This window comes from Novosphingobium guangzhouense, assembly GCF_002896965.1.
Classification (GTDB): domain Bacteria; phylum Pseudomonadota; class Alphaproteobacteria; order Sphingomonadales; family Sphingomonadaceae; genus Novosphingobium; species Novosphingobium guangzhouense.
The window spans coordinates 1-57,671 of the sequence record NZ_LYMM01000023.1; the positions used below are offsets into that span (position 1 = coordinate 1).

The 57,671-nt window shown below is 60.9% G+C and carries 51 protein-coding genes and 2 pseudogenes (1 of these 53 running past the window's edge); 22 read left to right on the top strand and 31 right to left on the bottom strand.

Annotated elements, in window-relative coordinates:
* Positions 1-767 precede the first annotated feature (767 nt).
* From A8V01_RS29525 to A8V01_RS28085, 6 genes are all read left to right on the top strand, one after another.
* Positions 768-1,472 carry a cold-shock protein gene (locus A8V01_RS29525; protein ID WP_103095072.1) on the top strand — a complete coding sequence of 235 codons (705 nt, stop codon included), beginning with the start codon at positions 768-770 and terminating at the stop codon, positions 1,470-1,472.
* A gap of 328 nt (positions 1,473-1,800) precedes the next feature.
* Entirely contained in the window at positions 1,801-3,831 is a 2,031-nt protein-coding gene (rpoD, locus tag A8V01_RS06235; protein WP_103095074.1) for an RNA polymerase sigma factor RpoD, read from the top strand.
* A gap of 190 nt (positions 3,832-4,021) precedes the next feature.
* Positions 4,022-4,474: a VOC family protein gene (locus tag A8V01_RS06240; protein ID WP_232493341.1), complete on the top strand. Its 453-nt coding sequence runs from the start codon at positions 4,022-4,024 to the stop codon at positions 4,472-4,474.
* 617 nt (positions 4,475-5,091) lie between these two features.
* The gene (locus A8V01_RS06245; protein WP_232493340.1) at positions 5,092-5,613 is read left to right on the top strand and encodes a lipocalin family protein; all 522 of its coding nucleotides are present in this window, start codon (positions 5,092-5,094) and stop codon (positions 5,611-5,613) included.
* Between the two features lie 511 nt (positions 5,614-6,124).
* Entirely contained in the window at positions 6,125-6,937 is an 813-nt protein-coding gene (locus A8V01_RS06250; RefSeq protein WP_342747349.1) for an EAL domain-containing protein, read from the top strand.
* Between the two features lie 1,243 nt (positions 6,938-8,180).
* Positions 8,181-8,495, top strand: coding sequence for a hypothetical protein (locus A8V01_RS28085; RefSeq protein ID WP_146037205.1), 315 nt, complete (start codon positions 8,181-8,183; stop codon positions 8,493-8,495).
* A gap of 244 nt (positions 8,496-8,739) precedes the next feature.
* Here A8V01_RS28085 and htpG read toward each other — a convergent pair whose 3' ends face one another.
* Positions 8,740-10,623 (bottom strand): molecular chaperone HtpG, encoded by a 1,884-nt coding sequence (gene htpG / locus A8V01_RS06255; protein ID WP_103095076.1) that lies wholly within the window; start codon positions 10,621-10,623, stop codon positions 8,740-8,742.
* Between the two features lie 513 nt (positions 10,624-11,136).
* Here htpG and A8V01_RS06260 point away from each other — a divergent pair.
* Positions 11,137-11,706 (top strand): type 1 glutamine amidotransferase domain-containing protein, encoded by a 570-nt coding sequence (locus A8V01_RS06260; RefSeq protein ID WP_103095077.1) that lies wholly within the window; start codon positions 11,137-11,139, stop codon positions 11,704-11,706.
* 159 nt (positions 11,707-11,865) lie between these two features.
* Here the strand turns inward: A8V01_RS06260 and A8V01_RS06265 are convergent, their stop codons facing one another.
* A complete protein-coding gene (locus tag A8V01_RS06265) occupies positions 11,866-12,102 on the bottom strand; it encodes a DUF3253 domain-containing protein (protein ID WP_103095078.1) in 237 nt (78 codons plus the stop codon).
* A 641-nt stretch (positions 12,103-12,743) separates the two neighbouring features.
* Here A8V01_RS06265 and A8V01_RS06270 point away from each other — a divergent pair.
* A complete protein-coding gene (locus A8V01_RS06270) occupies positions 12,744-13,955 on the top strand; it encodes a GGDEF domain-containing protein (RefSeq protein WP_170065844.1) in 1,212 nt (403 codons plus the stop codon).
* 1,300 nt (positions 13,956-15,255) lie between these two features.
* Here A8V01_RS06270 and A8V01_RS06275 read toward each other — a convergent pair.
* Complete coding sequence (locus A8V01_RS06275; RefSeq protein WP_103095080.1) at positions 15,256-15,543, bottom strand: hypothetical protein; 288 nt, start codon at positions 15,541-15,543, stop codon at positions 15,256-15,258.
* A 150-nt stretch (positions 15,544-15,693) separates the two neighbouring features.
* Here A8V01_RS06275 and A8V01_RS29705 point away from each other — a divergent pair.
* Positions 15,694-15,844 (top strand): annotated as a pseudogene (locus A8V01_RS29705) (IS5/IS1182 family transposase); the annotation flags it as partial.
* A gap of 131 nt (positions 15,845-15,975) precedes the next feature.
* On the opposite strand, the gene A8V01_RS06280 reads toward A8V01_RS29705, so the two are convergent.
* The 6 genes from A8V01_RS06280 to A8V01_RS06305 all read right to left on the bottom strand — a co-directional run bounded on the left by A8V01_RS06280 (position 15,976) and on the right by A8V01_RS06305 (position 20,944).
* Positions 15,976-17,238, bottom strand: coding sequence for a multidrug effflux MFS transporter (locus A8V01_RS06280; RefSeq protein ID WP_103095081.1), 1,263 nt, complete (start codon positions 17,236-17,238; stop codon positions 15,976-15,978).
* Between the two features lie 362 nt (positions 17,239-17,600).
* On the bottom strand, positions 17,601-18,212 hold the full coding sequence (locus tag A8V01_RS06285; RefSeq protein ID WP_103095082.1) for a UPF0149 family protein: 612 nt from the start codon (positions 18,210-18,212) through the stop codon (positions 17,601-17,603).
* A complete protein-coding gene (tnpC, locus tag A8V01_RS06290) occupies positions 18,209-19,717 on the bottom strand; it encodes an IS66 family transposase (RefSeq protein ID WP_170065852.1) in 1,509 nt (502 codons plus the stop codon). Before tnpC ends, A8V01_RS06285 begins: the two co-directional genes overlap by 4 nt.
* A gap of 93 nt (positions 19,718-19,810) precedes the next feature.
* Positions 19,811-20,164 carry an IS66 family insertion sequence element accessory protein TnpB gene (gene tnpB, locus A8V01_RS06295; RefSeq protein ID WP_103095084.1) on the bottom strand — a complete coding sequence of 118 codons (354 nt, stop codon included), beginning with the start codon at positions 20,162-20,164 and terminating at the stop codon, positions 19,811-19,813.
* Entirely contained in the window at positions 20,161-20,604 is a 444-nt protein-coding gene (tnpA, locus tag A8V01_RS06300) for an IS66-like element accessory protein TnpA (protein ID WP_103095085.1), read from the bottom strand. Before tnpA ends, tnpB begins: the two co-directional genes overlap by 4 nt.
* A gap of 100 nt (positions 20,605-20,704) precedes the next feature.
* Positions 20,705-20,944: a hypothetical protein gene (locus A8V01_RS06305; protein ID WP_103095086.1), complete on the bottom strand. Its 240-nt coding sequence runs from the start codon at positions 20,942-20,944 to the stop codon at positions 20,705-20,707.
* A 653-nt stretch (positions 20,945-21,597) separates the two neighbouring features.
* On the opposite strand from A8V01_RS06305, the gene A8V01_RS06310 reads away from it, so the two are divergent.
* The 4 genes from A8V01_RS06310 to A8V01_RS06325 all read left to right on the top strand — a co-directional run bounded on the left by A8V01_RS06310 (position 21,598) and on the right by A8V01_RS06325 (position 26,302).
* Positions 21,598-21,903: an integration host factor subunit alpha gene (locus A8V01_RS06310; RefSeq protein WP_103095153.1), complete on the top strand. Its 306-nt coding sequence runs from the start codon at positions 21,598-21,600 to the stop codon at positions 21,901-21,903.
* Positions 21,904-22,600: 697 nt separating this feature from the next.
* Positions 22,601-24,718, top strand: a complete 2,118-nt coding sequence (locus tag A8V01_RS06315) for a glycosyltransferase family 4 protein (RefSeq protein ID WP_245892350.1) — start codon at positions 22,601-22,603, stop codon at positions 24,716-24,718.
* On the top strand, positions 24,705-26,015 hold the full coding sequence (locus A8V01_RS06320) for a glycoside hydrolase family 130 protein (protein WP_103095088.1): 1,311 nt from the start codon (positions 24,705-24,707) through the stop codon (positions 26,013-26,015). The genes A8V01_RS06315 and A8V01_RS06320 overlap by 14 nt, the downstream gene beginning before the upstream one ends.
* A gap of 98 nt (positions 26,016-26,113) precedes the next feature.
* A complete protein-coding gene (locus A8V01_RS06325; RefSeq protein WP_103095089.1) occupies positions 26,114-26,302 on the top strand; it encodes a ComEA family DNA-binding protein in 189 nt (62 codons plus the stop codon).
* A 412-nt stretch (positions 26,303-26,714) separates the two neighbouring features.
* On the opposite strand, the gene A8V01_RS06330 is transcribed toward A8V01_RS06325, so the two are convergent.
* The 11 genes from A8V01_RS06330 to A8V01_RS06375 form a co-directional block, all read right to left on the bottom strand.
* Positions 26,715-27,008, bottom strand: coding sequence for a hypothetical protein (locus A8V01_RS06330; RefSeq protein ID WP_103095154.1), 294 nt, complete (start codon positions 27,006-27,008; stop codon positions 26,715-26,717).
* Between the two features lie 143 nt (positions 27,009-27,151).
* Entirely contained in the window at positions 27,152-27,970 is an 819-nt protein-coding gene (locus A8V01_RS06335) for an SDR family NAD(P)-dependent oxidoreductase (protein ID WP_103095090.1), read from the bottom strand.
* Positions 27,971-27,980: 10 nt separating this feature from the next.
* On the bottom strand, positions 27,981-29,180 hold the full coding sequence (locus tag A8V01_RS06340; protein WP_103095091.1) for a zinc-dependent alcohol dehydrogenase: 1,200 nt from the start codon (positions 29,178-29,180) through the stop codon (positions 27,981-27,983).
* Complete coding sequence (locus A8V01_RS06345; protein WP_103095092.1) at positions 29,180-29,755, bottom strand: SRPBCC family protein; 576 nt, start codon at positions 29,753-29,755, stop codon at positions 29,180-29,182. The genes A8V01_RS06340 and A8V01_RS06345 overlap by 1 nt, the downstream gene beginning before the upstream one ends.
* Before the next feature lie 150 nt (positions 29,756-29,905).
* Entirely contained in the window at positions 29,906-33,022 is a 3,117-nt protein-coding gene (locus A8V01_RS06350; protein ID WP_103095093.1) for a helicase-related protein, read from the bottom strand.
* Positions 33,023-33,288: 266 nt separating this feature from the next.
* Entirely contained in the window at positions 33,289-33,468 is a 180-nt protein-coding gene (locus A8V01_RS06355) for a hypothetical protein (protein WP_103095094.1), read from the bottom strand.
* Between the two features lie 126 nt (positions 33,469-33,594).
* Positions 33,595-33,891 (bottom strand): UvrB/UvrC motif-containing protein, encoded by a 297-nt coding sequence (locus tag A8V01_RS06360; RefSeq protein WP_103095095.1) that lies wholly within the window; start codon positions 33,889-33,891, stop codon positions 33,595-33,597.
* Positions 33,891-34,736: an oxygenase MpaB family protein gene (locus tag A8V01_RS06365; RefSeq protein WP_103095096.1), complete on the bottom strand. Its 846-nt coding sequence runs from the start codon at positions 34,734-34,736 to the stop codon at positions 33,891-33,893. The genes A8V01_RS06360 and A8V01_RS06365 overlap by 1 nt, the downstream gene beginning before the upstream one ends.
* Positions 34,737-35,252: 516 nt before the next feature.
* On the bottom strand, positions 35,253-36,077 hold the full coding sequence (locus A8V01_RS06370) for an IS5 family transposase (RefSeq protein WP_103095097.1): 825 nt from the start codon (positions 36,075-36,077) through the stop codon (positions 35,253-35,255).
* Between the two features lie 280 nt (positions 36,078-36,357).
* Entirely contained in the window at positions 36,358-36,879 is a 522-nt protein-coding gene (locus tag A8V01_RS28090; protein WP_146037206.1) for a hypothetical protein, read from the bottom strand.
* The gene (locus tag A8V01_RS06375; protein ID WP_103095098.1) at positions 36,869-38,161 is read right to left on the bottom strand and encodes a tyrosine-type recombinase/integrase; all 1,293 of its coding nucleotides are present in this window, start codon (positions 38,159-38,161) and stop codon (positions 36,869-36,871) included. The genes A8V01_RS28090 and A8V01_RS06375 overlap by 11 nt, the downstream gene beginning before the upstream one ends.
* A gap of 148 nt (positions 38,162-38,309) precedes the next feature.
* On the opposite strand from A8V01_RS06375, the gene A8V01_RS06380 reads away from it, so the two are divergent.
* Entirely contained in the window at positions 38,310-39,338 is a 1,029-nt protein-coding gene (locus A8V01_RS06380; protein ID WP_103095099.1) for an outer membrane protein assembly factor BamB family protein, read from the top strand.
* Positions 39,339-39,397: 59 nt separating this feature from the next.
* Positions 39,398-40,150, top strand: a complete 753-nt coding sequence (locus A8V01_RS06385; RefSeq protein WP_103095100.1) for an SDR family NAD(P)-dependent oxidoreductase — start codon at positions 39,398-39,400, stop codon at positions 40,148-40,150.
* A gap of 291 nt (positions 40,151-40,441) precedes the next feature.
* Here A8V01_RS06385 and A8V01_RS06390 read toward each other — a convergent pair whose 3' ends face one another.
* The 5 genes from A8V01_RS06390 to A8V01_RS06410 form a co-directional block, all read right to left on the bottom strand.
* Positions 40,442-41,014: an MgtC/SapB family protein gene (locus A8V01_RS06390; protein WP_103095101.1), complete on the bottom strand. Its 573-nt coding sequence runs from the start codon at positions 41,012-41,014 to the stop codon at positions 40,442-40,444.
* On the bottom strand, positions 41,007-41,615 hold the full coding sequence (locus A8V01_RS06395; RefSeq protein WP_103095102.1) for a DedA family protein: 609 nt from the start codon (positions 41,613-41,615) through the stop codon (positions 41,007-41,009). Before A8V01_RS06395 ends, A8V01_RS06390 begins: the two co-directional genes overlap by 8 nt.
* Before the next feature lie 110 nt (positions 41,616-41,725).
* On the bottom strand, positions 41,726-42,022 hold the full coding sequence (locus tag A8V01_RS06400) for a plasmid stabilization protein (RefSeq protein ID WP_103095103.1): 297 nt from the start codon (positions 42,020-42,022) through the stop codon (positions 41,726-41,728).
* Between the two features lie 90 nt (positions 42,023-42,112).
* A complete protein-coding gene (locus A8V01_RS06405; RefSeq protein ID WP_245892351.1) occupies positions 42,113-42,739 on the bottom strand; it encodes a class I SAM-dependent methyltransferase in 627 nt (208 codons plus the stop codon).
* A 42-nt stretch (positions 42,740-42,781) separates the two neighbouring features.
* Positions 42,782-43,390, bottom strand: a complete 609-nt coding sequence (locus tag A8V01_RS06410) for a flavodoxin family protein (protein ID WP_103095104.1) — start codon at positions 43,388-43,390, stop codon at positions 42,782-42,784.
* 106 nt (positions 43,391-43,496) lie between these two features.
* Between A8V01_RS06410 and A8V01_RS06415 the strand changes: the two genes are divergently transcribed.
* Together A8V01_RS06415 and A8V01_RS06420 are read left to right on the top strand one after the other, a co-directional pair.
* Positions 43,497-44,348 (top strand): SDR family oxidoreductase, encoded by an 852-nt coding sequence (locus tag A8V01_RS06415; RefSeq protein WP_103095105.1) that lies wholly within the window; start codon positions 43,497-43,499, stop codon positions 44,346-44,348.
* A gap of 111 nt (positions 44,349-44,459) precedes the next feature.
* Complete coding sequence (locus A8V01_RS06420) at positions 44,460-44,726, top strand: DUF2171 domain-containing protein (protein ID WP_103095155.1); 267 nt, start codon at positions 44,460-44,462, stop codon at positions 44,724-44,726.
* A gap of 45 nt (positions 44,727-44,771) precedes the next feature.
* On the opposite strand, the gene A8V01_RS06425 is transcribed toward A8V01_RS06420, so the two are convergent.
* Positions 44,772-45,143: a PRC-barrel domain-containing protein gene (locus A8V01_RS06425; RefSeq protein ID WP_103095106.1), complete on the bottom strand. Its 372-nt coding sequence runs from the start codon at positions 45,141-45,143 to the stop codon at positions 44,772-44,774.
* A gap of 371 nt (positions 45,144-45,514) precedes the next feature.
* Here A8V01_RS06425 and A8V01_RS06430 point away from each other — a divergent pair, with 371 nt between their 5' ends.
* The 3 genes and pseudogenes from A8V01_RS06430 (at position 45,515) to A8V01_RS06440 (ending at position 48,437) form a co-directional block, all read left to right on the top strand.
* Positions 45,515-46,513 (top strand): sensor histidine kinase, encoded by a 999-nt coding sequence (locus tag A8V01_RS06430; protein WP_170065845.1) that lies wholly within the window; start codon positions 45,515-45,517, stop codon positions 46,511-46,513.
* A 590-nt stretch (positions 46,514-47,103) separates the two neighbouring features.
* Positions 47,104-47,445 (top strand): annotated as a pseudogene (locus A8V01_RS06435) (multicopper oxidase domain-containing protein); the annotation flags it as partial.
* Entirely contained in the window at positions 47,445-48,437 is a 993-nt protein-coding gene (locus A8V01_RS06440; RefSeq protein ID WP_245892352.1) for a copper resistance protein B, read from the top strand. The pseudogene A8V01_RS06435 and the gene A8V01_RS06440, both read left to right, overlap by 1 nt.
* Before the next feature lie 35 nt (positions 48,438-48,472).
* On the opposite strand, the gene A8V01_RS06445 is transcribed toward A8V01_RS06440, so the two are convergent.
* Genes A8V01_RS06445 through A8V01_RS06465 form a run of 5 tightly spaced genes read right to left on the bottom strand, consistent with a single transcriptional unit; the run spans position 48,473 to position 55,190 of the window.
* On the bottom strand, positions 48,473-48,967 hold the full coding sequence (locus tag A8V01_RS06445) for an acetyltransferase domain-containing protein (RefSeq protein ID WP_103095108.1): 495 nt from the start codon (positions 48,965-48,967) through the stop codon (positions 48,473-48,475).
* 36 nt (positions 48,968-49,003) lie between these two features.
* Entirely contained in the window at positions 49,004-52,255 is a 3,252-nt protein-coding gene (locus A8V01_RS06450; RefSeq protein ID WP_103095109.1) for an efflux RND transporter permease subunit, read from the bottom strand.
* Positions 52,252-53,403 carry an efflux RND transporter periplasmic adaptor subunit gene (locus tag A8V01_RS06455; RefSeq protein ID WP_103095110.1) on the bottom strand — a complete coding sequence of 384 codons (1,152 nt, stop codon included), beginning with the start codon at positions 53,401-53,403 and terminating at the stop codon, positions 52,252-52,254. Before A8V01_RS06455 ends, A8V01_RS06450 begins: the two co-directional genes overlap by 4 nt.
* Complete coding sequence (locus tag A8V01_RS06460; RefSeq protein ID WP_103095111.1) at positions 53,400-54,668, bottom strand: TolC family protein; 1,269 nt, start codon at positions 54,666-54,668, stop codon at positions 53,400-53,402. The genes A8V01_RS06455 and A8V01_RS06460 overlap by 4 nt, the downstream gene beginning before the upstream one ends.
* Before the next feature lie 57 nt (positions 54,669-54,725).
* On the bottom strand, positions 54,726-55,190 hold the full coding sequence (locus tag A8V01_RS06465) for a hypothetical protein (protein WP_146037208.1): 465 nt from the start codon (positions 55,188-55,190) through the stop codon (positions 54,726-54,728).
* A 146-nt stretch (positions 55,191-55,336) separates the two neighbouring features.
* On the opposite strand from A8V01_RS06465, the gene A8V01_RS06470 reads away from it, so the two are divergent.
* A complete protein-coding gene (locus A8V01_RS06470; protein WP_103095113.1) occupies positions 55,337-57,181 on the top strand; it encodes a diguanylate cyclase in 1,845 nt (614 codons plus the stop codon).
* Positions 57,182-57,264: 83 nt separating this feature from the next.
* Positions 57,265-57,671: the 5' end (the start) of a carboxylesterase/lipase family protein gene (locus A8V01_RS06475; RefSeq protein ID WP_170065846.1), read on the top strand. The gene runs 1,234 nt beyond the window's last position; the window shows 407 of its 1,641 coding nt (coding positions 1-407); the start codon lies at positions 57,265-57,267; its stop codon lies beyond the right edge, outside the window.

The following is a 57,671-nucleotide window of genomic DNA, read 5'->3' on the forward strand; positions in this document are numbered from 1 at the left end:
GAGTGCGCAAATCCATTGAAAGAGCCATCCATGCCGGCCTCCTTCACCAGCATGGATTCTGAATCAGAAATCGCGCCCGAAGGGAATCCCATGCCGATTCAGAACGGTCGAAAACCGCTCTAGCTGCCGACAGGGGCTAAGTGGCAGGGATGACGGCATCCGATCTCGAACACTTGCCTGTGGCTCGCCTTGTCCGGGAAAGAGGTGGCACCTCGCAGACGTGGCGTCATGCGCTTGGCAAGGTCATCGTGAGAGACAGGATGACCCATCCCCACTGCAATTGGGACTTCAGGCTCAGTGGTACGGATCCGCAGCGCGCTGCGATCGAACATCTGTTAGACGACCTGCGCCTTGAATATTTCTATCGTGACGATCGATTGATAGCCCGAAGGGATTCGGCACATAACGGATTTCGCCTCTCTTTCGCGCGAGCTTCCGTCCTTTAATCAAAGCGGGCAACCGTTAAGGAGCGGTGCGGACTTTCCGCCATTCCCGGATCGACGGTGAAAAACAAAAATGCGCCCGGGCAACCCAAATTCCGGAAAAAGGCAAGGAGTAAGACAAGGGATCGTACACGCGATGCTGAGGGCTTCGGCAGGCGTCAGGGCACGATGACGCGCGAAAGTATCGGGATCGATGCGCTCGACTCGCAGCCCTGCACTGCTATCTTGTTCTATTATGGATCTTGCGACAGGCTGCGCGACCTTGCGTGCCACGTTCACGCGCGAGGACAGGTTTCTTTGAGCGTAGCTAAAGGTGTTTAGACAGTGACATTCGACAGGGGAAATCGTGGCTATGGCCGTGACCGGTTCGGCGGCGGTGATGATCGCTGGGGCAGCGGAAACGATCGATTCGGCGGCGGTGACCGGTTTGGAGGTGGCGGTGATCGTTTTGGTGGCGGCCAGCGCGGCGGCTTCGGTGGATCGCGCGGTGGTGGCTTTGGCGGCGGCGGTTTTGGTGGTGGTGGCGGTTCGCGTGGCGGCCCAGGCCAGATCGTTGGTCAGGGGCGTGGCACGGTCAAGTTTTTCAACTCCGACAAGGGTTTCGGATTCATCCAGCTTGAAGACGGCGGCGACGATGCATTCGTTCACATCAGTGCCGTGCAGTCCGCCGGCCTCGAAACGCTGGCGGAGGGACAGCAACTGGAGTTCCAGCTGGTCGAGCGAGGCGGCAAGGTTTCCGCTTCCGAACTGACCATAGTCGGCGAGGTCATCGTGGCCGAGCGCCGCGAGCGTGCTCCGGCTCCGCGCCAGTCGACTGGCGAAAAGGCCAGCGGCACCGTCAAGTTCTTCAACGCCGCCAAGGGCTTCGGCTTCATCGTACGCGATGACGGCCAGCCCGATGTGTTCGTGCACATCAGCGCCGTCGAGCGCTCTGGTGTGCACGGCCTTTCGGAAGGCGACCAGCTCGAATTCGAGATCGAGATCGACCGCCGCGGCAAGGCATCTGCCGCGAACCTGATCCAGCGCTAACGAATCCGGCCATGGCTGCTGCAAGTGGCCATGGCCTCATCTTCGGCTTTCCTCGATCGTATCGCGATCGGGGAAAGCATCCGGAAGCCCAAGCTTCTTCGCGTGTATGCCTTCGATAGAGTGCGCGCGGGGGCATGGATTTGCATCCTGCAGGCCCCGCACCACATAATCTGCTGCGAGCATCGGCTTTCTTCCGGAACTGATGATCGGCCACATTACTTGATTCGCAGACCGGCAGCCGTTCATTGCCGCGTGATGACCTTAGAACCTGCACCGGCCATGGCCCCATCATTGCCATGAAAAAACCAAAGAGACGACAGCGGATTACATGACCAACGACCAGTGCCGCGGCGACAGCGACTTTCCTCTTCTTGACCTGGACAAGGGCTCGGTCGGGCGGTTCATCGCCCGTGCCAAAAGTCAGGGTGTCATCACGGTCAAGGAACTGAATGCCGCTCTGCCGCAGGACCAGATGACCACCGATCAGATCGAGGACATCATGGCCGCGATCTCGGAAATGGGCGTCAAGATCATCGACAACGACGATAACGACGAGGATGAGAGCGAGAATGATGGCGTAGACGCCGTCGATGGCAGCGACGACGATACCGATCCGGATTCGGAGTCCGACGAGGGCAATGCCCGGCGCCGCGTTGGTGAAGGCCGCAAGGCCGACACGGCCGCGCGGTCCGACGACCCGGTGCGCATGTACTTGCAGGAAATGGGCGCGGCCGAGATGCTCAGCCGCGAGGGCGAGGCCGCCATCGCCAAGCGCATCGAAGCCGGCCGGGACATGATGATCATGGGGCTATGCGAAAGCCCCATGACCTTCCACGCGATCATCGGATGGTCCGAGGCGCTCAACAATGGCGAGATGCAGCTTCGCGAGATCCTCGATCTCGACGCGATGCTCTCCAAGGAGCCGCAGCCGGAAAACCTGGGCGAGGACGGTGAGGGCGACGGCGAGATTTCCGCTGCCACGGCCGGTCCGACCTTCAAGGACGATGACGATTCCGGCGAGGAGAACTCGGAAGAAGTCGACGAGGAAGGCAACCCGATACCCAAGCGCAGGGTCGAGGAGGATGAAGAGGACAACACCCTCTCCCTCGGCCAGATGGAAGCCGCGCTGACGCCAGAAGCGCTGGAGAAATTCGCGCTCATCACCGAACTGTTCCGCACCTTCGAGCGCCTGCAGAGCGATCGTCTCGAAGCGCTGGCGCTGAGCATCGATTTCCCGACCACGAAGGAAGAGCAGTACCTGCAACTGCGCGAAGACCTCACCGCGCAGGTGGAATCGGTGCAGTTCCATGCGACCAAGATCGAACTTCTGGTCGACAACCTGTACTCCTTCAACCGCCGCCTGACGACGCTGGGCGGCCAGATGCTGCGTCTGGCCGAGCGTCACAAGGTGAAGCGCGCCGACTTCCTCGAAGCTTACACGGGCCGGGAACTGGACGACGCCTGGGTCGCCGAAGTGGCCAAGAAGGACAAGAAGTGGGCCGCCTTCGCGGAAAACGAGGCTGAACCTGCCGAGCGCATCCGCGTCGAAGTGTCCGACATCGCCGCCGCCACCGGCATGGCGCTTCCCGAGTTCCGCCGCATCGTCAACATGGTCCAGAAGGCCGAGCGCGAGGCGCGCATCGCCAAGAAGGAGATGGTCGAAGCGAACCTGCGTCTGGTGATCTCGATCGCCAAGAAGTACACCAACCGCGGCCTGCAGTTCCTGGATCTCATCCAGGAGGGCAACATTGGCCTGATGAAGGCGGTCGACAAGTTCCAGTACCGCCGCGGCTACAAGTTCTCGACGTATGCGACCTGGTGGATCAGGCAGGCGATCACGCGCTCGATCGCGGATCAGGCCCGTACGATCCGCATCCCGGTCCACATGATCGAGACGATCAACAAGCTGGTTCGCACCAGCCGCCAGTTCCTCCACGATCAGGGCCGCGAGCCCACGCCGGAGGAAATGGCCGAGAAACTCTCGATGCCGCTCGAGAAGGTGAAGCGGGTGCTGAAGATCGCCAAGGAGCCGATCTCACTCGAAACGCCGATCGGCGACGAGGAAGACAGCAGTCTCGGCAACTTCATCCAGGACGAGAACGCCGTCATCCCGGTGGACGCGGCGATCCAAAACAACCTTAAGGAAATGATCACTCGCACGCTGGCCTCGCTCACGCCGCGCGAGGAGCGCGTGCTGCGCATGCGCTTCGGCATCGGCATGCCCACCGATCATACGCTTGAGGAAGTCGGCCAGCAGTTCTCGGTGACCCGCGAACGTATCCGCCAGATCGAAGCGAAGGCGCTGCGCAAACTCAAGCACCCGAGCCGGTCACGCATCATGCGCGCATTCCTCGATTAGGCGCGGCCCGCTCGATATTCGATCGAATTGCGGTCGGGGAGCACCGGGGGCAGAATTGCGGGCTCAATGGCGTGGATGGGTGGTAAGCGGCGGTTGCAGATCGCCTCGTATTCGCGCAAGTCCTACTAACAATCTGGCCTGTGCCTCGACTCGATGTCCAGCCATCTTGGAGCATTACTGGGGAATCGTCATGGTCAAGCAGCTTGCACATTTCGGGATGGCGGTCACGCTTGCTCTCACTTGTCAGGGACATGCTATGGCAGAACAAGCAGGTCACGTCACCGGCGTCGGCGGCGTTTTCATCAAGAGTAATGACCCGCAGGCGCTCATAAACTGGTATCGAGAAGTTCTTGGTCTTGATGTCCAGTCTTGGGGCGGAGCTGCATTGGCGTTCGATGCGCCGGGCCATCCTCCAAAGGTCTCCTGGACGCCGCTCCCGGAATCCAGTGACTACATGGCACCGTCAAAGCGAGAGTTTATGATCAACTTCGCTGTGGACGACATGGACGCTATCGTCGCGAGACTTACCGCTCACGGCGTTCCGATTTTGAAGCGCGATGATGATGACGCTTTCGGTCGGTTCGCCTGGATACAAGATCCAGACGGCACCAAAATCGAGCTTTGGGAGCCGAAGCGAAGTTAGGTGCAGCCGAGGCGAATAGGCAAAACTTTAATATTCGCTTTGGGACGTGTGCCGCTGGAACGCGTTGGAGGCCAAATCTCTGTAAGGTCGTTGTTCCGGTTCCAAGATTTGGATTGCATCTCCGGCGGCTGAAAAGGGCGCCAGCTGCCGATCTGTGCGGCATCAGCGATGCGCAATCAGTGTGCTCGAAGCCATGATCCGAACCTCAACTCGAGAAATGCGTCGATACCGACTGTCGGAACAGCAAGGGCAAGGATCGCAGTATTCTATGAGGGCGAGATCGACATCTTCCTGCTACGAAACGCCAGACAACCGCAAAAAGACAGGTGGCGCAGCGTAAGCCCCGCGCTTGATCGCGGGTTGATCTGCGCAAAATTGCCTTCAATCAGGCAACAAGGCCCGCCCACGCGATCAGGGCGGTAGTTCGGGGGCGGGCCTTGCATTCGGGTCACCCGACTGTGCCAGGCCGGTGCACCATCCACTTTGCATATTTCGAATTGGTAAGGATCGTTGATGAAGCGGCGCTTTACCATTGTCACAGTGAAACCCTGAACCGGTAAGGCGAGAGACAGGAACCGGTGCCAATCGCCTCGGTTCTTCCGTCCATGGAGACCCGGATGACCACCGACCCGCACGAAATCAAGACCGTTCCTAACCTGGATCTGAACCGGTACCTTGGCACCTGGTTCGAGATTTGCCGCCTGCCGCTCAAATGGGAAGATGCACAGGCGAGCGACATCACGGCCACGTATTCGCTTAACCCGGACGGATCGATCAGGGTCGACAACCGCTGCATCGACAAGAAGGGCGAACCCGATCAGGCAATCGGACAGGCTTTTCCTGTTGACGCAGGAAATGCAAGGCTGAAGGTCAGCTTCCTGCCACAATATCTGCGCTGGCTTCCTTTCGCCAAGGGTGACTACTGGGTGATGAGGATCTCGCCGGACTATACCGTCGCTCTGGTCGGAACGCCGGATCGCGCCAACCTGTGGCTGCTTGCGCGTACGCCTCGTCTGTCGGCGAAGGTGCGCGACGATTATCTGTCGAGCGCGACTGCACAGGGCTTTGATCTGGCCGCGCTCATTTCACCGCGCCAGAGCGGGAACATCGTCTCAGACACAGTGCTCGCCTCGACATAAAGGGATGGAAGACCTCATTGGTCAGCGCGCACGGACTTCCAAGCTGTAGGCAGAACGCCGACACGCCGCAAATCACGGCGTTCCGCTGAATCTGCGTCAGTAATATCGGCCTACTGCGTTGGGCACTTGCAAGCGCGTCGCTCTGCCAGACATCGACGCCGCGCCGTGTCCGGAAACACTATTGGGCCGATCACATATGGAACGGATTGTGCGCGGTTGTGGGATGACGAGTAAACCCATTTCCTCCTCCCGGGCGACCTTGCGATTGAGCGACCGGCTGGGATCGTCGCGCCGCACTGCTTCCGGCGCCAGGATCCCGAAACATGGAGCTACGTGCTGGCTGAAGATTTCTTTCCCTATACGCTCAAGAGGTACAGGCATCGTCTCGTCGACGTTGAGATTAAGGCATTATTATTCTTCCTCTTTTACCTTTGCGAAGCGGGCAGGAGACGGCAGTATGCAAAGAGGATGTCAGGGCTGTAGATCCGACGGCGAGAATTTTGATCTTGCGATGGCTTTTCAACCGATAGTCGATTGCGAAACTGGCGATCCTTTCGCTTTTGAAGCGTTGGTCCGCGGCAGCAACGGCGAGGGTGCGGCTGAAGTGCTGTCCAGGGTGACACCCGAGAATAGGTACGCATTCGACCAGCAATGCAGGGTCGCAGCGATCAAGGGGGCGGTCGAGGCCGGAATCCTTGACTCCGGCGCCAGGCTTTCAATCAACTTTCTGCCCAACGCTGTGTATTCTCCAGCGGCGTGCATCCAGCTCACGCTCAAAACTGCCCGCGATGTCGGCTTTCCGGCCGATCGCCTGATTTTCGAGTTCACCGAGAACGAGCAGATGATCGACACCGATCATGTTCGCAGTATCGTTGCCAGCTATCGCAAGATGGGCTTCACGACAGCGATCGACGATTTCGGGGCGGGCCATGCGGGCCTGGGCCTGCTGGCGAAATTTCAAACCGATCTCATCAAGCTCGACATGGACCTGATCCGCAGCATCGATGAAAGCGAGCCGCGAGCAATCATCGTCTCAGGCGTCGTGGCGATAGCCGGGGCGCTCGGTATTGCCGTCATCGCAGAAGGGGTCGAAACTGTTGGCGAGTACAACGCCTTGCGCGAGATCGGCATCCGCTACATGCAAGGGTATCTGCTGGCGAGGCCGGGATTCAAGAGGCTGCCGTCTCCCCTGTCGATGGCGTTTGCGAAAAATACGCTTCGAACTGCAAGCCAAGCCGAAACACTCGTCCATCCGGCGGTGTTTACGGCACCCAGTACAGGTCACTGGCCTATGCCGGCGCTTTATCACGTGTCTGGCTCTTAGTCCGGCGACGGCCCGCCTGCCGCAGCTGCGGGCCTGACCCTTGCGAACGCGCTTCACGGCAAAAGGCTACCTTGCCTGATCATTGCTCGCGAGCAGCCGCTCGGGGTCTATTGCGATCAACGGACCAACCACCCAACAGTAGGTCTCCAGAACTGCGTCGCAAAGAAGCGGAGTCTCCCAACGCAGGTCGCCCGCGATACGAGTCAGCCATTGATGGAGATTGGTGGTGCGGTCCAATGAGCGGCTCACCTCACATATGTGGGATACCGACACGTTTCGCGCAACTTCGAACTGCGGGCCATTCCGCGAAGACCCGGTGAGGTCTGCAGGCTGATCATTCACCGTGAAGGGCGGACAGACGCGAGGAGGTGCCCAAGCACCAGAGTGAACGCAAGAACTTCGCAGAAGATGCGCCTTTCGCATGGGCGATTCAGGCCAGGCTCCAATACTCCACGTCGTTGGGGGCCTCACGGCAAAGTGAGACGAGCCGCCGAAAGTTAACTCACTAGGATGCTATGAAAAAGAATCGTAAGCAGAAATCTTCAAGGCGCCGTGACAAGCACGCCAGAACGACAAGGCGGCGTCTCCCCGCGCTCGAGGGCGTACACAGAAAAGTCCGGGAAGAAGCGCCCGCTTGCGCGTCTCCGGACCTTGGATCAGTAATTCCGCCTATTCGAGATGCCGCATCAAGGTCTGGGCTTGTCAGGCAGATCATCCGGGAACCTGCGTGCCGTTGCGGCCCCGCTCGGACCGCGCTCAGGGCGGTCCGAGGTGGGGGCCGGGGCCCCTGGCTCGTCGACTTCTGTCGTTACTATCGCCGGGCTTCCATGGCCCTGTCCCGAGATCGTCGTGCTGCTATCTCCCGGTGAAACCTTGTCTCTGGCCTTGCGGTTGGTGCTCGCGCCAGCTCCGGTCTGGGCGGGGCCATCGGTCGTCTTGGGTGTCGAGGGCATTTTCGGGCTCCTGTTCCGCAGGTCTCGCAAATTCAACACCGTGAATGTGCAACCGGTTTCATGGGGGAAACGAGATGACCATTGATCCGATCGAGGTTGAACGAGAGGCATGCAGGCTTATCGGATGTTTCTCTCGCTCTGGCCGCACGCAATACAGCAAGGCGCCCCGGGTGCACCGTAGATGTCTCGGCGCCTTGTTGACCTCAAGACAATATAGGAACCTCACATCGCCTCTGGACTTGGGAAGGTGCCTGTCGAAGGTTGATCCATGTTAAAGGGAAATACCTCGCATGGACTGCCTGCGCGAGGTAGGTTTTGCCATTGCCAGTCGCTGCTGTGGTTTCTCGGGATGTAGAGCCCGGCGAGCGTTTTGTGCTGCCGCCTTTTGCGACCGGAGAGCGACAATATCGACTTTCAGCATCTTCCCGATCGACAGTGTCGACAAAGTGGTTGAACTTAAGACATGCGATCCGTCGCTCGCTTTAATGCGGATCGATGAGGATCGTCTGGGCGAGGCCGATGTGTTTGAAAATGGTGTCTATTCTTTTTCGTGCCAGCCGCTTTACCAAGACGCCTGGCGAATTTTCCGCCGCCGGAAGGTATGACCCGAGGGCGCCACATTCGTCAAATCCGGCATTCAGATTGATGCCGAAAGACGTCGTCGGGCGTCGCTATCGCCGCAAATGGGATTGAGCACCTTCAGTGCCCGTTATAATGCAGCCAGGTTTTCCCGTCTCCTGAATGTTTGGGCGCAACGGATGCATCAGGCAGGTTTCCGGCGCCGTTTTCCTCAAATTGACCGCCATGGGCGACGGGCAAGAGGGGAGCCGTCCCGCTCCCCATCCGGCATCATCGCAACGCCTTTGTCATCAGACGCTCCAGCCGCTCGGCAAATGCGCGAGGATCAGCAGGAGGCTCGCCTTCGGCGATCAGGGCCTCGTCTAGGAGCAGGAATGCGAGGTCACGCCTTGCCTCGAGATCGCCGTCGGCCTGGCCCAATCTTGCGATGAGCGCATGTCCGGCATTGACCTCAAGGACCGGCTTGGCTCGTTCGGGTGCTCGGCCGGCCGAGGCCAGCATCTTTTTCAGCTGGAGATCCATGGCGTTCTCGGGCGCCACGATGCAGACCGCGCTGCTGGTCAAACGATCTGATACCCGCACTTCCGAAACCTGATCTGCCAGCGCCTCCCTCGCAAACGCGATGAACCTGTTGGCCTCCTCGCTCGGCTCCTTCGAACTGCTGCCTTCGGTAAGCGGTATCAGGCTCAGATCGGCTGTGCCCTGGGTCACCGACTTGAAGGGCTTTCCTTCATAATCTAGGCCCATCGTCGTCCAGAAACTGTCGACCTGATCGGGAAGCAGCAAAACCTCGATGCCCCGGGCCTTGAAGCCCTCGAGTTGCGGCGACTGGGCGATACGATCGAGGTCATTGCCGGTGGCGTAATAGATCGCTGTCTGGTTCTCCTTCAGGGAACCGAGATAGTCGTTCAGCGAACGCCACATTCCATCGGACGTCGTGCTCTTGAACCGTGCCAGGCCCAATAGCGCCTCGCGACGCTCGAAATCCTCATAGAGACCTTCCTTGATCACCGCTCCGAAGTTCTCCCAGATGGCGGCGTAACGCTCAGGCTCGCTCGTCGCGAGCTTGTCGAGTTCGGCGAGGATGCGGTTGCTCACGCCCTTCTGGATTGCCGAGAGAACCGGACTGTCCTGTATCATCTCGCGCGACATGTTGAGAGGAAGGTCTGCCGAATCCACAAGGCCACGCACGAAGCGCAGATAGCGCGGCAAAATCTCTGCTTCGTCGGTTATGAACACGCGCCTTACGTACAGCTTGATGCGGCCACTTCGATCAGCGTCGAAAAGATCGAAAGGCCTGCTTTCGGGGATGAAGGTCAGGACAGAATACTCGTGACGTCCCTCCGCCCGGTAATGCAGTGTCAGCGCCGGTTTGTCGAATTGGCCCGCGAGGCTGCGGTAGAAGTCCGCATAGTCGTCATCGCTGATGTCTGACTTCGCCTTGGTCCAGAGTGCCACGCCGTCGGCCACCTGGTGCGGCTCTTCGTCGCTTGCGCCTTCGCGAAGGACGATGGGAACCGGGACATGGCCCGACTGTGCCCTGACGATCCGTTCCACGGTATACCGCTCGGCATAGGCTTTGGCGTCATCGAGGAGGTGAAGCGTAACGCGCGTGCCGCGCGCGGGCGCCGCTGCAGCATCAAGAGGCGCAACGGTATAAGTCCCAAGACCATCGGACGACCAGATGGCGGCACCGGGCTCGCCGGCACGACGGGATACGACCTCGACCTTTCGGGCCACCATGAATGCCGAATAGAACCCTACGCCGAACTGGCCGATGAGCTGATGGCCATCACCATTTTTTTCGGCGACAAGATTTTCCATAAAAGCCTTGGTGCCCGAACGCGCAATGGTCCCGAGCGTTTCAGCCATATCGGCGGCGGTCATGCCGATGCCATTGTCTTCGACGACAAGCGTGCCGGCGTCCTTGTCGAGCGTAAGGGTGATGCGGGACTGGGGATCATCGCCGAGCAATGCCGGGCTCGAGATTGCTTCATAGCGCATCTTCTCGCAAGCATCGGCGGCATTGGAGATGAGCTCGCGAAGGAACACATCCCGATCGGAATAGACCGAGTGAACCATCATATGGAGAAGTTTGGAAACATCTGCCTCGAAGGCGTGGGTTTCGGGGGCGGCAACTGTATCGGTTGTCATCGTCTCTCGAGCTCTCGCATTCACGGATTTGCGCGCGACAGATGGGTTTGAAACTTTTGACGTTCAAGAGCAGCGGCTGCCCATCGTACCCTATGATGTGCCGAATTGCAGTCTCGGGCGACGACAAGATTGGGGCGCATTCGCGAACGTGAAATCGCCTTAAGTGGGAGCAGCCGCTCTTTTTGCCGGTCGATAGCGCGCGGACCATCAGCAGCCACCCTTCCTTCGATCTTTATGCGGGCCATCGGAAAAGCGAAGAAATAGTTACCCTGGCGCAACAGCATCGTGGAACGACCCGACCTGCTATTCAGCCCTTGCATTAGATAGCCACACCGACCTCTTCGATGAACGCGTCAACGCGCCTTGCCCCTGAGGCAGTCTCACGCAAAGTCACAGCACGATCTCGGGCCCAGCGGATCAAGAGCAGCCTCAGGCAGTTCACTGGAGGACGGGCGCATCGTCTTCCGTACCATCGGGAATGGAGGCGTCGCCCACCACTCGACAGGAGATGTCATGTCCCTCGACAACCGTTCGATCGCCATTCTCATTGCCCCACGCGGCACGGAAGAGCCCGAGTTCGTCAAGCCCAAGGAAGCACTGGAACAAGCTGGTGCGAAGGTCACCGCAATAAGCCTGGAGAGCGGGACCGCGCAGACGAACAACAACGATCTTGACCCTGGGGGCAGCTATTCCATCGACAGGACGTTCACCGAAGTGTCCGCGGACGACTTTGACGCACTTGTCATCCCTGGCGGGAGCGTCGGCTCGGACAAGCTGCGCGGTAGCGAGGAAGCCGTGCGGTTCGTGCGGGATTTCTTCGAGGCCGGCAAGCCCGTCGGCGCCATCTGCCACGCTCCATGGGTACTGGTAGAGGCCGGCGTCCTGAAGGGGCGGACCGTCACATCGTTCCCATCCGTTCGCACCGACATCGAGAACGCCGGAGGCCGTTGGATCGACGAGGAGGTCGTCGTGGACGACGGCCTGGTCACCAGCCGGACGCCGGACGATCTTCCCGCCTTCTGCGCGAAGTTGATCGAGGAATTCGCGGAAGGCAGGCATGCTGCGCAGGCGCCCAGCGGCTGAGAGGCATTGGGTGGGGCTGGCTCAATCGCTCGCCCCATCCGACGAAACAAGCTGGAACTCTGCTTGTCCGACGCAGGGGGTGTGGATCGCGCGTCACTTGCAGTGCATCTCTTACGAGGCGATCACCAGTGTCGGGGGCGATTTCTGCGACAGGCCGATCTATCGCAGTCTGATACGATATGCCCCGCTTCGCCGGTCCAGATCTCGGCCTTTCCAGCTTAGACTGATGATGCCATCGGCTATCATCTCATCGACCGCAGCGTGGACCGCCGGCATCGCTTCTCGCCAGTGATCCTCAGATGCGACGGCGCGGGCGACTTCGCTCGGGCAGATCGTTGCCCCCGCCATGCGTTCGCCAAGCAGTTGCAAGATTGTCTTTCGAGCATCCGGTGTCATTTGGCGGGTTCCGCGTTTTCCTGGATCGATTGCCCTTCGTGAGGACCGATTCCGCAGGCTGGGGTTGGCACCGACTGTGGCCGGCGATGGCAGAGGCCCGAGTCTCTGCGCTCGATTCTCGAAAGATCGGCGAGAGCTGCTCAGTACGCCGCGGCGCAACCCGCCATCAGACGCCCTTGTGCTCGTCTTCGCCGCTTATCAGTACGCTGCTTACTTCAAGAGATGCAGCGCCCGCCAGCCCGGGGTCGTGGCGGCAGACAAGGTGAATCCGCAGACTGAACCGGGCTCGTGGGCTGTGAGCTGAAGGCCTGTCAGTCCGGCGGCGGAAGTTCGACAGGTGCCGTGTCCGGCTGATCGAAGTCGGGGCCGACGGGTGGCACGTCATCCGGTGCGCCCGGACTGCCTGGTTCAGGATATTCAACAGGGACGTTGCCCGGATTGTCGTTCCCGGGGTGCTCTATCGGTTGGCTGGCCACTCTGACATCTCCTGCAGGGTCTGGATAAGTCGATAATCTCTATCCCCGAATATGGTTTCGATTGGGGAGGGCGGGCGGCCCGTGGAGGTTAAAATTTGCGATAGTCCGATGGTTTACCTTGATGCCGATGAAGGGCGGGGGGCGTGGAAGGAAACCCGACACCGAATGCGCATTCGCCGCGGACCAGCTGAAGCCAAAACCATTGTTAACCTATCGAGCGTATGCGGGCGCCGGGACATGCTAACTTCGATCGATCTTGCAACCTTGCGCCTGTGTAGCGTACTGGCATCGGTGACTTTCACGGTCATCTTCCTGTCGCTGTGGCGCGGCCGCAAGGATGAGCGTCATAACCTGCTTTGGGCTGCGAGCCTGCTTCTTTACTGCGTGGCTCTTGCCGGACTGGAGTGGATCAACCGGCCGCAGGACGTGCTCATCCGATCCTTGCTCGTTGCGGCGCTCACGGCCTCCAACATCCCCTTGGTCGCCGGGGTGCGCCTATTTGCAGGACGAACGCTATGGCGCTGGTGGATGGCGGTGCCGCCCGCCGTGACGCTGGCGGGGTTCCTGCTGCCCCAGGCCCTCGGCCAATTCGCAATCGTCATGCCACCACATAGCGAGCAATTGCTGGCGGCCATCGGTCTCGCGACGGGTATGGGCGTGTTTGGGGCCGACATGATCCGGCAAGCGGGCCGAGCTGTGCCGGACGGGTACGGTGGGCGCATTGCCGGCGGTGCGATGCTGGCTTACATGCCTTGTTATGTGTTCGCCATTGCAGGGGAGGTTCTCCATTTCGCGACGCCGAGCACCCTTGCGGTCGCCGCGCTTCTGTCAGACCAGCTTTTGCTGATGCTTCTCAACGTTGGCCTGCTGGCAATGCCAGCGGAGGCCGCGTTCGCTGCGATGCGAGAGAGGGCGTGGCGCGATGGATTGACAGGGGTCCACAATCGCGCTTGGCTTGCGGGCGTGCATGACGAGTTCCTGAAAACAGGCACTTGGCTGGCTCATATCGACATCGACCATTTCAAGGCGATAAACGATCGCTTCGGACATGCCGCGGGCGACGGCACGCTAACCGCCCTTGCCCGTGCTCTGGTTCTCGCCACAGCCGAGAGCGGGTTGCAGTCTGGTGCGAAAGTGGTTCGTATGGGGGGAGACGAGTTCCTCGTCATCATGCCGAACGCCTCGCTGCTCACCGCGCAAGCACTGGTTCGTCATGTAAGAACCGCAATCAACTGCATCGGACCCTTCGATTGGACGGTAAGCATTGGATTGACTGAGGTCGCGGCCCAAGACACCTCATTGGCTGACGCCGTCGAGCGAGCGGACCAGCAGCTGTACGCGGCAAAGCTTGCGGGTCGTGACCGCGTCGCGGCTTAGAGATTTTCGGTAGCAAGCGAATGTGTCGGCTGCGCGCGGGGCATCCGGACGGGTAACAAGTGGGGCAGCGCCCGTCACTGCACGGCAGGCCAGACCTGTATTACCGCACAAAAACGATGAACGCCTTTTTTACCCGACCCGCCGATCATTTGCTAAGCCCTATCGCACACATGAGAGGTACGGCGCAGTCAGGTCATCCGAGGACCTCCGTCCGCGCGCCGTGGCGATTAAGGCTGCGCCAAGTGTGTTTTCGGCCGCGAGGGGGCAAAAATCCGTTTCTGGTTGCTGTTTTGCCTGTTCGGCAAACACTTTGCAGACTTTCGGACAAGGACTGGCGACGGCGTGCACGAATACGCCAGATGCCGAGGCTGCCGCACACCGCTATATCGAACGCGCGTGCGGCCGTGGGGTAAGTTGTAACGGGGGGATGAGGCTCAGGCATTGCTATCGGGGCGCGGCATTCAGGGGCCTTCCGAACGGACCCCCATTCCGAGAAATCGGGTATCATGCGCCAATGCGTCGTCAATGCGGCTGGGACCAGCCCCGCATACGCAGCCAGTCCTCTTGATGTCGCTCGGTGGCATAACCACGCGCCCATTCCGAGCGCGCAAGAGAATTTCGGTAAGAGTTTCCGTAGGAGGGCATGCCTTCCCGCGCCGCTTTGCGGCCCCATAAGTATGCGTCGTTTATCGGTGCCATGGCGAATCCCCCTAACGAATGCCGCGCTGCGACACGGGACACTCTGTCAGCACTACATACGACTTCATTGCGCCGAGATGTGCTGAACGTAAGTCCAGCGAAGTAGGTCTGCCTGTCGCCACTATCCCTTGGTCGAAGGCAGCGCTCTCCGACCGAGAAAGCAGAGGCCAAGGTCAGTCGGGAAAGGGCCGGAAGGATAATCCGGTTGTGCCGTGACGGGTTCGGCATGGTTGCAATATCAGAAAGGGTCGCGATTTACCCTTCCCGACACTTGCTCGTGTCGACGCAGATGCAAAGAAGTCGAAAATAGGCCCGGTCGCCGCAGCGGGAGAAGAGTTCCCAACGACCGGGCCTGAGTATCCGGCCACGGGAAGAATGGGCCGGATGAGGGTCAAGCGCCTAACGTGTCCCGCATTGGATTGTTTCCGGTCAGGTCGACCGAATGTCGATAAGAGTGCGCCGGCGATCAATCTGCCAAGCTGCATGCCAAACCTCAGAGATGCCAAGACACTGTGCGTTCTGGCAGCTCGCATGTCCGATAAAAAAACGAAAAAGGCCCAGGTGATGAGCAAGGGCCTTTTCTTTTTCTTGCCGCGCTGTCTCAGTTTTCGCCGTTATCCTTCACACCGACGGTAGGAACATCGACTTCGGTCTTCTTGGTACCGACAACCACTTCCTTTGAGTCGACATCGACCTTCGGAAGCTCTCCGCCCTTGACGCTGACTTCGGGCATGTCCCCGCCAGATAAGTCAGCCTTCCAGAAGCCCGTCGCGAAAAGAACTGCGACGACCGCGAGCAGGACCACAACCACGATCCCAATCGTCCGACCCGCGTTGCTGCGCTTCACAACAACGCGATCGCCGTAGGGATCCTTGCGAACTTCGACCATAACACCTCTCCATATTACCTGCGGATCTGAACAGGCGCCGCAAAACTATGTTCCAAATGAGACACGTTCGCAAATGTCGCAGGGGCTCTCTGGGCCATTAAGTCCTGCTCAACGTAACGAGAGGCGAGATGAATTATCTTGAGGTGATTAGCGACGGGCTACCTTGCTCGTTCGGGCTGGGGCGTGCGGATCCTGCCAGCTCGTTTCGGTGAATGGCAGGGTCTATGGCTCGTTCCGGCAATTGGCTCGCAGGTTCCTGGTCCAGACAATTCAGGACATCGGACGCATGTCTGATCGCGAATAAGGAAAGCTGCTCTTTCCCACCTTTTGTATGACCATTTGGGCTGCCTGAAACGCCATATCCGGTTACATGTTCACGGAGAAAGGGTCGTGCTGATCCACTGACCGACGGTCTACGCTAAAGCGCCACCGTCAAAGCCCGCCATCCAGACGATCAGAGTGTTCTCGAAGTCCACAGCGTTTGAATACTTCGCCGTGTGCTGGCGCCTCATGGGCGCGGAACAGCTGGCCGCCTTCTATGATGTAAACCGTAGCCAAAACAGTCACGCCGATGCACAGGTATCCGACCGCCAGGGGCAGTGTGGTGCCGGCATAAGCTTGCCCAATCGCCGAACCCACCAGCACGGCGCCGATGCTCGTTACGAAGCCCTGCACCGACGATGCCGTTCCCGCGATGTGGCCAACCGGTTCCATGGCCATTGAGCCGAAATTGGAGCCGCACAGCCCGATTGCCGTCATGCTTAGCGCCTGAAGGATTGTGAAGCTCACTAGCGTCTCGACGCCGGCATATATCACCAACACATGCAGTATCGAAAAGGCGATCAACGCGATCAACGCCGACTGCGAGATGATACGCGTACCAAGCGTTCCCACTAGACGGCTATTTGCGAAGGCCGCTACCCCCATCGCGCCAGCGCAAATTGCAAACAGCCAGGTGAACTTGCCTTCTGCGCCGAACTGATCGACGAAAATTTGTTGTGAGGACGAAACGAATGCGATGATCGCGCCGAAGGTGAGGGATGCAGCCAGCGCGTAGCCGATCGAGAATCGGTTTGTCAGCGTCAGCCAGTAACTCTGCCTCAATGCACCTACTGAAAAAGGCACCCTGCGGGCAACGGGAAGGGTCTCTGGAAGCCGCACCAGTGCCCATGTGAGAACAAACGCTGCAAAAGCGCCAAGCCCGTAGAAGATGAGCCGCCATGGGCCGAACGCGAGCAGCGCCTGACCCAGCGTCGGGGCAAGGATCGGGACGACGAAGAAGATCATTTGCGCGACAGACATGGTGCGGGCCATCCTCCGCCCCGATGCGCCATCCCGCACGATCGCTACTGCGAGCACTCGGGTTGATGCTGACATCAAACCCTGCAGCAAGCGCGCACCCAGCAGCGCCGAGAACGTCGGTGCACTGGCGGCGAACACACTCGCGGCTACGAAGCCAAGCAGCGTACCAATGAGGATCGGCCTTCGACCGATTCGATCCGCTAGGGGACCATAGATGAGCTGGCCTGCACCGAAGCCGACCATGTAAACGGTCACTATCCACTGTCGATGATTGGCATCGCTTATTGTAAGGTCCCGGCCGATGTCCGCCAGAGCGGGGAGCATCAAGTCCACTCCCAATGCGTTAACCGCCATAAGTGCAGCTATAAAGGTGACAAATTCGCGAGGATGCATCGCGGCGGCGGACCCAGATTCTGATCTCATTGGCGGCCATATCGATGATTTGCCACCGCCTTACAAGCAAAGCGCGCCGTCCGCTGAGGACCATACTCTGGTTGGGGTTCAAACAGCTGGTGACTAAAAATAGCATCGCAAGCCATGGCACAACGACCGGTCGGAAAATTCACCACCCCATTTGTTCACGCCGAAAGGGCATGTCCCTTCTCATGCCTTGCTGCATTTTGGCATGCTGCCAGAAGGTGAACCCGGCCGATAGCGCGATCATCAATGAGCAGAACAAAGTCCAAGCCACCATTAATGTTACCGCAGGCTGTTTAAACGTTAGCGGTGCGAGAACCCCACGTTGACGCTGCTGGTTATCGGATTTCGATGTTTCGGGCGCCGCCGATGCTGACGTGAAGCATCTCGACCAGTTCTGGAACGACCTTCCAGGATTGAGCCATGATCTCGCCGGCCTGGCCGCGTAATGCATTCTCGCGTTGATCCTCAGGCATCATGGTCGTGCAATGGCCGAGGATGGCGGTCAGTGGGTGACCGATTTCCGGATTGGATATGTGCGGCTTCCAGTCGTCGATGCTGAGCCGCATGCCGAGGTAGAAGCCATTGGCGAAGTCCTCCATTAGAACTTCGCCGGCGTCCGTGCGCATGTAGATGGGGGCATAGCGCTTCGGGCCACCGGACAGGGTCGCACCAATCTGGCTATACCGCTGGAAGATCGTGTTGCGCACGGCCTCCTCGATACTGCCATCCGGCGCCCAGGCGATGCCGTCTCCGACTATAGGACGGAGCCAGTCTTCGGGAGGAATGAACTGGGGCGAGACGACGAGCGCGGCGAGATAGCCGTCGATCATCGATACCCCCGGCATCGGATGCTCGCGAGTGGCCAGCCATTCCTCAAGCTTGTCATGGGTGAGGATGCGCGCTCTTCTAGGCTTCTTCGGGCGCTTGAAGCGACTGGTGCTGCTCATACGGCCAATCGCATAGCGGTCGGTTCAGCGGGGCGCCAGTTCCATGCCAGGAGCTGGTCGAGATCGTTGTTGAGGACCTCGCCTGAGACCATCCGTGCCAGCACATCGTTCAGCCAGGTGAAGGGATCAAGCCCGTTCAGCTTTGCTGTCTGAAGCAGGGAAGCGAGCACCGCCCACGTATGGGCCCCACCTTCGTTGCCGGCGAACAGACTATTGCGGCGCCCGATTCCAATCGGGCGCATTTGCCTCTCGATCATGTTGTTATCGACCTCGACGCGGCCATCCTCGAGGAACAGGGTGAGGCCGCGCCAGTGACCTTGAGCATAGCGGATGTGCCCTGCCAGGTCCGAGACCTGTGAGACGCGCGGCAAGGTATCGTCGAGCAGTGCCTTGAGCTCTGCCATGATCGGCCTGGACTTCTCCTGCCGCGTGAGCAGCCGGTGCTCGGCACCGGTGCCACGGATTTCCGCCTCGATCCGGTAGATGTGGCCCAACAGGGCGATGATCTGGGCGGTAATCGGCGATCGAGTACTCTTATGCAGGTCGACGAAGCGCCGACGCAGGTGGGCAAGGCAGAACGCGAGCCGGATGCCCCCGGATAACCCGTCCGGGCTCTCCAGGCCTTTGTAAGCAGTATAGCCATCGACCTGGAGCACGCCCTGATAGCGGCCAAGCTGCTCGGATATCGTGCGATGGCTTCGGGATCGGGCATGGACATAGCACACCGCCGGCGGTGCTGAACCGTTCCACGGGCGATCATCGGTTCCATGGGCCCAGAACTGGTCGATACGAACTTTGCCGTTTCCTCCTCCAGTCACAGGCATCCTGGTTTCGTCGACGTGGATGCGGGGGTGACTATGGATTGCCTGCAGTTGCAGATCGTAGAGACCTTCCAGCCACCAGGCCGCGCACTTCAACCAGCGCGTTAGCGTCGATCGATCAATCTGCAGGCCATGCCCTGCCAGCATCTGGGCCTGGCGATAAACTGGAAGATACCATGCGAAGCGCTGTGTCACGATCCAGGCGATCAGCGAGGTTGTCGCCATCCCGCCTTCGATCATCCTGCGTGGCGCCGGCGCCTGGACGATGCTGCTCTCGCAGGTCCGGCAAGCGTACTTGGGGCGGACGGTGGCGATCACGCGCAAGATGGCTGGCACGATGTCGAGCGCCTCGCTCGCATCCTCGCCGATCTTGTGCATGCTGCCCTGACAGCAGGCGCACTGCGTGCTTTCAGGTTCGATGACGTGCATGATCCGGGGCAGATGTTTGGGCAGAGCGCCGATGTTGCGCCTGGCACGAGGCTTTGCCCCCTTGACCATCGGATCGTCGTTGGCTGCTGGAGCCATGTGAACGGCGCTCAGGTCCCCCAGATCGAGGCTGCCTTGCCCGTCGAGAACGGTGCGCGCCTTTTCGGAGCGCGAGCCGAACAGCATGGTCTTGTAGGTCTTCAACAACCTGGAGGCCGCCTCGAGTTCGGCCTCCAGTTCCGCCACCCGGCGGGTCATCGCATCAAGTGTGTCAGCCTGATTTTCCGGGGGGCGGGTCACCCGATTTTGTTAGCACACAATTGCGCCAGAACCGAGAAAAACCGCCACTTTTCACCCCGCCGCCTCGGGCTTTCTTATCGGGTTTTCCTCAAGGCGGCGCCAGTCCATTCCCCCCAGCAGCAGCGTCATCTGCGCCGCGGTCAGCTTGATCACCCCGCCTGTCACGGGCGGCCAGAAGAACTTCCCAGCCTCCAGCCACTTTGTCACCAGGATGGTGCCGGAACCGTCAAAGTGCAGGAGCTTCAAACGGTCCATCCGCTTCGATCGGAACACGAAGACATCATTGGAATAGGGATCTCGGCCCAACTCATTGGCCACCAGCGAGGCGAGCCTGTTGATACCGGCCCTGAAGTCGATCGGGCCCGACACCAGCACGACCTTCAGATCGCTGCGCCCGCCGATCATCGCTGACGCAGCGCCTCGCACACAACCCTCAGGACGCCCGCGTCCACCGCGCCGCGCACCACGACGTGAGCGCCGTCGAACCCAATCTCGAGGCTGCCTTCTGGAGCCCGCGTGCCATCGTCGACTTCCAGCGGCACAAACGAGATCGGCTCCATCGCCGCCCGGTTGCGCACCGTTCGCCGCCAGTAATGGAGCAAGCCCGGGCTCATGCCATGGCGCCGCGCCACCGCGCTGATGTTGGCGCCTGGCTCAAAGCTTTCCGCGGTGATCCGCGCCTTCTCGTGTGCATCCCACCGTCGGTTGCGCTTCTGCGGGCCCAGGATTGTCGCTTCGGCTACATCCGACTTCGCACTATGCGGCACACCGTCCCAATCCGTATTCGCACACTGTGCCGCACTGTTTAAATCGCCGTTCAAACCGCTGAAGTCATCGTCGAGCATCTTGCCATCTCCGCTGCCATTTCAAAGGCAGGGTCATTGGCTCAGCAATCAGCGCCGTCTACATGGGGCGCTCGCATCGCTAACGTTTAAACCTCGAATTTTAACCAGTCATAGTTTGCCCAACAGCGATTATATCCGTGCTATCAGCCGAACGGCTGTGATCGTCACCAACAAGCTTCTCGCCTGGATCGTCGAGGTCGGGCGCAGCGTTCAAAAGAGCCGTTAGCACAGTCCTCACATCACGTTTGAGGCATTCTTGCAGCATCGGGGGGAGATCGTCCCAATCTTCGGAGGTCCGTTCGTAAGCCAGCGCCCGCGCCGCATGCTCGATCAAATCCATCTGCGAATCCCCCTCGGTCGTCCCAAACCTATCACGGTCCCGGTTTGCCGCCAGCCGTCACGTTCCCGCAGTTGGGATAAACCTTAGTCTTTTTCAGCGTTAGCACTGTCGGCCCGTCGAAGCGGCGACTGGTCGAAGCATGTTTTTAGAACACTCCTTCCTGCCCTAGTCGTAAGAGAATTTCGTTTTTGAGTCGGCGAGTTTGGCGTCGAGCCCGATCGCATAGATCAAAGGCAAAGTTCCCTGCGGCATCCGTTGCTCCGGACATGACCGTTCTACCGAGGCCAAAGCCAAAATATTCTTTCAGTTCACCGCATTTTGGCAGGAGTGCGTACACAAGTGGGTGGTCACCACACTGCCATCAGTCTTAACCATGTTTTTCGAAATAGACGGGCGCAAAGGGTTCACGCTTCTGCAAATTATTCGGGCGATGTGTTCAAGCGGGGGTTCTCCCGCAAAAAAACGGAAAATAGCAGTGCCGGGCTGGCGTGTTTCAGGAAAGTCGCGATCGTTACCGCACCCCATGCGTTGATCGCGACGCGGGCGCGACAGAACCACCTTCTGTCGCGCCCGCACCCTTCTTCAAAATCTTTCACTTACCGGGTGCTACCTCGGCGGGGCCCGTGGTAGATTGACCTTTGAAGGAGAAAGCTTTGGCACGCGATGGGAAGACACTGACCCGAGCACAAATCGCAAAGGCAATTAGCAGGAACACGCCGATAACCGTTGTGCAAGCTTATGCCTTCGCTGATGCGATCCTCGAGCATATGGCCTGTGCCCTTGAGCGGGGTGAAAACGTGAAGATTTCGCGCTTCGGCACCTTTGTTCAGAGGGAGAAGGGACGGCGGCTCGCCCGAAATCCGAACACCGGCGAAAAGGCAGTTGTCACTGCCCGGCGCGTTGTGACATTCAATCCCAGCGACTTTCTTAGACAGCGTGTTGCCGGGCCGATCGACTGAAGCCCCCGATGATCAAGCAGACCGCAACGTTGTAGCCCTCGTTCGGGATGTACTTGACCTAAACCAGAACCGGCAGCGCTGCGCGCTTCGAAAAAGCTCAGCGTCGCCGGAACGCCGCGCGTCTCCCCGCTAAAAGGTCCGGTTGGGCGGGAATTGAACCCACCGGCTACACCGCCGTGTGCCTCCGTGGAAGAAACCCACACATCGAATCGCCCCACACAACGGTGGCCCGAGGGAACATTAGCACGAGGTTTGTCTAAAAACGAAAGTGGATGAGGCGTAGTCTAGACCGGTATTCCGGAGGCGTGCTGGGCCCACCTGCGTTGCTCCGCTCTAACAGTCACCCTCACATTGGCGGTGTGGCTTACCCGCGCCCTGTCTTTGCGAATTGCTTGCGGATCCATCGGCCTATCCGAATTTGCAGTGCAGCATGAAACCGAATGGCGGCGAACGACTTAGGAAGATGTGTTCATTTCTCGCTCAAGGGTTTCATATGATGCGCATGACATTCGCTCGAGACCCTGAGTTCGGGCGCGAAGTCGCTGGCGTCCACTCGATCTTCGAGGCTAGTGGCACAAAACCTCAAAAACAGATGCGTGTGGCGCTTGTAGGTAATTTTGCCCCTCGCAAATGCGGTATCGCCACATTCACGACCGACGTATTTGAGAAGCTTTGCGAATTTCATCCGGAAATCGCGGTGGACGTTTATCCGCTGGATGATCCGGACACACCTCTTGAATATACGGGCGTAGCGGACACCATCGCCCGTGGTGATCCGGAGGACTATGCCCGCGTCGCCCGCCGGATCAACGAGGCCGGGGTTGATGCGGTCTGGCTCCAACACGAGTATGGCATTTTCGGCGGTCCTGATGGCGAGATGGTCATTCAGTTCGTCGATCGGCTGGCCGCACCTTTGGTGCTGACTCTCCACACGGTGCTGGGAGAGCCTTCCGCGCGCCAGGACGGCATCCTGCGCCATCTCGTGACCCGCGCCTCGCGCATCATGGTGATGTCGCGTCATTCGCGCGACCTGCTGGAGAGTGAATACGGCGCACCGCCAGGCATTCTGGAGGTCATCGACCACGGCGCGCCGGACCGACCGTTCGGCCGTCAGGACGAATTCAAATCGATGCTGGGCTTGTCAGGCCGCAAGGTACTTATGACATTCGGCCTGCTTGGCCCGGGCAAGGGGCTGGAGCATGCGATCCGCTCACTCCCCGCGATAGTGGCTCGCCATCCCGAGGCGCTCTATCGCATCGTCGGCGCCACCCATCCAAACCTCGTCGTCGAGGAAGGCGAGGCCTACCGCCACGAGCTCATCGCCTTGGCCGAAGATCTTGGCGTGGCCGATCACATCATGTGGGACAACCGGTTCCTCGAAACGCCGGAACTGCTCGACCAATTGGAAGCTTGTGACATTTACCTCACGCCCTATCCGGGGCTGGAGCAATCCACATCCGGAACTCTGAGCTACGCGGTGGCGCTGGGCAAGGCTGTCATCTCAACGCCCTATGTCCATGCGCGCGAACTGCTTGCGCAGGACGTTGGGCGGCTGATCTGCCCTTGCTCCAGCGAAGCCATTGCCGAAGCCGTCAATGCCCTCCTTGATGCGCCGGAGGAGATCGCCGCCATGCAGCGGCGTGCCTATGATCGTGGGCGGGCCACCGTCTGGCCGCGATTTGCCGACGCCTCCGCGCGCTTGGTCGCTCATGCGGTAGCGCCCCAGCTGACGGCGCCGCCGGCCACCGCCATTCCGGGGCTCGCCGCAGTGCTGGCGATGAGCGATGCGACTGGCATGCTCCAGCATTCGATCGGCGTGGTTCCAGACCGTCGCCACGGCTACTGCCTCGACGATAATGCCCGCGCGCTCATGCTGATGAACGTGGCGCAGGGTCTATCCGCAGCGGAGCGGATGAAGTGGACGCTCGCCTATGCCGCCTTTGTGCAATCCGCCTGGAATCCCGATCTTGGGCGTTTCCGGAACTTCATGCGGTTCGACCGCAGTTGGTGCGAGGATGAGGGCTCCGAAGACTCGAATGGCCGAGCGATCTGGGCTCTGGGCGAGACTTATGCGAGGTCGCCCGATGAGGGCGTCGCTGAATGGGCGCTTCACCTCTACGACGATGTGAACAAGAACATGGCGCCGCTGGGCGCCCCCCGAGCAATCGCCTTTGCCATGCTCGGCGCCTGCGCGGTGCTGCGCCGCGATCCAGGGCATCGCGCCTCGCGCGATGCTGCTGAGCACGGCGGCGACATCCTGATTCGTCTGCTTTGCGAGAGAGGACGGCCGGACTGGGCGTGGTTCGAAGCGGTTATCGGCTATGACAATCCGCGCCTGCCGCAGGCCCTGATCGAAGCTGGCGCGCTGCTGGGGCAGGAGCACTGGACCAGCGCAGGTCTGGAAACGCTGGAATGGATATGCACTCAGCAGATTTCGGCGAAGCGCCAGTTCCGGCCAATCGGCTCGGAGAGCTTCCACAAAGAGCACAACTACCTGCCTTTCGACCAGCAGCCGCTCGAAGCGCAGGCGGCGATCGAGGCTGCAGGATCGGCATGGCGAGTAACCGGTGACACGTTCTGGCGCGAACATGCGATTATGGCATGGCGATGGTTCTTTGGCGAAAATGACCGGGGTGCGATCCTTGCTGACATTGCGACGGGGCGTTGCCGGGATGGCGTGACTCCACGCGGGGCCAACGCGAATTGCGGCGCGGAGTCGATACTGGCCTTCCAGTTGTCGCATTATGCGCTTATGGAAATGGTCCCTCTTTCCACCCCGCTCCCGCGGGAAGGAGAAATGCTTGAACCGGCCTGAGAACGTTTGGTCTGAGCCGCTTCGCATCTTCGAGACGCGTCTGCACGCCGATCCGGCGCGCGTGGTTATACGCCCCTTTCATCTCGGCTGGCAGGCGAAGAACGCGCCCGGAGGTCGGGCGCTGGCCTTGGTGAATGACATTGCCGCACTCACCGAGGAGCGCGCCGCAGTAGAGTATGAGCGCGTGCTACGCGACTTCAAGGAACGCCACTGGCAGACCGAAAGGATTTTCGCCTGCCGCTTCGACGAAGTGGCGAGCAATCTCGAGCTTGATCCCGCCCTGTTCTCGGAAACCAAGCAGCGGCTGATCGGCTCGTACTTCTGCCATGAGTATACTTTCGCCGCCGCTGCGCTCATGAATCCGTCTATCGTGCCTTCGCCCGACCAGACAGGACTGCAGGGCGGCTGCGTGCGTTTCATCATGAGCCTGCGCGCGGTGGGCGAAGGCCACATCAGTTCGATCGCCTTTCGCGAGGGTATCGCGGAATGCAACGGCGATTTCCGGCTCTGGCCGCAGGCCGCCTTCGCGACATCGGTGGAACTGGACGAGGAGGACCAGTTCGATGCCGATTGCTCGGTGTCGGTCCATCGCCATGCGGAATCGAGCCTGTCCAACACGGTGATCTTCCCGATAACCGAGCAGCAGCGCGGCGGCCTGGAGGATTTGCGCCTTGTGCGCTTCGATCATGGCGGCGGCGATTTCGAATGGGTCGGTACCTACACCGCCTATTCCGGCAGTTCGATCCGGTCGGAATTGCTGCGCACCCGTGATTTCCAGCGTTTCGATCTCGAACCGATCCGAGGGGAGGCGGGCCGCAACAAGGGCATGGCCCTGTTCCCTGAGAAGATCGACGGACAATTCGCCATGGTCGGGCGGCAGGACGGCAAGAACCTGTTCCTGCTTAAATCGGACACTATCGATACGTGGGACGACGAGGGCGTTTTGCTGATGGAGCCCAAGTACCCTTGGGAATTTATCCAGATCGGCAATTGCGGCAGCCCGATCCCAATCGATGAAGGTTGGCTGATGTTCACGCATGGGGTCGGCGCCATGCGAAAGTATGCCCTCGGCTGTGCGCTGCTCGATCGTAACGACCCCAGCAAGGTGCTCGCTCGTACGCCCGAGCCGGTGCTCACGGCGGAAAATGCGGACCGTTCGGGTTACGTGCCCAATGTCATTTACACTTGCGGCGCGCTCAAGGTCGAGGATCGGTTGCTGATCCCCTATGGAATATCCGACAGTACCGTGGGCTTCGCGACCTGTTCGATAGACTCCCTGCTTGCGATGATGGAGTAGTTGGTGACGGGCGATTTACGGCGCTCGCCTGTGCGAATAATGCGCCGCCCTTAAGTACTGCCTAATGCCGATCTTTCACAAGGAGGAACGGTTAATCCATGACAAAGATGAACATGAATACTGCCACTGCAACGCAATTGGATGCTGTCCCGCAACTTCACGGGCATGGCTTTGAAATCGTGCGTTATCGCGAGGATCGTGGAAGGTTCACCGCGCTGCGGCAGCTTGAAGAGGTGCCAGGCATGGCTGGGAAGAGCAAGGGACTGGAAGCATTTTTAACTCTTTAGGCCGCCATTTGTGCGGACTATCTATGGTTCCAGTTACGCGACCCCGCAATTTCGCGGCGATAATCCGCACAATTTCCGACGCAAGCCTGTCGTAGGTCGTGGAAGTCGTTGAAGGGTATCACCGTCGACGGCTTTGCACGACGAACGGCTTTACGCACTACGACTGATACGAACGTTTGCTTCACGTTTCGAGTGGCCATCTTCCCGTGGAAATTGGCCAGGTTGGGCGGAACACACCGATATGTGGACCCGACGGCGTTGCTGGATCCGCTTTTTTTCCTTCATGCTGAATTCTGAAAAGGCGGGCCTTTTGACTGAGGCGGTTTTGCACGCATAAGCGGGATGAAAGCTTTGCGCAGATCGGCCTGCTCGCGACATCCGCAGGCAGGCCGAACAATCAAGCTCAATCAGATCAGATTTCTCCGCCAGCTTCCGTCATAACATCGCGAACGACATCGACCTGATCATCATTCACGTCGACGGAAACGGTGATCGCCCCCTCCAAGGCTGGTTCGCTGTTCTTGTCAAAGCCCGGATGTCCGCTTTCAGCGTCTGCGCCGGCTTCGACAACCCCCGCGCTGTTGGCATTCGATTCTGGTTCGATGAAGATATCAGTTCGTTCGACACCATGCTCTTGAACAAGGTGTTCCACCGCAAGCTCCGCTTCGCGGCGGCTCTCGAACCGGCCGGTAACTGTATCACCCATGGTCTTCTCCTTTTGATGCACTCTATCCCGTCACGACTTGGATCGATAACTGGTGATGACACGCGATCGGCCATCCTTCGTATCGGACGCGGTGCCGGCCCGAGGAGCCTGGCCTGTCATGCCGCGCCGTCGGATCGTTGCCATCACCGATTACTTGCTGGTCGCGGACTGTTATCATCGGCACTGAGCGAGGTTGGCTCGGCCATCTTTCGATGCTGTTCGGCAAGGACTGCGGCTGGCATCACATGAGCCACTGCAGCCTGGATCTTGTTCTTCCATCCCGAGACGATGTGCGCGTCACCGTTCATCAGCGCGTTCCAACCGTCGCGCGCGACGTCAGCGGGATCGCTCTTGCTTTCTGACGCGCCCACGCTGGTGTCGAGCATGTCGGCGCGATCGAAGAACTCGGTCTCGACTGGTCCGGGCATGAGTGTCGTGACAGTCACGCCTTTTGCCTCCTTGATCTCGTTGCGCAGCGCGTCGGCAAAGCTGTCCACGAAAGCCTTGGTGCCGTTGTAGACCGCCTGAAAGCTGCCCGGAATGAAGCCGGCGATGGACCCGGTAATCAGTACTTTGCCATCGTCGCGTGCCACCATTCCCTTTACCACCTGTTGCAACAGATAAAGCGTGCCGGTAATGTTGGTATCGACCACCCGGCGCCAGTCGGCGACATCCTGCTCGAGGAAACCGTGGCCCAGCCCCCGGCCCGCATTGGCGCAGAGAAGATCAATGCGGCGGCCAGCAGTGGCGGCCAGCAAGGTATCGACGCCTTCCAGGGTCGACAGGTCGGCTTGCACCGCGTCTACCGAAACGCCGTGCAGCCTAAAGTCCTGTGCGGCCGCCTCGATAAGTCCTTCGTCCGCGACGACCAGCAGGTCGAAGCCGTTTTCGGCGGCTATGCTCGCCAGTTCAAAGCCGATGCCGGTGGAGGCGCCGGTGACGATCGCGAATTTGTCAGCCATGATGCGTGTCCTATTCTGCCGCGACGGCGGTTTCGGTGAAGCCGGGCTTGAGTACGACCTTGGTGACTTCGTTCTGGTTGTCGTGGAACATCCGGTAGCCCTTGGGCGCGTCCTCCAGGCTCATCCGGTGCGAGATCAGGAAGGTCGTGTCGATCTTCCCCTCGACGATCGCGTTGAGCAGCCCCGGCATGTAATGCTGCACGCTGGTTTGCCCGGTCTTGAGCGTCAGCCCCTTTTCCATGAAGGCGCCGAGCGGGAACTTGTCGACAATGCCGCCATAGACGGCGGGCATCGAGACACGGCCACCCTTGCGGCAGGCAACAATCGCCTGGCGGATCGAATGAATGCGATCCGTGCCAAGCATCAGCGAGGCCTTGATCTGATCGACCACATTATCGACGAAGAAGCCATGCGCTTCCAGGCCCACCGCGTCGATCACCGCATCGGGCCCTATCCCGCCAGTCATCTCCATCAGGGCTTCGTAAGTCTTGGATTCCTCGAAATTGATGGTCTCGGCACCGAACCTGCGGGCCAGTTCCAGCCTGCGGGGGAAGTGGTCGATGGCGATCACCCTCGCCGCGCCCATCAGGAAGGCCGATTGCACCGCGAACAGACCGACCGGGCCGCAGCCCCACACCGCAACAATGTCGCCCGGCTCGATGTCGGCGTTTTCAGCTGCCTGCCAGCCCGTGGGGAGGATGTCGGACAAAAACAGGACTTCGTCGTCGTCAAGCCCTTCGGGCACGACAATCGGGCCGACGTCGGAGAACGGCACGCGCACGTATTCCGCCTGGCCCCCGGCATAGCCACCGGTCAGGTGGCTGTAGCCGAACAGTCCTGACATCGGCTGACCGTAAAGCTCCATGCCGATGTCCTGATTGTCGGCCGGGTTGCCGTTGTCGCAGGCGGAGTACTGGTGCTTGCCGCAGTGATAACAGCTTCCGCAGGCAATGGTGAAAGGCACGACGACGCGCTGCCCCTTGACCAGCGTCGATCCGGGGCCGGTCTCGACGACTTCGCCCATGAACTCGTGGCCCAGGATGTCGCCAGCCTTCATGGTGGGGATGTACCCATCGTAGAGGTGAAGGTCAGATCCACAGATCGCGGTCGAGGTGATCTTGATGATGGCGTCGCGCGGGTTCAGGATTTCAGGGTCGTCGACCGTATCGACGCGGACGTCATGCTTGCCGTGCCAGGTGAGCGCGCGCATCAGGCTGCCTCCTCGTGCATCTGCGCGCGAGTGCGCGACGAGGTGGCGACTTCGCCGGTTTCCATGAGCTGCTTGAAGCGCCGCAGATCGCGCCGCGCCTGGATCGCCGGTTCGCGCTGGAACATCTTTGCGATGAGCCTGCCCACCACGCCAGCGGGCGGGTCGTAGACGATCGTGGCGGTGACGATGGTGCCGCGATCGCCTGCGTCGCGAAATTCGATGCGGCCGCTGTTGGGCACGTCGGCATCTTCGGTGGAGGCCCAGGCGATCATTTCGCCCTCCTTCTCCTCGGTGACGAGCGCGTCCCATTCGACCGTCCTTCCGCCTGGCGCCTTGACGACCCAGTGCGAACGGGTCGGCGACAGCACGTCGACCCGTTCGACGTTGTCCATGAACGTGGGCAGCCGTGCGAAGTCGCGCCAGTAAGCATAGAGTTCCGCGCGGGGCCGGTTGATCGTCACGGTCCGACCCAACAAGGTGTCACGCCGCGTTTCTGTGAAGGTCTGCAACGCGGCGTCGCGCATCTCGCGGGATTTCGAGGTGGTAGGCGGCGCGTCGTCGTTCACGGTTGCCATTCCTGCTCTCCATGTTCTGGGATGTGATGCCCGTCCGGTGGACCCCCGGTCGGACCTGACCGCTGTTGCAAAAGAAACGATCGCCGCGCGCATAAAGACCCGACGCGACCGAAAGATAATCCCGCGGCAGGCACGGCTGGGCCCGACAGGTCAGCATTCGAACCCGTCGAGCAGGCTTTCCACGCGCACGATACGATCGGCTTCGCTCGGCAGTGCTTCGGCAAGGATCCACCGTCCCTTGCTCTGCGCGAGCCCCGAGGCCGCGAAGTCGATCGGACAATCGACGCGCGGAGTGAGTGCAATCGCGGCCGGGCCCGCGTCTATGCGCGCGATCCGCAAGGCCCGCGCGGTCAGGCGGATGCGGGCATGGGCCAGCAGCATCGCCGCTTCGGCGGGCAGCGTTCCGAAGCGATCCAGAAGTTCATCATCGAATGCATCGAGCGCCTCTTCGGTCTCGATGCGCGCGAGCCGCAGGTAAAGGGACAGCCGCAGATCCGCCTCCGGGATCCAGCTGTCGGGCAGCACGCCGCTCATGCCCACGCAGAGTTCGGGACTCCAGCGCTCGGCGTCCTCGCCGCGCGCAGCCTTCAGCGCGACACGGAGCAGATGCTGGTAGAGATCGACGCCGATCAGCTTCATGTGCCCGGCCTGATCATCGCCGACGAGGTCGCCTGCTCCGCGCATGTCGAGGTCCTGGCCACTGATCGCGAAACCCGCGCCCAGCCGGTCGAAATTCGCGAGCGTGCGCAGCCGCTTGAGCGTGCGCGCGGCGATAGCATCCTCGCTTTCGATCAGCAGGATCACCTGCCCGCGCCGGTTGCCGCGCCCGACGCGGCCGCGCAGCTGGTGCAGCTGTGCCAAGCCGAAGCGATCGGCACGCCAGACGATCATGGTGTTCGCCCGCGGCACGTCGAGGCCCGCTTCGATGATGTTGGTCGCCAGCAGGATATCCCCCCGGCCAGCGCCAAAGCCGACCATGACGTCGTCGATTTCGGCCGCTGACATTTTTCCGTGTGCTTCGACCACCACCAGATCGGGGGCCGCGCGTTTTATCTTCGCGGCGACTTTCGCCATGTCCTCAATACGCGGCACGACCACGAAGCTCTGGCCTCCCCGCGCCTTTTCGCGAGTGAGCGCGGTACGGACGAGCACATCGTCATACTGCCCGATGCTGGTGCGGATAGGCTGGCGCCGGGCGGGAGGCGTGGCGATGACGGACATCTGCTGCAGGCCCACCAGCGCGGCCTGCAGGGTGCGCGGGATCGGCGTGGCGCTCAGGCTCAGGATATGGACGGTCCCCAAGCCGCGCAACCGGGCTTTGTCGGCAGCGCCGAAGCGCTGCTCTTCGTCGATGACGACCAGCCCCAGCCTGGCGTAGTTCACGCCCTTCGCCATCACCGCGCCGGTGCCCACGACGATACCGATCGAGCCATCTGCAAGCCCCGCTTTCACAGACTTCCGTTCTGCCGCACTGCTCAGCCGTGACAGGCCGGCGACCTCGATTTTCGTTCCCTCGAAGCGGCGGCGGAACGTCTCCAGGTGCTGCCGCACGAGGACGGTGGTCGGCGCGGCGACCACGACCTGGAAGCCGGCCAGCGCTGCCAGAGCGGCAGCCCGCAGCGCGACCTCGGTCTTGCCATAGCCGACGTCGCCGATGACCAGCCGGTCCATCGGCCGGCCGCTCGCCAGATCGTCGCGGACGGCTGCGATGGCTCCCGCCTGGTCGGCCGTTTCGTTGAAGGGGAAGCGGACCGCGAAGCGTTCGTAGGCGGCAGGATCGGGCTCCATGACCGGCGCTGTCAGCGTCTCGCGCTCGCGCGCCAGAAGCGTCAGGGCCTTCGCGCTCTCGTCGATCGCGGCGTTGATCGCCGCGCGGCGCTTGTCCCAGGATGAGCCATCCAGCTTGTCCAGGCTCACCGCGTCGCCGTCAGCGCCGTATCGCCAGATCCGGTCGGCCTCATCGACAGGGACCAGCCGCCGAGCACCCCCCGCATACTCGAGCACGATCGTGTCGATAGGGGACTGGTCGTCGCCCGCGCCGACCGGCGAGGCCTCCAGCCCCCGCACGCGCCCGACGCCATGGTCCTCGTGGACCACCACGTCTCCGCTGCGCACTTCGATGCCGACGTGCCACGGGTTCGCGCCGGTCGGGCCACCAGCGCCGATCAATGCGCGACTGCCCATCAGGTCTGCCGCCGCGACGAGAACGATGCGCTCGTCAACGTATCCGGCGTCGACCGGCACCGTCAGGCTGCCGCCGCAGCCTGACGGCAGGTCATCCAGTGCCGCCCATGCGTCCAGTTCCACGATTTCCATCGACAGGCGCCGGACGACCTTGCCGCGCAGGAAGCGCAGGTCTCGCGCACTGCCCGCCAGCACGAACTTGCGTCCCGCAGCGAGCAGCGGCTTCACGAAACGCACCAGCGCGGTAAGCGGCGAACGCTCGTTGGCGAACCGCGGCACCGGCGTGAAGTCCGCGTCAAACGGAGCCGGCCTCCAGTCCTTGCAGTCCTTCTTCCAGGCGATGTCGTCAATCGCATCCAGGCGATGGGGCGCACCGCCCATAGCGTCGCGGGCAAGCTGGATGAAGCGCCTGCGGCGATGGTCGGCTTTATCGGAAAGAGCGAGTATACCCGGCGTCAGGTGGGCAAGGATGGACGTCGGCTCGTCAATCGGCGGTTCGGCGGCGCGGCCGATCTCCAGACGCTCCAGATCGCCAACCGTGCGCTGCGTGCCGGGATCGTACGAGCGGATCGCGGCGATCCTGCCCGCTGCCAGCTCGATGCGGGCCGGGCCGCCGGCGTCGGCGGGAAAGATATCGATGACTTCGCCGCGCACCGCCATTTCGCCCGGCTCGTCGACGCGGTCGTCGGCGACATACCCCAGCTCTTCGAGTTGTATCGCGAACGATTGGGTGTCGGCCTCGTCACCGGGGTGCAGCGTGGGCGGGGCGCTGTCGAACGCATCAGGCGCGGGATAGCGCCGCGCTGCGGCCTCTCCGCTCAGGATGCAGGCGACGGAAGTGCCTTGCACCAGGCGAAGGGCCCGCAGAGCCGACGCGCGGCGCCCCGCGTTCGCCGGCGTCGCGGGAGCCGTGTCCCCCGGAAGGGCGTCGCTGGAGGGCACGTGGACGACATGCCCTTGCGGCGCCAGCGCCTTGACGACTTCGGCCAGGGCCTCGGCCTGCTGCTCGTCGTCCGCCAGGAAGGCGATGGACCTCTCGGCGAGGGTTTGCGCGATGCGGACCGCGGTGAACGCCAGGTTCACGCCGCACCTGAGACGCAGTCGCGCCGTTGGGTTGCGGGGCGTACTGCCCAGTGACTGAGCTCCAGCCGCATGGTCATGTCAGTCAGATTGCGCTCCTTGCCTGTGAAGCTGATCGCGTGGGAGGCGCGGCGACTATCCTGGCTCCACAACGCACAGAGAAAGCGAAAGAAAAGGGGCCCGCCGGCTAAATTTGATTGATCTGTGTTGATGGCGGCATCGCGCCGCACCGGCGTCACCGGGCGGCTGAGCCGGGTCACACCGTTTCGTCAGGCTCCCTTCGCGCGCTGGTCTTCAGGATAGTCTTCGGGCCTGACGGTGCTTTCCGAAGGTCGGTCCTTCAGTTTCTGAGGCTTCTGGCCGCTTTCATTCTGCTCGTGCGGATCGAATGAGTCCGGGCGCGCATCGCCCATCGGGCCGCGCGGAGTTTCCGGATCGCTTTTGGACATGTTGATTTCCTTCGGTTCGGGGCGTGGATAGGGCCGCCGCCCGGTATCGAGGAAGAAAGCCTCCGGCAGGCCCCCGCGTTCCCGGAAGACGCAACGAAGTTATCCTTTCCTACGGCCGGGTGCAGGTCAGTCCGGGTCCTTGCGTCTCCTTCGGCGGCCCTTTGTTAGTGGGTCCGGTTTCTTCGGCGGTGTCCATCCAGGAGGTGGCTTTACGTGCCCGCGGCTTGTGCCAAGCCCCATCGCTCCCGGTTGTTGACGAACGAGACCGGAGGGATCGATGTCCTGTGCCAGCGTATCGGCAGGAATGCCGCGCAACAGGCTGATCCGGTCGCGCAGTTGCGCCGCCTGCTCAAAATCCCCCTGCGCCGCCGCGTCGTGCATCGCGCGATGCAGGTCTCGTAGCTGCTCGTCCTGGCGGGCCATTACCTGAATGCCCACCGCAGCGCCTGCGCAACGCCCAGCGTGCTCGCGCGCACCAGCGGTGTTCGAAGCGGCGAGGGAGACAGGCCATGGAACGCGCGGGCCCAGCGTGGCAGCAGATCGACACCGGCCTGTGCGGCAAGCCTGCCGGGCAGGCCAGCGAGCCGGTTCGCTGCGACCGGATGCAGGATCAGCCGGGCGACTTCGGCCGTTCGCGCATCCGCCCTCAGCGCCGGACGCATCCCGGTTATCAGGCGGTTCGCCTCGGCCCGCGTGCGCGGCAGGGGTTCTGCCCCCAGCGCCCCGCCGATCAAGGCCATCTCGGCAAAGTATCGGTCCTGGTCGGCGCGTGACATCCAGGGCTCGCCGTAGCGAATCCAGGCGTCGAGGAAGCTGTGGGTCTCTGTGACATGCACCCACGCCAGAAGCGCGGGTTCGTTCGCTTGATACGCCGTGCCGTCCGGCAGATGCCCCTTGACGCCATCATGGACGGACCGGACCCGCCTGATCATAGCCTCGGCTGCGGACCGATCGGCATACGTGGTTGTGGCGATGAAGCGGGCGGTACGCCGCAGCCGGCCGTGCATGTCGGCGCGGAAATTGGAGTGGTCCCACACGCCTGCCAGAACGCCGGGATGCAACATCTGGAGCAAAAGGCTAGCGATGCCGCCTGCCATCATCGAGGCGACGTCACCATGGACTCGCCAGGCGACAGATGTCGGCAGGAATAGCGCATTTTCGCTCTTGGTGACCGGCTCTTCGCCTCTGGTGTGGTCGTTGAATATCTCGACGATCTTTCGTCGGATGGCACGCTTGACCGGATTGGGGGTGAAGTTGCCTTTGGTCATGGCTCTTCTAACGTACCGTCGTCACAATCGCTCCTGGGACGGCGGCGCGGTCGTCTCGTACCGCGCGCGCTTGGGCCGAACTCACTCAGAGCGGCGCTTTCGGCTAGCGATAGGCGAGGCGCCGGAAGGCGTTGTTCGTTTTGCCAGCCAAGTCGTGTGTTCTGTTGCTGCCGCCAATTGTGGGACCGCCGGGCTCCGATGAACGCCGATCTTACGACGTAATCATCGATGAATGATCGGAGTAACTCGACCGCTGATTAGCCAGGAAATCAGTTCATCCATCGAATATCGAATATAATGACCAAAACGTATAAAACGCGGCCCCCCGCCGTCTGAGCGTAAATCGTTCAGATGCTTATGGCTCAAAGTTAATATTTTACTTGCAGTTTTTGGATCGATAATAATTCCTCGTCCGAAAATATCGATGAAGGGGTTTTCGCATATTCTCTCGATGGTGAGCCTTCTTCGAACTTGGCTTTGTATACACCGATGTCGACTGAGAGTCCGTTTGGAAAATCAGGGGTGAACGTTTCGGCGTAGGAGATTGCCGCCCATAGCGACGAGGATCATGGCCTGCGAGACGTCGATGCGCTTCTCGTAATCGCGGACCAATCGGCGCCATCGGATCATCCAGCCAAAGGTCCGCTCAACGACCCATCGTCGGGGCAGAACCTTGAAGCCCTGCTGCTGATCGCTGCGTCGAATGACCTCGACGACGAAATCCAGGTAGCTGGCCTTGTCCATGAGCTTGAGGCGGTCATAGGCGCCATCGGCGAAGAGATGTTTGATCCAGGGCCAGCGTTTGCGGATGCCATCGAGGATGGTCTGGGCGCCTGCGCTGTCCGAAATGTCCGCAGTGGTCAGGTTGACCATCAGCAGCCGTCCATCGGTATCGACGGCGATATGCCGCTTGCGCCCGAAAACCTTCTTGCCTGCGTCGAACCCACGCTTTTCTGCCGATGGCGCCTTGACCGACTGGCTGTCGATCACTGCTGCGCTCGGACTGGCCTCCCGCCCTTGGCGCTCGCGATCGAGCATCAGTTCGATGTCGTGGATCGTCTGGAACAGGAACCTGCGAGCCAGTTCCCGGAACCAGCCATAAACCGTCTGCCATGCACCGAAATGGATCGGCAGCATCCGCCAGCCACAGCCCGACCGAACAAGGTAGCGCACGGCGTTGATTACCTCGCGAAAATCCACCTCGCGTGGACGGCCCCGGCGCCCCGGCTTGGGCATCAGGGGCGCTAGGCGATCCCATTCCTCATCGGTCAGATCACTGGGATAGCGCTTCGTCTTCTTCGCAATCTGGGCCATGCGCCCTCGGCTCTGATGGGTCCACATCCAGAGCCTGAATCAGACGCAGAGCCTCGCGACAACCCCCGCCAACGATTTTCCAAACAGCCTCTGAGCAGTATCGAACTGCTCTACCGATTTTAAAGTATGGCAATCCATAACCGCGCGCCCTGTAGTATGAAAGATCTTCTTTCCGGATCCCTAATATCCGTTCAGCTTCCGCAGCCGTAACAAGGCCTAGCGAAGGTACGTCTTTGCAGAAGTTGACCGCTCGCAGTTCGATTGGCCTCATCTCGTGTTAAATACATAATTCATATACTGTCCCCCGTCAGGTGTGAGATTGTTCAGCTTCGTGAGGATCGAGTTGTCGGTCGGAGTGTCCTGGATCCATGCGTCGACTTTTCTTGAGCCACGAAATGACGTCCCCAAGAAAATAGCGGACATGGCGGCCGTAAGTTTGATATTGCGGACCGTAACCAAACTGCCGGAACTTCCAGATGGTCCGGATATCGAGGGTTAAGAACGTCGCCACTCCGTGGTGATCGAGAACTATTATTTTTGTTGATATATCGCTGAAGGGATAATTACTAAATCTCGGCATTCGGTGCCCAAGTACAGATGAATTATAGTAAAGTTCAATGTCACTTTCAGCGTATCGAATGGCACCGCCCATCTTAAAGTAGGGAATCTTCACGCGCCGCCCGCATTCTTGCCTTGGTCGCCGCAGGCGTACGCCTAAGCGGTGCTCAGCCTCCCGGGCGGTAATCAGTGGAAGAGGCGCGATGTCTCTGACGAATAGCAACGAACGCCAGTCGATTGCCCGCGCGGGATTTTCGCCGTCATCGGTCATTTACCGCACTCCATTGGGTGGCAGCAATTTTCCTCGTCTCACCTAACTTCCTGGGCGACAGTCCACGAATTTTACCAGCTGGCTTGAGTTCGATATTCTCGACCGGCGGTCCGGCTAGCATTGCTGACTTTCGTTCTGAAACAAGTTCGGCGGCAGCTCGGACTTGCTCGTCTTCGGCATGGACATAGCTCATGAATACCTTGACGGCCTTATGGGCGGTCAGCGCCATCCCGACTTTCAGTGGAACGCCAGAATTTGCGATGTCCGTTGCAGTGCGGTGACGGATGGCATGCGTCCCGACATGCGGGATCTCGCATGCAGTGAGAACGCGCTTCCAAGCTTGCCAATATAGACCGGGCTTCAGCGCCTTCATGTAATTGGTCGTGCCTGGGATGACAAAGGGTGAGCCCTCGAAGCGGGGGGCCGATTTCAGCAGGCGGTAGGCCTCGGCGCTGATCGGCTTCGAAATCGGCCCGGTCTTGCTGTCTGGCCAAGTCACTCGACGTTCTTCGAAATCGATCCATGACCACTCCAGATTTGTGATCTCGGACATTCGAGCCGCGAAGGCGAACTGGAGGCGGATACCGAGGGTATAAATCGGATGTTCCAGCCCGAGCGTGTCCGCCCGATCGAGATAGTCGAACACTTTCCTCATTTCCGCATTCGAGAGCAGTCGCGTGCGTTTGCCCGCAGGATAGCGCGGAATCATTTTACAAGGATTTGTTCCGTCAGTCCTATGGCCCCAGACCTCTGCGCATTTGAACATAAACCTTAGGATATCGAGCGCCTTGTTCGCCGAAATGGGTACACGCGCCATATCTCGGACGAGGTTGGCAATATCAACTCTGGTCACCTCATCTACTTTAATCGCGCCGATTCGAGGAATAATGTGTTTTCTGAAGAGCACTTTATACCCATATGTAGTCAGGGGTTTATTATTAGGAATTGAGTGACGGCTAATGAATTCGTCGCAGAACTGCCGCATCGTCGGATTCTTTCTGGCATAGTCTTTGGCCTGAGATGGATCCTTTCCTGCGCGGACCCTAGCAGACCTCTCCTGAGCGATTGCGCGAGCCTGTTCCACGGTCAGTGCGCCGAAAGAGCCGATAGCAGGCTTGCGACGCTGGCCTGCCAAGGTCCGATACTGCAGCATAAATATCTTGGAGCCAGCGGGAGTGACTTTGCAAAGGAAGCCCGGGACCTCTGTATCTCGAAGTTCGTAGGCTTTTGGCTGCACTTCGGCGGCATCGAGAAGTCGCTTCGTAAGCTTTTGAGTGGGCATTTGAATCTCCTCGGTGGAGAGAGCCTAGGGGCCAAATAAGAACCGCGCGGACGAAAGTCCGGGCGAGCAACGGCGTACAATGCGCTCTTTATACGCCTCCATAAGGCCAAATTTAACAAGGTCTTATCGTGTTGAGGCGTAGTTTAGCATGCTGCATCGTGAAGCTTTCCCTAGCAGGGACTTCGACATCCCGATCGGCCCTTCGCTGTTCAACCTCAAGGATGGAACCCCGGCGCTCATCCAGACGACCAAGATGGGCCAAATCTTCATGCTCAACCGTGCGACCGGCAAGCCGATTGCACGTGTAGAAGAGCGTCCTGTCGACCAGGTCGGCGCTACTCCCAACACGTTCATTTCGAAGACACAGCCGTTTTCGGTCGGCATGCCCAGCCTTACGCCGCCGAAGCTTACGCCTCAGGATATGTGGGGGGCGACGCCGATCGACCAGCTTAGTTGCCGGATCGACCTCGCCCGTGCTCGTAACAGCGGTATCTTCACGCCGATCGGGCCGACGCGTTCCATCGGTAATCCAGCCTTTGATGGCGTGACCGATTGGGGCGGTGCCTCTGTCGATACCCAGAAGCGCATGATGTTCGTCAACACGATGAACATGCCTTTCTACTTCCAGCTGGAAGATCGCACGACGGACCGGGCTAAGGAACTCCTCAAGCGTAAGAGCAGCGGCGGCGAGAATGCCAAGAAACTCGACGTGCGTGTACAGGAGAGGACCCCCTACCTTGCCACGCTGCGAGCATGGCTCAGCCCATTCATGGTTCCTTGCGTACCGCCGCCCTGGGGTGAAATGGTCGGCATCGACCTCGATACCCGCAAGGTCATGTGGAAGAAGACGCTGGGCACTTCGCGCGACAACAACCTGTTCGGTCTGCAGCACAACCTGCCGCTTCCGACAGGTACGCCGAACCTGGGCGGCTCGATCGCAACGGCTGGAGGTGTGGTGTTCATTGGCGCGACGACTGACCAGTACATTCGCGCGTTCGATGCCAAGACAGGCAAGGAGCTATGGAAGCACCGCCTCAAGGCAGGGGCTACCGCAACGCCTATGACGTATCGCGGTCCAGATGGCCGACAGTATGTGGTCATCACCGCTGGTGGTCACGGAGCCCTGGGCACTCGCTACAGTGACGAAACAATTGCTTTTGCGCTTCCCCGCAAATGACACCGGAAGGGCGGCCCTCGGGTCGCCCTTCTTCTCATCTAGTTTAGGAGTATCTCTCAATGGATCTTGGGCTTCAGGGTAAGAAGGTCATTGTCAGCGGTGGTTCGCGCGGCATTGGCCGAGCGATCATGGAACTGTTCCTTGCGGAAGGCGCGCAGGTCGCGTTCTGCGCACGAGGTGAGGGCGGTGTGCTGGAGGCGCAGGCAGCACTGGGCGATTCTGCCTTCGGCTCAGTTGTAGACATCACGAAGTCTCAGCAAGTGACCGAGTGGGTTAACCGCGCTGCAGAGCGTATGGGCGGCATTGATATAGTCGTGCCGAACGTTAGCGCCCTCGCAGGTGGCAGCGATCTGGACACTTGGCGGCGAGCATTCGAAACCGACCTGCTCGGCACCGTCACCATGGTCAGCGCGGCGTTACCGTTTCTCAAATCGTCGACTGCTGCATCGGTCGTACTGATATCTAGCGTATCAGGTCGCGAAGTCGACATGTTTGCTGAGCCCTACGGGATCTTGAAGGCAGCGCTGATCCATTACGGGAAGACGCTGTCGGTACGACATGCGACCGATATGATTCGGGTCAACACAGTCTCTCCGGGCAATGTCTATTTCGAGGACGGCGTTTGGGGGCAGATCGAGCGCGATACGCCCGAAGTTTTTGCACAGTGTCTTCTGCAGAACCCCTTTGGCCGCATGGCAACGCCGAAGGAGGTCGCGAACGCGGTGGTGTTTCTTGCAAGCGCTGCAGCCAGCTTCATAACTGGCACAAATCTTCTGATTGATGGGGGGATTACGCGAGGGGTTCAGTTCTGACGCGCGAAGCTTAACACCTCAAGGCGGCCGGGAAACCGTGCCGCCTTTTCTCGGCCATGCGCAGGCCCGCACATAGGCGAACGCTAAATGTCGGTACTGATGGGTCCGTTGTTCGACACATCGCTAGGAACCGGCAGGAAAATCCCAACGAGCGTTTTTCCTCGGACCGTTTGCGCAAGATAAACGAATGGCTGGTTTCGGGCGCGTGGCAAACCGGGCGCAATATCCGATTTGGGCGCAGTGCCGCCGAGCCGCTCTCGTTGATCTTGGCCGCTAACTGACAGTCCCGCCTTATTGAAAAGGATGGGTGCTCCATGCCGCAACTGAAGAGCGGCACGGATTTTCCTCCTCGCCAAGCTGATCGGGTGGAGGAGAGGGAACGGCAGAGCCACGGCGGTTCGGCATTTGCACGGTTTTCTGACTATCTGGCGAACCACCATTTTTCGGTAGCATGCGTTCAACGAGGGTGGCAGCAACCAGCAGCAAGACTGCGAGGGCAGTGCCGGCCAGCACCAGAATATACTGCCCGGCTCCTGCGGTTATGCCCACCGCCGCTGCCATCCAGAGACTGGCCGCAGTTGTCATGTTGCGGACGTCGCCTCCGCGCACAAAGATCAGGCCTCCGGCAATAAAGCCGATAGCTTGGGCAAGCCCCTGTATGACGCGAACAGGATCGCCTTCCCCATGGTGTTCCACAAGTTCCAGGGCAGACAAGGTGAGCATCCCTGAGCTCAGCGCGACAAGACCATGTGTTCGCAGGCCTGCATCGTGGCCGTGGCGTTCGCGTTCGAACCCCAGGACGAGGCCCAGAAGCGTCGCAAGGCCGAGCCTCATCAGGGTCGTGGGCAGGTCGTCTTCAAGCATTTTCGGCACTCGGCTTGAAGGTGATGACGCGGTAGAGATAATACAGCAAGACTGCCGCCATGATCGCCAGGCCAGCAGGCCCGAGATAACGATCGACTGCCGAAAACTGTTTGCCGAGAAAGTATCCGGCTCCTGCAAGAACACTATTCCACACAGCCGATCCCAACGTAGTCAATATGACAAACCGTGCGAAGGTGGTGCCGAACAGGCCTGCCGGAATCGAAATCAGGGTGCGCATACCAGGAATGATGTGAGCGACAGGAATGGCCCATGAGCCGTGCCGATCGAACCAGTCGTCAATGTGCTCGATATCGCTGGCCGACAAGGTAAGCCAGCGCCCATGGCTGTCAGCCAGCTTTTTTAATCGCCGTTCGCCACATTTGCTTGCCAACCACCACCAGAAGGCGGCGCCAGTGACCGTCCCTATCGTGCCGGATATGATGACAAGTATGATGTTGAGGCCGCCATCGGCCGCAGTGTAGCCTGCCAGGGGCATAATGACTTCAGAGGGTATGGGGGGAAAGACATTCTCAAGCAGCATGAGCAGCGCGATGGCCCAGTACCCCATCTGCTCGACAATCGCGGTGATCCATTCCGTCATAAGCCGCTATCCCGAAGATCGTGAAGATTTGCAGTTCATCACCAGGACACTCTCAATGTCATGCGCGCCACTCAAATCCGGGTGCAGCGCCATCATCTTGTAGATCGACATCAGGTATTTCCCGTGCGTCGGCGGGTTTCCCAGCCTTTTTTTGCGGCAGCCGAGCGCTTTTCGGCGCTCTGGCTCGATCCGCCCTTGCGGCCGCCTTTGCGCGAACTCTCGTGGTTTTCCTTCTTGCCGCGGCCAGAGCCAGATTTCTTTCCTCCCCCGGACTCCTTGTTGACCGTCGCCCAGGCGCGCCTCTCTGCTTCCTCCTTGCCGACACCGCGGTCCTCATAGCCCTCTTCGATATGCTCGGCCTTGCGCTTCTGCTTGTCGGTGTAGCTCGACTTGTCTCCGCGAGGCATGATCCATCTCCTTGTCGGTTGCCCCCGCCAATCCTTGAACGCGGCAGTAGCCAAATCGCCCCGATCTGTGTCGATCGGTTTGCCGCATTGTCAGGAGACGCGCTCTGGATCGTTCTTTGCCGAATCGAAGCGCCCGCCTGTTTCTGAGCCTTTTAGAGGATTGGCCGCCCAATAAAGGTGACAGGGCGGTATGTTGCACCATTCGAAGCCTTTCCGCACCTGAGCGAAATTGCGATCGATGAGGCGGCGGATAGCAGTGCGCATCTGATATGCCGCAAGAACACCAGTCGGCTTCAGCGCCAGCGCGGTCTCGTGCATGATAATGTCCGCCTCTGTTTCGCCCAGCGTCGAGAATGGCAGACCGGTGAGAATGCAGTCGGCTCTTCCGCAAGTTTCCGCACCGATATTGCGGCGGACATCCCTCGCTGATCCTTCGACCACTACCAGGCGAGGATCGTCGCACTTCTCACGCAGCTTGGCAGCGAACGCTTGACTTGTTTCGATCGCGATCAGCTGCGCATCTGGACGCATGCGCCTGAGCATCTCGAAGGTGAATCTGCCGCTGCCCGGTCCATATTCGACGAGGACCTCGATGTGGGACCAGTCCAACGGGGCAAGCATGCGACGCACCATTCGGGCGCTTGCGGGAAAGGCCGAGCCGACCATGGACGGATGCCGGACGAACTCCGTTGCGGCAATCCATCCTGTATCTTTCACGAAGCTTTCTCCCTGCATGCTGATCAGAGCAAGAATTTTGACTCAGCCGGGATAGGGATTTTTCTGCAGCAAGCCGGCCAGATGCGCGGCGTTACCAGCCACCATCTTTGCAGTTTCCGTCACCTTGTCCGGCGTCGTTGCCAAATCCTTGAAATCCGTAGAGCCCATCGCCTCTCCGACCCAGTAGCAGGCAGCAACTGCAGGGATCGTCCACCCAACGTCATTTAGCGCCTGAAAGAGCTGAGCGGATGAAAAATGCGCGCCGTCCTCATTCCCAACGATCGCAGCCACCGCGACTTTCCCATAGCTGGGCATGCGTCCCTGATCGTCTGCCTCCGAGAGAAACGCGTCCATCCGTTCGAGCACGCGTTTGGCTACGCTGGAGATCTGCCCCATCCAGATCGGGCCGCCGAAGATGAGGATGTCGTGCGCGAGTATTTTCTCGCGCAGCGCAGGCCAGGCATCGCCGTCCCCTTCGTCGGATGTCACGCCGGCTTTGATATCGAGCGCTGCCACCCGCACTGTTTCGGTAATCGTGACCTGACGGTCGGAAAATGCGTGTTTCAGCACCGCGATCATCGCGTCGGTCGAACTTGCCTCGTTCGCGTCGCTCTTGAGCGTACAGTTGAGAGCCAAGGCCTTGAGTGGCATCGATCGTCTCCGTTGGTGTCGGCTGCCGCAGGCATGCGATCACCCGTTCTCAGACAGGAGAACTCATCGGCGGGAAAAGGGTTCTGTCTTCAAAGGAGATGCCGCCATGACCGAGACCGCCCAGATGATCCACGAAGATGCGCTTCCCGGGCACGAAAGCAAACTCGAGCCAAAGCCCGACTGGCAGCCCCGTTACAAGGGTTCGGAGCGTCTAAAGGGCAAGGTTGCGATCATCACGGGTGCCGACAGTGGCATCGGACGCGCTGTAGCAGCGCTTTATGCCCGCGAAGGCGCTGACATCGCCATCGTCTATCTGCTCGAAGATGACGATGCCGCCGAAACGAAGCGGATCGTCGAGGCCGAAGGCCGCAAGGCGATCACGATCCGCGGCGATATTGGGGAGAAAGATTTCAGCGAAGAGATCGTGCGCAAGACGCTCGATGCGTTCGGTAGGATCGACATTCTCGTAAACAATGCCGGCGAGCAGCATCCCGATGACGACATTACAGACATAACCGAGGAACAGCTGCGTCGAACCTTCCAGACGAATATCTTCGGTATGTTCTTCCTGACTCAGGCCGCGCGCCCACACCTCAAGCCGGGCGCGGCGATCGTCAACTGCACGAGCGTCACCATGTATCAGGGCAGCAAGGATCTGCTCGACTATAGCTCGACCAAGGGGGCGATCACGGCCTTCACGCGGTCATTGTCGGAAAATCTGGTCGGCGATGGCATTCGCGTGAATGCGGTCGCACCAGGACCGATATGGACGCCGCTAAATCCATGCGGCGGCGCAAGGCCTGAAAAGCTGGAGCATTTTGGCGAGAGCACGCCCATGGGTAGGCCGGGCCAGCCCAATGAAGTCGCCCCGGCCTTCCTGTTCCTCGCCTGTGAGGATTCCAGCTACATGTCCGGGCAGGTGCTCCATCCAAATGGCGGGATCATTGTGAACGGCTAGATCGCTCCGTCTAGGGCGCGCGGGACATTGCGACCCGATGCCCGGGGCCGCCTGATCGAGCTCAGCCCGGCAAAATGAATACAGAATGTTCACCCGATGGAAGGAACTGAGATGACGGACCTGAGCCAAATCAAGGAGCATATGGAAATCATCGGCGCAGATGGCGTTCATATCGGCACTGTCGACAAGGTCGAGGGTGATCGGATCAAGATGACAAAAGCGGACAGCGGTTCGCATTCCGACCACCATCACTATTTCTCCAGAGGACTGGTGGTTGCCGTCGAGGGTAATCAGGTCCGCCTGTCGGCTGCAGGTGCAGCAGCCGTTCTGCTGGAGGAGGAGGAAGGCGGCGAGGCGCTTAGCGACAAGGCGTCATAAGCGCAAAGAATAGCCGGCCCCTTGGGGCCGGCCACTTCAGTCTGATCAGAAGGGGTAGTTGAGCCCATAATAGCCATATACCTCTCGCCCATAGGCGCGGTCGTAGGCCGGCTCGCTGTCGTTTGCGTAGCGGGGTGCCTTTTCCAGAACGCTCTTGTCCAGATTAACGACATAGCCGCCCTGATCGGTATCATAGGTCAGTACGTCCCAGGGTAGCGGGTAATAATCGCTCCCCAGCCCGAACAGGCCGCCGAACTGAAGCACGGCGTATTCCACCTTGCCCGAGCGCTTTTCGACCATGAAATTGTAGATGGAGCCGAGCTTTTCGCGCTGGGCGTTGTAGACGGTGGTGCCCTCAACTTTGTTCGAGGCGATGAGCCGATTGGTTTCGTCCGTAGCGATGTCGGTCTGCGCCATGACATCTCTCCTTGCATGTGGTGGGTGTTCAGGGCGAACGCGGTAGAGAGGCCCACGATCCCCAGTTTATGGTCTGATCGTCAGGGCGACCCTCAAACTCGCTCAGCTGCCCTCGGTGGCGCAGGAGTTGAGCGAAATTTGCTCTGCCCGTCTGTGCATTCGACCTCGTCCCGATAAACTTAGACGGGTGCCGCCATGTGTGTTACCCCCTGCCTATCGGATGACGATGACCCAGCGAGCATTTGTCCGGCAGAGAGCTTCGTGCTCCCGCTTGCGCGACTGGGGAAACGACGTTGCGACAGACCACAAATATAGCCCTTGTTCCTGAGATAACCGCACTGCCTTGCCTTGCGCTATCCATGCGCGAGCGCGTGGACGCCTTCGACTGGAGCACCACCCCGCTGGGCGCACGTGCGAACTGGCCATCTGAACTTGAAGCAGTCGTCCATCAGATTCTCGGCTCGCGCTTTCCCAAGGCGATAGTCTGGGGCCCGAGCTTTACCACGATCTATAATGACGGCTTCGTGCCCATCCTCGGCGACAAACATGTCGCGCTCGGCCGGTCATTCGCGGATATCTGGTCTGAAATCTGGAGCGAAATCGGGCCGATCGCTGCACGCGCCTATGCTGGCGAAGCTACCTACATCGAGGACTTCCCGCTGATCATCGATCGAACCGGCAAGGACGAGCAGGCTTGGTTCACCTTTTGCTACAGCCCGCTGCGCCTTGCCGATGGCACCATCATGGGCATGATGGATACCGTTATCGAGACCAGCGACACGGTAAGGGCGCAGGCAGCCCTTAGTCTGGTAAACCAGGAGCTGGGCCACCGCCTCAAGAATACGCTGGCTCTGGTGCAGGCCATTGCCTCCCAAACGCTGCGCGGGGCTGCCGAACCGTCGGCGATCGAGAGTTTCAGCCATCGCCTCGGGGCTCTGGGGCATGCGCATGACATCCTGCTCCAGCAGGACTGGGCGTCGGCATCGCTGCGCGAGGTCATCAGTCATTCTCTTGAGCCGCACGATCCAGGTGGTCAGATCATGCGCAATGGCCCCGATCTCGCCATCGGCTCACGCGCTGCGGTGGCACTGTCGCTCATGCTGCATGAGCTTGCCACCAATGCCGCCAAATATGGTGCCTTGTCGGTTGCTGACGGATGCGTTCGATTGTCATGGACGATCGATGGCGACCATCTCGATCTTCGTTGGCATGAATCAGACGGGCCGCCGGTGACGGCCCCGACAGCCAAGGGATTTGGATCGCGACTGATTGCGATGGGCCTTGGCCGTTCAAGCGAAATCCAACTGCGCTACGAGGCTAACGGCTTCAAACTCGATATGCACACGCCGATCGCCGAACTCGCAAGCTGAACCTCAGCCACTGACGACGGTGGTCCTATTGGGATGCAGCACCTTTCCTTACATGTGCTTGAATCGAGCTGACCGGGACGACCCATCGGCGTCTTTTCGCAGAAATGTTCTAGTTTCCCCCGCTCGCGCTCTCGCACGCATCGAGCGGTGTCAAGATTGATCCTGGCGCAATCGAAGGCGAACTTGGATGTCCGCTTCTGAGCGCTGGCAAATCGCTGTTGAATGGCGGAAAGGGGGCGCATATCGGTCGAGTTGATCCGCTTTTCAGCGTGAGGGGGGCGCTGATTTATACGATAGCCCGATTAGCTTTCTAAAGTGATCTGTTCCCCAACCCGATCAAGCGCCTTAAGGAGAAGTTGGGCGATCGGCTTCTGACGGGCCGCCTCGATGACCGAGTGGTCCGGCGAGCGGGATGCTTCTTTTTACAATGCTTGCTGGGATACGCTCCCATGCGTCGCAAATTCCATCCGCGTGGCTCCTATATGGCTCCCAGCTCGGAAACCACCTCGAAGAACTAATTTAGGGTTTCTATTCAACATACTGAAAATTAGTGATTAAATCACTTTATCGCACCTCCCGGGCGGCCCATCGCAAACATGGAACGCTACATGTGGTCGATGGACGGAGAGGCGATGTCGGAGAACCCGGCGCCGATCCCATTCCGTCTGGGTGAGCGGGTGCGCGTCAATCTCATCAACGACACGATGATGCCCCACCCGATACACCTCCACGGCCACTTTTTCGAACTGGTCTGCGGCGCGCCGGGGAACAGGGCGCGCAAGCACACCGTCAATGTGCTGCCGGGCGGTAAGGTCTCGTTCGATCTGACTGCCGATGCCGAGGGCGACTGGGCGTTCCACTGCCACATGCTGCTGCACATGCATGCAGGAATGATGCGCGTGGTGACGGTGCGCAAGGAGGAAGAAGCCTGATGGCGCGCCTCTTCCCGATCCTTACCTCTTTGCTGCTGGCCGCGTCCCCGCTTGCCGTGCGGGCGCAGGAGCCGAGCGCGGCAACGCAGCAGGCAGATGATGAGCACGCCGGGATGGATCATGGCGCCATGGATCATTCCCGGATGACCATGCCGGGCATGGATCACTCCGCCCACGGCATGCCTGCGAGCACCGTTTCCGACGAACCGGGCAATGCGCCACCGCCGCCGGTGCCGACCGACTTTCCCGCGCAGCGCTTCTTCGATCCTGATCGTATGGCAGCATCGCGCAAGGCGATGGTAAAGGAAATGGCGTTCAGCACTTTCGCGCTGCAGGTCGATCAGCTGGAATTTCGTACCGGCAAGGATGGTGACGGTTTCGGTTGGGAGGGACAGGCGTGGTACGGCGGCGATATCGATCGCATTGTGCTGGACAGCGAAGGCGAGGGCACGCTGGGTGAACGCGCCGAACGCATCGAACTGGCTGCATACTGGCGGCACGCGCTGGACCCGTGGTTCAACCTGCAAGTGGGGGTGCGGCAGGATTTCCGGCCCGATCCGCAGCGTACTTATGCGCTGATCGGTATCGAGGGACTGGCGCCTTACTGGTTCGAAGTGGAGGGCCAGTTGCTGGTTTCGGACAAGGGCGATGTTCATGCCCGTGGCAAGGCAGGCTACACGCAGCGCATCACCCAGTCTCTGGTAATCGAGCCTGAGGCCGAAGTCGATTTCGCGTTCCAGGATGTGCCTGCGCTGAATGTCGCAGCCGGGTTCGAGCGCCTCGAACTGGGCGCTAGGCTTCGGTACGAGCGCAATCGCTCGCTGGCGCCCTACATCGGTGTCAACTGGGAGCGCAGGCTTTGGCGCAACGGCGGATCTCGCACGCTCTTCAGGCGAGCAGGTGTCCGGCGTTTCTGCGGTATTCGGCGTGCGCGCGATGTTCTGATCGCGGTGCCGGAGAAGCCGCGGGTACAGATCTGCAGGGGCGACTGAATGACCTAAGCGGCACCTGGGCGGCAAGGCGGCACCTAAAGATACTTCAGCCACCGGACGTCCTTGCGTTGCTGCTTCACGCGGGCGAACCAGCGGGCCGGCAGGTAAAGCGGCCCGATCAGCAGCGCGACCCAGACCCAGATGGTCGATACGTGATCGAAGCCGAACACCGTGCCCTTGTTCGGACCGTATATGGCAAGCGCGATCAGATAGAGTGCCCTGAGCACATAAAGGTGCAGCAGGTAGTAGAACATCGGCGCGCCACCGAGCATCGCCAGACGCGGCATCGTGGCGTGGTTCTGGAACTTCTCGAACAGCGCCAGCATCAGCGCGCTGAAGCCAAGCGTGGGCATCAGGAACAGAAGCGAAGGCGGGTACTTGGTTAGCGCAAGGAAGCTCATCGCGGTGCGCAGCGCCGTTTCGGCGTGGAACCACGGTTTGTCGCCATAGACGTTGGCAAAGCGCAGCAACACGAAGCCCGCAACAAGCCTGATGCCAAGGCCGATGCCGATCTGGATACTGCGCGGCACGGTTGGGCCGGCACTTCACCAAGTGCCGGCCCCACATCATGCGGCGGGCGATGGCACCGCCGCTGCGTTGCCCTGTATGCTGCGGCTTGATGTACCGCGCACGCCGCGTCTTGCCGCAAGCGCGGTGATGGCGGGTAACACCAGCAGTGTCAGCACCGTGCAGGTGATGAGGCCACCGATCACCACCGTCGCCAGCGGCCGCTGCACTTCCGCGCCGGTTCCGATCGCCAGCGCCATGGGCACGAAACCGAGGCTGGCGACCAGAGCGGTCATCAGCACCGGCCGCACGCGTTCCATGGCGCCCTCGATGATCGCCTCGTCAGCGGGCAGGCCATCGTCGGTACGCTTGCGGATCGCGCTCATCATAACCAGACCGTTCAGAACCGCCACGCCGGACAGCGCGATGAACCCCACCGCCGCCGTGATCGAGAATGGGATGCCCCGCAGCAGAAGCGCGAAGACGCCGCCCGCCAATGCCATTGGCACCGCGCTGAACACGATGCCCGCACGGCCAAGGCTGCCCAGCGCCATGCACAGCAATGCGAAGATGGCCGCGAAGCACACCGGCACCACCAGCGCCAAGCGCAACCGTGCGGACTGCAGGCTTTCGAAGGTGCCGCCCCATTCCGTGTACATCCCGGCGGGCAGGGCCAGCCTTTCGACCGCGCCTTGCGCCTCCTCCACGAAGCCGCCGAGATCGCGCCCGCGCACATTAGCCTGGACGACGACCATGCGTTTGCCGTTTTCGCGGCTGATCTGGTTAAGCCCCTGCGTGTAGCTAAACCGCGCAACTTCGCGCAGTGGCACCGATCGGGCGATCTGCCCCTCTTCACCCGGCAGCATCACGGGGATGGCGCCAAGCGTTTCCAGATCGTCGCGCTGGGCATCGGGCAGGCGCACTACAACGGCAAAGCGGCGGTCCCCCTCGAACAGCAATCCGGCCTCGCGCCCGCCAAGTGCGGCGGCCACGGTATTGGCCACTTCCTCCACCGAAAGGCCGTAACGCGCGGCTGCCTGCCGATCGATTTTCACATCGAAAGTCGGTGCGCCCGAAGTTTGTTCAGCGCTGACGTCGGCCGCACCGGGGATCTTGCGCAGGGCCGCGGAGATGCGCCGCGCGTGTTCGCTCATCGCGTCGAGATCGTCGCCGTAAAGTTTGACCGCGACATCGGCGCGGACACCCGAAGCCAACTCGTTGAAACGCATCTGGATCGGCTGCTGGATTTCCACCCGGTTGCCGATCAGTGGTTTCATGCGCGCTTCGATACGGCGCAGGATGTCGTCCTTGCTCTTCACTTCCGCCGGCCATTCGCTTTCGGGTTTCGGAATGACATAGGTATCGGATGCATTCGGCGGCATCGGATCGGTGCCAAGGTCGGCGTTGCCGTTTTTGGAGAAGACCAGCGCCACTTCGGGCAATGTCCTGAGCGCGTCCTCGATCGCCAACTGCATCTGCGTGGACTGATCGATCGAAGCCGAAGGCACCCGGAAATTGGTGACGGTGATGTCCTTTTCGTCAAGCTGGGGCATGAATTCGTCTCCCAGCAGCCCGAAGGCCAGAACCGCCGCCGCGAAGACGCCTAGCCCGGCAAAGACGAAAGGCAGGGGCCGTGCTACCGCCTTGATGAGAACGGGGCGGTACTTGTCCTTGAACCAGCGGATCGGCTTTACTTCGGTTTCGTTGACCTTGCCGGTGATGAACAGCGCGACCATCGCAGGTACGAACGTAAGCGAATGGACGAAGGCGGATGCCAGCGCGATCATCAGCGTGATGGCCATCGGCGCGAAGGTCTTGCCCTCCACCCCCTGGAACGTCAGCAGCGGCGCGAAGACAAGGAAGATGATGAGCTGGCCGTAGACCGTGGGCCGGATCATCTCCTGCGCCGCAAGGTTGGTTTCCTCCATGCGTTCTTCGCGTGTGAGCAGGCGGCCCTCGTGCTTCTGCCGTTCGGCAAGACGACGCAGCGCGTTCTCGACGATGATGACGGCACCGTCGACGATCAGCCCGAAGTCCAGCGCGCCAAGGCTCATCAGGTTGCCCGATACGCCAAGGCCGTTCATGCCGGTGGCAGTCATCAACATCGTGATCGGGATGACCACTGCGGTAATGAGCGCGGCGCGGATGTTGCCCAAGAGCAGGAACAGCACCACGATGACCAGCAGTGCGCCTTCGATCAGGTTCTTCTCCACTGTGGCGATGGTGGCATTGACCAGTTTCGATCGGTTGTAGACCGGCTCTGCGAAGACGTCGGGCGGCAGGGCCTTGTTGATCTGGACAAGCTTGTCCGCCGCGCTGTTGGCGACCACGCGGCTGTTCTCGCCGACCAGCATCAGCACGGTCGAGATCACCGCTTCGGAACCCATGCGGCTGCCTGATCCGGTGCGGACCGCGCCGCCGATGACGACCTGGCCCACGTCCTTCACGCGAACGGGCACGCCCGCGCGCGTCGCAACAACCGCTTCCTGAATGTCGTCGACCGACTTCAGCCGCGCATCGGCTCGTACAAGGAAACTTTCGCCCGCGCGGCGCAGGTAGTTCGAGCCCACCGACAGGTTCGCCCGTCCCAGCGCGTCGGCCAGTTCGGTGATCGAGATGCCATAAGAGGCGAGCGCGGCAAGGTTGGGTTCAACAAGGTACTGCTTGACGTAACCGCCATTGGAATCGACCCCGGCGACGCCGGGCACGTTTCGCATTTGCGGGCGGATGATCCAGTCCTGCACGGTGCGCAGGTAGGCGGCCTTCGCCAGCTCGGTCGTCAAACGTTCCCCTTCCGGGGTCAGATAACTGCCGTCGGATTGCCAGCCGGGCTGATGGTCGACGGTATTGATGCCCTTGCCGTCCGGATGGCGAAAGGCGATCGAGTAGAAGAAGATCTCGCCCAGCCCCGTGCTGAGCGGGGAGAGCACCGGCTGCACACCCGCAGGCAGGCTGTCCTTCGCCTGAGCCAGACGTTCGGTTACCTGCTGGCGGGCGAAGTAGATGTCGGTGGCGTCCGTGAAGACTGCGGTTACCTGGCTGAACCCGTTGCGCGATATGGATCGCGTCAGGGTCAGGCCGGGAATACCTGCCAGCGCCGTCTCGACCGGGTAGGTGACCTGCTTTTCCATGTCGACCGGGCCGTAAGCCGGCGCGAAAGTGCTGATCTGGACCTGCCGGTTGGTGACATCCGGAACGGCATCGATCGGCAGCTTCGTGATCTGCCACAGGCCGAAGACTGCCATGACCAGCGTCAGGAAGGCGACAAGCCATCGCCCGCTGATCGAAAGAGAGAGGATCCGCGATATCATTCCGCCGTTTCCTTCTCCAGTTCGGCCTTGAGAAGAAACGCGTTGCCGGTGGCAATCCGCGTTCCGGCGCTGAGCCCGGAGACGATCGACACCAGGCCCCCGCTTCGGCTGCCGACCTGCACGGCCTGCGCCTTGAAGCCCTTGGGCGTGCGCACGAAGACGACGGTACGCGCGCCGGTGGTTTGCACGGCATCCTGCGGAACAATCACGCCACCACGAACGGCTCCGACGCTGGCGAAGATGCGTGCCTGCAGCAGTTGACCGGGCGCAAGGCCGGTGGCGTGTCCCGCCTCGACGATGACGGTGACGGCCCGGCTTTGGGGATCGACCACGCCGGTGAAAGATCGCACCCGCCCTTCGATCGTTCGGCCTTCACCCGGCAACAGTTCCACCCGGTCCCCGGCCCGAATGCGCGCGGCCTCGGCGGCGGGTACGCTTGCGGTTATCTGGAGGCTGCGCGGGTCGGCCACACGGAACAGTTCGGTTTGCGCCGCCACGAACTGGCCAAGGTTCGCAGAGGCCACTGTCAAGCGCCCCGAGACCGGGCTGGAGACAATTACAGAGCGCCCATCGCGTGAAATACGTGCAGCATCGGCTGCCGCGCTGGCGCGCATGGCATCGGCGCGGGCGACGGCAAGGGCGGCCTGCGCCGTTTCGTAGTCGGCACGCGGGCTGACGCCCTGGTCAAGCAGTTTGCGTTCGCGCTCCATCTGGCGGCTGGCCAGTGTCACCCGCGCAGCGGCGGCCGACTGGTCGGCAGCGATGGAGGATGCATCGCGGCTCTCGACAAGGGCGATCGTCTCTCCGGCGCGGACTGGATCGCCAATCCGCTTGAAGATGCGCGTAATGGTGCCCGGTGCCCGCGCCGTGAGCACGGCTTCGGCATCCGGTGTCGCCTCGACGGTAGCCGATGCGGGGATGGCGGCATCAAGTTCGCCCGATGCGGCAGAGGCAATCGCGATCTGCGACAGTCTGATCCCCGCATCGGAGATATCGACATGGTCAGGAGCAGGTCCGCCCGCCGCTTCGACGGCATCGCTTTCAGCAGAACCACCGGACTGGGTAAGGCGCGCAGCGCCAAAGCCGACGCCGGCGGCGATTACCAGCGCAAGAGCCGCGCCAGCATAAAGAGGAGTCTTGGCATTCATTGGACCGGTTCTCCGGTGATCGTGGTGCCGTCCAGATGGGCAAGGCGCGCGCGCGCTTCGAGGCGGGCGGCAGCGGCATCGAGGACGACGCCGCGCGCCGCTCCCATGACGTGGCGTGCGGCCAGCAGTTCGAGGAGCGGCGACTTGCCGGCTTCATAAGCGATGCGGGCAAGGCGATAGGCTTCCTGCGCGGTCAGTAGCGTGCGGTCGGCAGCGGCCATCCGGGCGTCGGCAGCTTCGTTGAGCGCCAGCGCAGCGGCGATTTCGGCCTTCACGTTCAACAGCGTACCGGCATCGCGGGCTTCTGCTGCGCGCAGGTCGGCCTCCGCAGCGTCCACGTTTCCGCGGTTGCGGTCGAACAGGGGCAATGGCACGCTGAGGCCGGCGATCAAGGCGTTCGCCTTGTCCGTCTCCAGACGACGCACTCCGACCGAGACGGTGAGATCCGGGTTGGCCTGACGCCGCGCGGCCGAAACGCGCTGTCTGGCTGCGTCTCGCTCTGCCTTCGCCGCAAGGTAAGGGGCGGTCTGAAGGGGATCGATCGGGCCATATCCCGTTTTGGTCTCAAACCTTGGCAGCAACGGTTCGGCAAGGTCGGTGAAGCCCGTTTCCTCGCCCGCCAGAGCAGCAAGTCTTGCATAGGCACCAACCCGCTCGGCCCTGGCGGCATCCACCAGAGCGCGAAGTGCATTGACCTCGGTTTCGACCTGAAGTCTGCGCAGCCGCGCTTCCTTGCCCGCCTGCACAAGAGCCCGCACGGCGCGCATGTCGGCGCTGGCCTCGTCCACTTCGTCTTCGGCCAGTTCAATGCGGCGGTCGGCGATCTCGGCAGCCCCATAAGCGATTGCCAGATCATAGGCATAGGCCAGACGGGCATCGCGCGTCCGCGCATTGGCGGCAACGACGCCTGCCGTTCCTGCGGCGATGCGCGATGAGCGCTTGCCGCCGATCTCGATCGCCTGATTGACCTGCAGCGTGTTCTCGGATCGGTCGAACCCACGATAGGGCGATTGTCCGGCCACATTCTCGGTCATCACGGACAGGGTGGGATTGGGGCGCGCTTGGGCTTGCCGGGCAAGACCCTCGGCACGGTCTACCTCTGCGTCGAGTGCGATCTGGTGCGGTGCGTTTCGGGTGTCATTGTAAAGCTGGGCGAAGGGCGGAGCGGTCTGAGCCGGAGCGCTGGCTGCCGCCAGTGCCCAGCCGATGCTCGCCATGGCCGTAAGCGCCCTGCGCGGGCGCCACGAGCCGACGGGATCGGACATGGAAAATTCCTCGAAAACCTGAAGTTACTGGCGCGCGCCGTGAACGGCGCAGCGACGTCAGGACCGAGGAGGGCGCAGCAAGGCTTCGGGTGAAATGCCCGACAGGGCGAAACTGCGACCTGCAAACCAGTCATTTGCCGTTTCGTGAGGCGGCACCGCAACCGTGATGCCCGGCACGAGGGCCGCCAGCCCATGGATCATCGCATGGCTGAGCGCATGCAGATCGACGGCGGGCGTTTCCTGATCGGCTAGGCCAGATCCGGCTGCCGCGTGATCCTCATCGGCGTGATCGGCTTCATCGTGATGATGGTGCCCGTACCCAAGAGCCGTAGAATCCGCCGTCAGATCATCATGGCCGGTCAAGGAGGCGTGCCAGTTCGTCAGCACCATAAGGTTCGCGATTGCCAGCAGAGCAACGATGATCCCGACGAGAAGCACAGCTTTCGTCGATCCGGTATGCCGATTCTGGTGCATACGCGCGGCCATGGTGATCGGCATACCCAGAATGGGCAGTGCGAACAATCGTGACCTTGCTGCATTTGCGGCATTTATGCCGCGGTCGCGGTTGGTGTCGCTTGCGGTTTATGTCGGCCGCAACAATTTCACGAATGATCCATTGAGGCCTTAGTTTATATCGAAAAGTAACCACGCTGGTCTAGTTCTTGCTTATGCGTATCGCGACGATCACCAACTGGGCTTACGGTGCGACTGTCTGCCTTACGATAGTTGCCGGCGTCACGATGGTCATGGCGTCCAGCGCCGATCGCGCAGAGCGCGCGGCGGTGCGCCAGCGCGATCTTTTCGACCAGTTGACCTTCGAGGTCGAAAACGATCTGGCTGAACTTACCGATCAGGCACGACTGGCGACGGTGACGGATGATCCCAGCCACGCCATTGCCTATCAACGGACGCTGGCTTCGCTTGGCACGGTGGAGCAGCGTCTGGGCAGGCTGAAGGATGGCGGGGCCAGCGAGCAGGAACTGCGCTCGCTGGCAGAAGGGTTGCGCTGGGCAAAGACGCTGGAGGATGAGCAGCAGGCGGCGATCGCAGCCGCCCGAAGCGGAGACGGCGCCACCGCGCGCGCGATTGTGTTCGGGCCTGAGTACGAGCGGGAACTGGAACGTGTGCGCTTTCTGGTTGGCCGCTTCCGCTACATGCTCGACCAGCGATCGGACGCTGCGATCGAGCGGGCAAGCCAGGCTTCGCAGCGGCTGCGCTCTGTTTCCGAGGCCATGGTGGCGATTACGGCGGCCCTGTTCCTGCTGGTGCTTGGGTTCATCCTGAAGCGCCGCATCCTGCGCCCGGTGATGACGCTGAGCGATGTCGTCAATCGCCTTGCCGACCAGGATTACACGGTGGAAACCCCCGCGTTCACGCAAGTCGACGAGATCGGCGACATGGCGCAGGCGATCCGCATCTTCCGGGAGAATGGGCTGGAGCGCCAGCGGCTGGAGCGTGAACGCGATGCGGACTGGGCGGTGCGCGATCTGTTGGCGCGCATGACGCAGCGGCTGCAGGGGTGTGAAAGCGTTTCCGACCTTTTCGGTGTGGTGCGGCTGTTCGCTCCCCGGATCGCGCCGACACTGGCGGGGCGGCTCTACACGCTGGACAACCGGATGAAGCTGATGGTCTGCGCCGCCGAATGGCGCGGATCGCCGGATGGAGGCTTTGAGCAGCGTGGGCCGCAGGGCACTGATGCGGCTTTTGGTCCGGACGATTGCTGGGCGCTGCGGCGCGGGCAGGTCCATGCACCGGGCGGAGAAATGCTCGATGTGCCGTGCCGCCATGTCGCGCCGTCCGCTGCGCAGGCCACCATCTGCGTGCCGCTGACCGCGCAGGGTGAGACGATAGGTCTGCTGGTGCTGGAAAATCTGGCGGCCGATCATGGGCCCGATGATTCCACCAGTGTCTACATCGAACTGATGTCGGAGACGGTGGGGCTTGCACTGGCCAACCTGAACCTTCGCGGCGTGCTGCACGAAAAGGCGCTGTTCGATCCACTGACGGGTCTGCGCAATCGGCACGAACTGGACGATAGCCTGCGCAGGCTGGTTGCCACGGCCGATGCATCGGGAACTTCGATCGCCTGCCTGATGATGGACATCGACCACTTCAAGGGCCTTAACGACCGTTTTGGCCATGATGCCGGGGATCTTGTGATCCGCACTGTCGCTGCGGTCTTCGCCAGTGGCGCAAGAGAGGATGATCTGGCGCTGCGCTATGGCGGGGAGGAATTCCTGATGCTGCTGCCGGGCGCGGACGAAGCTTCGGCGCTGGAACGGGCAGAGCGTATCCGCGAAAGGGTAGCGACGCTTGATCTCACGCATGAAGGGCAGCCGATGGGGCAGATTACCGTCTCTCTGGGGCTGGCGGTCTATCCCTGCCACGGGCCGATACAGGCGCTGATCACCACGGCCGATGCCGCGCTGCTTCGCGCCAAGGAAGGCGGCCGTAATCGGATCGTCGTAGCAACCCGGCGCCGTGAAGGCCCGCGTCACGACGCTGCGAATTGACATGGCTGCCCGGCCGAACCTTGCGGCCCAAGGAACGCGTCGATAGCCCCTGCAAGACCGTATCCAAGTCGAAGGTAACGAACATGGCATTTCTCCCGCGCGTTTGCGCAGCCACGGCGCTCGGCACCGTTCTGGCAAGCGCGTTTATCCTGCCCGGCGCCGCCGCCGCAAAGGGTTCTGCGGCATCCGCACCACAAGCGACCATCGACACCGGGCGGGTCTCAGGCAGCGCTATCGACGGCGTCGCCAGTTTCAAGGGCATCCCCTTCGCCAAGCAGCCGGTAGGCGAACTGCGCTGGCGGGCACCCCAGCAGGCCGATGGCTGGACTGGTGTGCGGCCCGCCACCGAATTCGGGCATGATTGCATGCAGAAGCCTTTTCCCAGCGATGCGGCCCCGCTTGGCGCCACGCCTGCGGAGGATTGCCTTACCGCGAACGTCTGGGCGCCGGCCAAGGCAGTCGGCAACAGCGGGCGCAAGCTGCCGGTGGT

What these genes read in the sequence shown, in the direction of transcription:
- rpoD (WP_103095074.1), top strand. Translation starts at nt 1,801, where the DNA reads ATGACCAACGACCAGTGCCGCGGCGACAGCGACTTTCCTCTTCTTGAC.
- A8V01_RS06240 (WP_232493341.1), top strand. Translation starts at nt 4,022, where the DNA reads ATGGTCAAGCAGCTTGCACATTTCGGGATGGCGGTCACGCTTGCTCTC.
- A8V01_RS06245 (WP_232493340.1), top strand. Translation starts at nt 5,092, where the DNA reads ATGACCACCGACCCGCACGAAATCAAGACCGTTCCTAACCTGGATCTG.
- A8V01_RS06250 (WP_342747349.1), top strand. Translation starts at nt 6,125, where the DNA reads ATGGCTTTTCAACCGATAGTCGATTGCGAAACTGGCGATCCTTTCGCT.
- A8V01_RS28085 (WP_146037205.1), top strand. Translation starts at nt 8,181, where the DNA reads ATGGACTGCCTGCGCGAGGTAGGTTTTGCCATTGCCAGTCGCTGCTGT.
- htpG (WP_103095076.1), bottom strand. Translation starts at nt 10,623, where the DNA reads ATGACAACCGATACAGTTGCCGCCCCCGAAACCCACGCCTTCGAGGCA.
- A8V01_RS06260 (WP_103095077.1), top strand. Translation starts at nt 11,137, where the DNA reads ATGTCCCTCGACAACCGTTCGATCGCCATTCTCATTGCCCCACGCGGC.
- A8V01_RS06265 (WP_103095078.1), bottom strand. Translation starts at nt 12,102, where the DNA reads ATGACACCGGATGCTCGAAAGACAATCTTGCAACTGCTTGGCGAACGC.
- A8V01_RS06270 (WP_170065844.1), top strand. Translation starts at nt 12,744, where the DNA reads ATGCGCATTCGCCGCGGACCAGCTGAAGCCAAAACCATTGTTAACCTA.
- A8V01_RS06275 (WP_103095080.1), bottom strand. Translation starts at nt 15,543, where the DNA reads ATGGTCGAAGTTCGCAAGGATCCCTACGGCGATCGCGTTGTTGTGAAG.
- A8V01_RS06280 (WP_103095081.1), bottom strand. Translation starts at nt 17,238, where the DNA reads ATGCATCCTCGCGAATTTGTCACCTTTATAGCTGCACTTATGGCGGTT.
- A8V01_RS06285 (WP_103095082.1), bottom strand. Translation starts at nt 18,212, where the DNA reads ATGAGCAGCACCAGTCGCTTCAAGCGCCCGAAGAAGCCTAGAAGAGCG.
- tnpC (WP_170065852.1), bottom strand. Translation starts at nt 19,717, where the DNA reads ATGACCCGCCGGGTGGCGGAACTGGAGGCCGAACTCGAGGCGGCCTCC.
- tnpB (WP_103095084.1), bottom strand. Translation starts at nt 20,164, where the DNA reads ATGATCGGCGGGCGCAGCGATCTGAAGGTCGTGCTGGTGTCGGGCCCG.
- tnpA (WP_103095085.1), bottom strand. Translation starts at nt 20,604, where the DNA reads ATGCTCGACGATGACTTCAGCGGTTTGAACGGCGATTTAAACAGTGCG.
- A8V01_RS06305 (WP_103095086.1), bottom strand. Translation starts at nt 20,944, where the DNA reads ATGGATTTGATCGAGCATGCGGCGCGGGCGCTGGCTTACGAACGGACC.
- A8V01_RS06325 (WP_103095089.1), top strand. Translation starts at nt 26,114, where the DNA reads ATGACAAAGATGAACATGAATACTGCCACTGCAACGCAATTGGATGCT.
- A8V01_RS06330 (WP_103095154.1), bottom strand. Translation starts at nt 27,008, where the DNA reads ATGGGTGATACAGTTACCGGCCGGTTCGAGAGCCGCCGCGAAGCGGAG.
- A8V01_RS06335 (WP_103095090.1), bottom strand. Translation starts at nt 27,970, where the DNA reads ATGGCTGACAAATTCGCGATCGTCACCGGCGCCTCCACCGGCATCGGC.
- A8V01_RS06340 (WP_103095091.1), bottom strand. Translation starts at nt 29,180, where the DNA reads ATGCGCGCGCTCACCTGGCACGGCAAGCATGACGTCCGCGTCGATACG.
- A8V01_RS06345 (WP_103095092.1), bottom strand. Translation starts at nt 29,755, where the DNA reads ATGGCAACCGTGAACGACGACGCGCCGCCTACCACCTCGAAATCCCGC.
- A8V01_RS06355 (WP_103095094.1), bottom strand. Translation starts at nt 33,468, where the DNA reads ATGTCCAAAAGCGATCCGGAAACTCCGCGCGGCCCGATGGGCGATGCG.
- A8V01_RS06360 (WP_103095095.1), bottom strand. Translation starts at nt 33,891, where the DNA reads ATGGCCCGCCAGGACGAGCAGCTACGAGACCTGCATCGCGCGATGCAC.
- A8V01_RS06365 (WP_103095096.1), bottom strand. Translation starts at nt 34,736, where the DNA reads ATGACCAAAGGCAACTTCACCCCCAATCCGGTCAAGCGTGCCATCCGA.
- A8V01_RS06370 (WP_103095097.1), bottom strand. Translation starts at nt 36,077, where the DNA reads ATGTGGACCCATCAGAGCCGAGGGCGCATGGCCCAGATTGCGAAGAAG.
- A8V01_RS28090 (WP_146037206.1), bottom strand. Translation starts at nt 36,879, where the DNA reads ATGACCGATGACGGCGAAAATCCCGCGCGGGCAATCGACTGGCGTTCG.
- A8V01_RS06375 (WP_103095098.1), bottom strand. Translation starts at nt 38,161, where the DNA reads ATGCCCACTCAAAAGCTTACGAAGCGACTTCTCGATGCCGCCGAAGTG.
- A8V01_RS06380 (WP_103095099.1), top strand. Translation starts at nt 38,310, where the DNA reads ATGCTGCATCGTGAAGCTTTCCCTAGCAGGGACTTCGACATCCCGATC.
- A8V01_RS06385 (WP_103095100.1), top strand. Translation starts at nt 39,398, where the DNA reads ATGGATCTTGGGCTTCAGGGTAAGAAGGTCATTGTCAGCGGTGGTTCG.
- A8V01_RS06390 (WP_103095101.1), bottom strand. Translation starts at nt 41,014, where the DNA reads ATGCTTGAAGACGACCTGCCCACGACCCTGATGAGGCTCGGCCTTGCG.
- A8V01_RS06395 (WP_103095102.1), bottom strand. Translation starts at nt 41,615, where the DNA reads ATGACGGAATGGATCACCGCGATTGTCGAGCAGATGGGGTACTGGGCC.
- A8V01_RS06400 (WP_103095103.1), bottom strand. Translation starts at nt 42,022, where the DNA reads ATGCCTCGCGGAGACAAGTCGAGCTACACCGACAAGCAGAAGCGCAAG.
- A8V01_RS06410 (WP_103095104.1), bottom strand. Translation starts at nt 43,390, where the DNA reads ATGCCACTCAAGGCCTTGGCTCTCAACTGTACGCTCAAGAGCGACGCG.
- A8V01_RS06415 (WP_103095105.1), top strand. Translation starts at nt 43,497, where the DNA reads ATGACCGAGACCGCCCAGATGATCCACGAAGATGCGCTTCCCGGGCAC.
- A8V01_RS06420 (WP_103095155.1), top strand. Translation starts at nt 44,460, where the DNA reads ATGACGGACCTGAGCCAAATCAAGGAGCATATGGAAATCATCGGCGCA.
- A8V01_RS06425 (WP_103095106.1), bottom strand. Translation starts at nt 45,143, where the DNA reads ATGGCGCAGACCGACATCGCTACGGACGAAACCAATCGGCTCATCGCC.
- A8V01_RS06440 (WP_245892352.1), top strand. Translation starts at nt 47,445, where the DNA reads ATGGCGCGCCTCTTCCCGATCCTTACCTCTTTGCTGCTGGCCGCGTCC.
- A8V01_RS06450 (WP_103095109.1), bottom strand. Translation starts at nt 52,255, where the DNA reads ATGATATCGCGGATCCTCTCTCTTTCGATCAGCGGGCGATGGCTTGTC.
- A8V01_RS06455 (WP_103095110.1), bottom strand. Translation starts at nt 53,403, where the DNA reads ATGAATGCCAAGACTCCTCTTTATGCTGGCGCGGCTCTTGCGCTGGTA.
- A8V01_RS06460 (WP_103095111.1), bottom strand. Translation starts at nt 54,668, where the DNA reads ATGTCCGATCCCGTCGGCTCGTGGCGCCCGCGCAGGGCGCTTACGGCC.
- A8V01_RS06470 (WP_103095113.1), top strand. Translation starts at nt 55,337, where the DNA reads ATGCGTATCGCGACGATCACCAACTGGGCTTACGGTGCGACTGTCTGC.